This window comes from Cohnella cholangitidis, assembly GCF_014107495.1.
Lineage (GTDB): Bacteria > Bacillota > Bacilli > Paenibacillales > Paenibacillaceae > Cohnella > Cohnella cholangitidis.
Window position 1 is genome coordinate 3,260,515 of sequence record NZ_CP041969.1, and the last position, 57,671, is coordinate 3,318,185.

A 57,671-nucleotide genomic window follows, 5' to 3' on the forward strand; every position below is an offset into this window, starting at 1 on the left:
GGCTGCAAACGATAGCCCAAGTGCTCGGGGAATTCGACGGGCGGATTATGGGGCTGGAGCCGGACAAACGACTGCAGAAGTATCGCAAAATGAGAGGGAGTCCTTATCTGTTCTATCGCGGCAGCGCCTATTTATTTTACTTCGATGTAGGGCGGGAGTGGTTTCCGTACCATACGGATCCCGAACGGCCGACATGGATCCAGGGCGATCTGCATTTCGAAAATTTCGGCGCTTTCCGAAGCGAAACGGGACGGATCGTGTTTGACGTGAACGACTTCGACGAAGGATGCACGGGCTCCTATTTGTACGACGTTCTTCGGATGTCCGTCAGTATCTGCTTGGCTATGTCCGAACAAGAGCGGTCAATGGAAGAACAGACGGACGCGGTAAGAGAGTACTTGTCCGCTTACGCGAAACAGATCCGGAAGTTTGCCGTGCACAAAGAAGACCCTCGTTACCTCGTATTCGACGAGCAATCGACGGAAGGGCCGATTCGGAAGCTGCTAAGGAAGACGGAGAAGCTTGCGGCCAGCCATCTGCTGGAAGGAATCACCGCGCTGGAAGACGGCCGTCGGGTGTTCCGATGGTCGGAAGAAATCCAGCAGCCGACGGAGGAAGAAAGGGAGCTCGTTCAGCAGGGGTGGACCGATTACTTAAAGAGTCTGGATGCGCCGCCCGATCAGCCGGCTTCCTATTATCGCATCAAGGATATTGCCGTGAAGCACGGATCGGGTACGGCTTCCATCGGATTGGACAGATTCTACGTCCTGATCGAAGGAGATTCAGGACAGCAGGCGCTCGACGATATCATTATCGAGATCAAGGAAGTGCGGGCGCCGGTACCGGCTTATTTTATGCCTTATAACGAAGCGTTCTGGGAGACCTTCTCGCACCAAGGCAAACGGGTGATTACGACCCAGCAAGCGATGCACCACGAAGCGGATCCGTTTCTCGGCTATCTGACGTTAGGTGGACGCCAGTTCTACGCGAGAGAACGGTCTCCCTATAAGAAGAAGCTCAAGCCTCATAAGCTCGAGGAGCCGAAGGATTGGAGCGACGCGGCCGATTGCATGGGCCGGATTACGGCCAAGATGCACGCCCGCGCGGATGCCGATGTGGAACACGGGATTCTGCCCTATCACAGCGAGGAAGAGATTGTTCGGGCCATCGGCAAGGACACGGATGCCTTCTGCGATTATGTATCGAACAGGGCGTTATCTTACGCACATCAGGTGAAGGAAGACTATGCTCTGTTCAAGGAATGGAGCGAATCGTTAGAAGCGCAATCCAGCAGCTTATAAAAAAAGCAGGCGACCCTTGCAAGGGTTGCTTGCTTTTTTGCTTTACTCGCCTTAAGTCTAGTGAGGATTACTCCGGGGGTCGGAAGACCTCTTCTGGAATTTTAAGTAATATCTAGACAGGCGCGAGAGGAATCATCCTCGCGTCATAAGAGGAGGAATATTCGTGCTTAGGGCGATAAAAGGCAATAAATGGCTATCGACGGTGGCTTTCCTTGCGATCGGATTAAGCTTGTACATGGCGGTACAATATTTCGTTCTGGGCGCGGACCAATCCGGGTTAATCAATGACAAGCTTAACAAGATGAACCTAAACGATCTATGGTACGCGATGTTATATATCCATATCGTGACCGCCATAATCGCGATATGTACGGGATGGCCGCAATTTATCGGCAAGCTTAGAGCCAGATCCATCCGCGCGCACCGGGCAATCGGCAAGATCTATAGTTATTGCGTACTTCTCGGCGGCGTGTCGGGCATCTACCTGTCATTCTATGCCACGGGCGGCTGGGTATCTAGCGCCGGATTTCTTTTACTGGCGCTGTTATGGATCTATACGCTAATTAAAGGGATTCGGGCGATCACCGTTAACAAAGACACGCGAGAGCACCAAAGATGGATGACCAGAAACTATGCGCTGACATTCGCGGCCGTTACCTTGAGAATTTATTTGCCGCTGTCGATGGCGATTTTCGGTTTTGAGTCTTTTGACGATTATTACCGGGCCATCGCTTGGCTCTGCTGGGTTCCTAATCTGATTTTCGCGCAGTGGCTAGTGAATCGATCCAAACGCCAAAAAGTTCATTTTCATAGTTGGAAAACCGGGGGATAGGGAATGAAACGAGGAGTATGGTTGCAGGGAAGTGTCTTGGCATTCTTATTATTATTCAGCAATGGAAAGCCGATTTGCAGAAAACATAAATAAATTCCGATTTCCTGGGAAATTCGTCGTATTGCGGCGTCAGGAATTCAATAAAGAAGCCGAGAACCCTCTATTCGGAGGAGTCCTCGGCTTTCCCGTTCAGATGATTAAGAAATTGTATCGCCCGCGGAGATCGCGGGTTTTTGAGTACCTCTTCAGGCGTTCCTTGCTCAATGATGCGTCCGGCGTCCATGAGAAGAACGTGATCGGCTACGTCCGCGGCGAATTTCATTTCGTGCGTTACGATAGCCATCGTCATTCCTTCGGTAGCCAGCTGTTTCATAACCTTCAGTACTTCGCCGACCAATTCGGGATCAAGCGCGGACGTCGGTTCGTCGAATAACAAGACTTCGGGCTCTACGGCCATTGCCCGAGCAATGGCGACGCGTTGCTGTTGTCCCCCGGATAGTTTGTGCGGGTAGGAGTCGGCTTTGTCCGCGAGACCTACCTTGGCCAGCAGGGCTTCCGCTTTTTTCCGAGCTTCGTCCTTGTTCTTCTTCTGTACGGTAACTTGTCCCTCCATCACATTCTCAAGCGCCGTCATATGAGGGAATAAATTAAACGATTGAAACACCATTCCCGTATTTTGGCGCAGAGCTATTATATCCTTCTGAGGGATTTTAGCGCGTTCGTGGAATTCGAAGCTGTTGTCCCCTAGCCTCAGCGATCCTTGGTCCGGCATCTCCAGCAAGTTAAAACAACGCAGCAGCGTTGTTTTGCCGGACCCGGAGGGACCGATGATGACAAGGACTTTACCCTTCGATAGCGTGAGATCGACGCCCTTCAACACTTCCAGAGAACCGAATGATTTATGCAGTCCGCGAATTTCGATCATGGCACGGTCTCCTTAGCTGGCGGAGAAACGTTCGAGACGCTTTTCCACGTAATTTTGCAAGACGGACAGAACGGTGCTGAACGCTAAATAAATGACGGCTACTTCGCAATAGACGACCATCGGTTCGTAGGTGGCGGCGGCAACCTGCTGCGCTTTCCTGAACATCTCGACATAGGTAATGATGGCTACCAGCGAAGTATCCTTCACGAGACTGATGAAGGCGTTGCCCAGCGGCGGAACGGATACTCGGGCGGCTTGGGGCAGAATAACGCGCCTAAGCGCCTGGGTGCGGGACATCCCAAGGGAATACGCAGCTTCCCATTGTCCCTTCTGCACGGACAAGATCGCCGCGCGCACGATTTCCGAGCAATAAGCTCCCACGCTCAAAGATAGCCCTATGACGGCAGACGTATACACGTTTAGCGTAATTCCTACGCTAGGCAGACCATAGAAGATAATGAACAGCTGCACGAGCAACGGAGTTCCCCTAATGACCCACACGTAGAAGTCCGCGACCCATTTCAGAATCTTGAGCGAGGACAACCGGACGAGCGCGGTAATAATGGCTAGCGTTAATCCTAACGCAAACGTGATTAACGTGAGCGGTATCGTATAAAGAACCCCTGCTTTAAGCAGGGGCCAGAAGGAGTCGAGCAAAATTTCGATTTGACGATCGTTCATCGTTCAGACATCCTTTGAACTTCGTTATTATTTGGAAACGTCGGTACCGAAGTATTTCTCGGAAATCTTCAGATACGTGCCGTCGCTCTTCATCGCGGCTAAAGCTTCATTGATCGCTTTGACCAATTCCTCGTTCCCTTTGCGAATGAGCGCCGCGCTATGGGAGGCTTCGGAAGTTTCGTCTACGACTTTAATTTTCACGTCCGGCTTTTGCTTTTTCAGATCCAGGTAAGATAAACCGTCATTAATAGTAGCATCTACGCGTTTCGTAAGCAACAGATCGATCGCTTGGTTGAAGCCGTCCGTGCCGACGATTTCGGCGCCGTTCTCTTTGGCAATGGCCGTCAGATTGCTCGTTAACGACTGAGCGGACTTCTTGCCCTTGAGATCGGCTAGCTTCGTGATCTCGGTGTTATCTTCGTGAACGAGCAGTACCGCTTTGGAAACGATGTAAGGATCGGAAAAGTCGTATTTTTGCTTACGCTCGTCCGTAATCGAGACTTCATTGAATACGACGTCGAATCTCTTGGCGTCAAGTCCGGCGATAAGTCCGTCCCAAGGCGTCTCCAAAAATTCCGGTTCGACTCCCAGGCGTTTGCTGACCTCTTCCGCGATTTCCACGTCGAACCCGGTCAATTTCCCGTCCGCATCGTGGTAGGTGAACGGAGCGTACGTTCCTTCCGTGCCGATTTTGATTTTGCCGCTGGCTTTGATTTCATCGAGCGAGCTTTGCGCGGCGGGGCTGGAAGATTCCGTATTAGCCGCGGGCGCCGTAGGCGACGCGGAGCTCGAAGGCGAAGCGGAATTCGAATTGTTGCCGCACGCGGCGAGCAACACGACGGTTAGCGTAAGTAACAGTGTCAATAAACTTGTTCTTTTCATACAAGTACCCCTCTTTCTCTCTATCCATTTATAATGTCTGACTTAGGCCAGTAAAATGTATACTACATGCACTTTCGACATTAGTCAACATTTATCCGATTAAATAACTAGGAATTAAATTTTGGATTTGTACAAAAATTCGATTGTTTTTGTCCATTGTGAGAGATAATGCGCCAAGCTACAATTAGTAATTGAGAATGAATCTCAATATCAAACGGAAATCATATAGCATTGGGGGAGTCCGAAGTGGCAGAGCCATTGGAATTGTATGACTTAACGATTATAGGCGGCGGCCCTGCGGGGATGTACGCTTCTTTCTATAGCGGAATGCGCGACCTGAAGACGAAACTGATCGAAGCGAAGGAAGAGTTGGGCGGACGCATGCTCATCTATCCAGAGAAAATGATATGGGACGTAGGAGGGTTTGCTCCGATCGCGTGCGAGAAGCTCATTGCCCAGCTTGCCCATCAGGCAGCGATCTTCGATCCGACCCTCGTCTTCGGGCAGCAAATCACCGGGTTAGAGCGACGGGGAGACGGAACTTACGTGCTCGTGGCCGAATCGGGCGAAAGGCATTGGACGCGAACCGTCATTCTCGCTCTCGGCCGGGGTATTCTGAAGATGGCGAAGCTGGACATCGAAGGCGCCGAGCGCTACGAGATCACGAACCTGCACTATACCGTACAGGAGTTGGAGCCGTTCCGCGGCAAGCGGGTATTGATATCCGGCGGCGGTAATTCGGCGGTGGATTGGGCCAACGAGCTGGAGCCGATAGCGGGCAGCGTAACGGTCGTGCATCGCCGCAATCAATTCGGCGGCCACGAGAAGAACATTGATCGAATGAAGTCGTCTTCCGTTGATGTGCGGACGCCTTACGCTCTTACACAGTTGTATAGCGGGGACGGCGAGGCAATCGATAAAGTTACGGTCAGCAATGTGGATACTGGCGAGACCGAGCAGTTGGAAGTCGACGCCATTGTCGTTAACCACGGCTTGCAGTCCGATTTTACCGGGATCAAAGACTGGGGACTGAATATGAACGAATGGAACGTGTTCGCCAGCGGCAAGCTGGAGACGAACCTTCCGGGCATATTCGCCGCCGGCGACTTCGCGGACTATTCAAGTAAAGTCAACTTGATTGCCGGAGCGTTCTCGGATGCCGTGTTAGCGGTTAACAGCGCGAAATTGTACATGGACCCGGAAGCGCCGCGGGCGGCTTACGTCTCTTCGCACAACGATCGGTTCAAAGAGAAGAACCGGGAGCTTGGCGTGAACGAAGAATAGGGGGCAAGGCATCGAGCAGCCTCTCCCGGGTCATGGCATCGCCGTAGTTCCATTTCTCGGCTTCCACGACGTGAATGCGTCCGTTGCGGACGGCGGGGAGACTGCGCCAGAGAGCGCTGCTCATCATTTCCTCCATGGCTTTTCTCGATTCGTCCTTCTCCGGTATGAGCATAAAGATTCGGTCCCCCGCATAAGCTGGCAATCCTGCCGCGGAGATTTCCTCAAACCCTTTGCCGGCATCCAACACCTCTCGGATCTTATCTACCGGCTGAAAGCCGGAAGGATGATAGAGCACGGAAGAGAGTCCGGACGCCCCCATGACGAATAGGCGTCTGCCGTGATCATAGATGAATACGGATGCCGTCTCGCCGGGTTTAATCGTCGTTCGAAGCTGCTTCCATAGGATGTCCGCTTTGGCATTGTACGTCTTCAGCCATTGTTCGGCTTCCCGTTTTTTGCCGAGCCAATTGCCGAGCGTATGCAAGCGATTGTCGAGCGGCGCGAAGGAGTTGAACGTCACGGTAGGGGCGACCTTCGAAATTTTGTTGTATTGCTTCTCGTCGGAGCTCGCCAGAATAATCAAATCGGGCTTCAGCGACTCCAATTGCTCCGGATGGATGGAATTGCCCACCGCTTCAATGCCAAGCGCAAGCAAGTCTCCGAATGTTTCCCCGTAATAAATGATCCTTTGAGGCTGAGCGGGGATCTCCACCTCGTGGCCTGTCCAATCCCTTACCCGAGTCGTATTGCAGATATAGCGAGAATATTGTTTGGGCGTCATGCCCGTCGTCTGGCGAAAGCGGCGGTTGAAATAGTATTCGTCGGCGAAGCCGACCCGGCGGGCGATCTCCCGCAAGGGGGCATTCGAATGAAGCAGCAATTCCTTGGAACGGTTTATACGCAGCTCGGTTAAGTAGTCGAGCGGTTTCTTGCCGGTTAATTCCTGAAAGATCGGAGTGTACTGCCAATAGGGTACATTGGCTAATTGGGCAAGCTTCTTGACGGTGATATTATGCGTGTAATTGCTCCGCATGTATTGGATGGTGCCTTCGACCGATCGCGTAGAGTTGAATTGGCGATCGGAACGAAGGTTTTGTTCGACCAGAAAGCCGAGCAGCTCCTGAAACCGGATGCGCTGTTTGAAGGATTCGATCTCGTAACTATTGCGGCTTCCTTCATATAGCTCCTCCGCCAGCCGGACGAACCGGGTGAACGGATAAGCCGATAGTTCATGGCGGTCGGTCAGGATGTTGCCGGTATACGTTTCGTGACGGGAGTCGCCAATTCTTATCGCGGCAAACGTAATCCGGTAGAAGCTGACGGCGTTGTCGTATTCGTTGTCGATACGATACGATGTGCCCGGGGACAACAAAAAACATTTATCCGCGGTATATCGGACGGAGCTGTCGTTCAGACTCAAGCTGCCCGTTCCGGTCGTAATAATCAGGAGCGTGTGAAGTTCGGCCGTTAGCCGTTCGGAGCTCCATCCGACGGGACGGACGTTCAGCTCTATGCCCATCATATGAAAAAGCAAGGAACGAAGCGGAGCGAAAGATGACGTCTGGAGAACCATCTGCAAGTATCCCTTCCCTCAATTGAGAATGATTATCAATTAACTCCATTATATTCAATCAAAAGAAGCTTTTCAACGATTGCTTGAAAAGCTTCCTAAGTGTTTAGCCATTAAAGAGCTCTATTATTTGGAGAGCATTTTCGGCAATTCCTGCAACAACCATTCCCTAGTGATGGCGTCGCTGCCGGATTTAATGATATCTATCGTATAGACTTGGTTATTTTTGACCGCGGGCAAGCCGAGCCAGATGTTGCTTTTGAACATTTCCTCGGTTGATTTCTGCGCCTCTTCCGAATCCGGAGTCAGGATGAAGATTCGATCTCCCGCATAGTCCGGCAGCGCCTCCAAGGAAATTTGCTCGAATCCGGTGTTGGCGTCCAATACTTTCTGAATCGGAGCGGTCGCTTTGAAGCCGTTCTGCTCGTATAGCACTTGCGACAGCCCCGTGCGCGCCATGACGAATAATCGGTCGCCGGGATAATACGTGAAGACGGAAGCCGTCTCGCCCGGTTTCATTCCTGCGGCTTGCAGCGTTTGCCACATAGCTTCCGCTTTGGCGTTATACTCTGCAAGCCACGTTTCCGCTTCTTGTTTTTTGCCGATGATATCGCCCAATACCGGCAGACGCTCATTCAACGGGGCGAACGTATCGAAGGTCACCGTAGGCGCGATTTTTGAAAGCTGCTCGTACAGCTTCTCGTCCGTGTTCGCTATTAGAATCAAGTCAGGCTGCAGATTCAACGTTTTCTCAAGATTGATCGGAAAACCGACGTCTTCGATGCTCGCCAATCGGTCGCCGTATACGGATTTCTTGTTCCATTCTTTGTCCGTGCCGACCGCATCGACGCCAAGGGCTAACAAATCGCTGAATGTCTCTCCCGAGAAAACGATGCGTTTAGGAGCAACAGGGATTTCTGCCTCGCGTCCCATATAGTCCGTATATTCGCGCGTAGCCGAAGCGGCTTCCTCGGAGTTTTCAGCCGACTGCTGCGAAGGGAGCGGAGTTTCGATCTGCTGGGTATTGCCGTTGCTCGCTTGCGGCGCGGTCGCTTGCTTTTCGGAATTGTTGCCGCAAGCCAGCAGCAACATCGACATTAAGGTAATTACGCTTAATACATAAGTGGTTTTCTTTGCCTGTCTCATCGTTTCTTCCTCCAACATGATTGCTTAAAATTTAGATAATGATTATCATTATCAATAAATTTCATCATAAAGGGTTTCGAAAGGTTGCTCAATGGAGAAACAAAATGTCCGTATTTGAATTTGTACAAGAAAACAATCACGTTTGTCCATTGTCACTTAATTGACTAGTGACCTACAATTTACGGGTGCAATTGAGAATGAATCTCATATGGCGAAATAAAATTCATCATGGTTTACAAGGATGGTCCGAATGAGTCAGACAGGTACAGGCAACGAAGAAACGGCCTTAAAGGCTGCTAAATTCCATTCCCGTCCATGGACAGCGACATTAATCTTAATCGGCGGGCTCTTTGCTCTGCTGTTCGGAATTGCTCTCTCCATATCGTTCGGGGCCAAGGACATTAAGCTGTATACCGTATGGGAAGCGGTATTCCAGTTCAACCCCGAAATTACGAATCATCAGATCATTCAAGAGCTCAGGCTGCCGCGCGTGCTTGGCGGAGCTATGGTCGGGGCTTGCTTCGCCGTGTCCGGGGCGATCATGCAAGGAATGACGCGCAACCCGTTAGCCGATTCCGGCTTGCTGGGGATCAATGCCGGAGCCGGGTTCGTGCTTGCTCTCTGTTTTGCTTTTTTTCCGGGTCTACCCTTCATGTACCTCATTATGTATTCCTTCGTAGGCGCAGGCGTTGGCGCGGGACTCGTGTACGGGGTCGGTTCGTTGGCCAAAGGCGGATTGACCCCGGTACGGCTGGTGCTGGCAGGGGCGGCGCTAAGCGCGATGCTGTCTGCACTTAGCGAAGGGGTCGCGCTGTATTTCGAAATCGGTCAAGACTTGGCGTTCTGGTATGCGGGAGGGGTAGCGGGCACGAAATGGTACCAGCTTAAAATCATGTTTCCTTGGATTGCGGCAGCGATCGCCGGGGCCATTGCGATATCCCGTTCCATTACTTTGCTTAGCCTAGGCGACGACGTGGCGAGAGGATTAGGGCAACGTACGGCATTCGTGAAACTGGCGGGAACCCTCATCACGTTGGTTCTGGCGGGAGCCGCCGTTTCCATTGTCGGCGCGGTCGGATTCGTCGGACTCATTATTCCTCATTTGACCCGATACTTGGTCGGCGTCGATTATCGCTGGATCATTCCCTGCGCGGCGGTGCTGGGCAGCTTGTTAGTCGTGCTTGCCGACTTGGCGGCCAGAATGATCAATCCGCCGTACGAGACGCCGGTCGGAGCGCTGATTGCGCTCATCGGCGTACCGCTGTTCTTGTATTTGGCGCGTAAGGAAAGGAGGGAGCTCTAATCATGGAAGCTCTATCGTCGCTTGCCGCCGAAAGCCGCAAAAGAAAACGGAATGTCACGGTGTTGGTTGTATTCGGAGTATTGATTCTAATTGCCTTTGTCATCAGCATGAACACCGGCTACATCAAGCTTAGCCCGCTGGACCTCATGAAGACGCTGTTCGGCATGGGAACGCAGAAGCAATCCCTTATTCTGTTCGATTTCCGGTTGCCGCGCATTGTGATCTCGGTCCTCATAGGCGCGGGGCTTGCCGTATCCGGGTGCGTGTTGCAGGGGATCTCGCGCAATTCGCTTGCCGACCCCGGCATTCTGGGAATTAACGCGGGAGCCGGACTGACCGTGATGCTCTTTATTTCGTTCTACCCGTCGACAACCGCAGCCCCTGTATATCTGTTGCCGCTGCTGGCACTCGTCGGCGCGGGATTAACGGCAGCGCTCATCTATACGCTGGCGTATAAGCGGCATCAAGGATTGTTGCCTATCCGATTAATCCTGACCGGAATAGCGGTGGCTGCAGGAATCAGCGCGGCGACGATCGTGCTGACGCTCCGATTGAGCCCGGAGAAATACCAGACCGTCGCCACTTGGATGGCGGGCAGCATCTGGGGGACCAACTGGAAGTTCGTATTGGCGTTGCTGCCATGGATCATAGTGCTGCTGCCTTTCGTGTTCTACAAAGCTCGCGTAATGAACGCGCTGAATTTGGGCGACCAGATCGCGACCGGTCTCGGCGCCCCCGTGGAGAAAGAAAGATTAGTGCTGCTCGCCGCGGCCGTAGGTTTAGCCGGATCATGCGTCGCCGTGAGCGGAGGAATCGGCTTCGTAGGGCTGATCGCGCCCCATCTGGCGCGTCGTCTAGTCGGATCGAAGCATCAGATTCTTCTTCCTGCCTCCGCGCTAGCCGGATCGTTATTGGTGATTACGGCGGACACGATCGGACGCTGGATTTTGCAGCCCTCCGAGGTGCCGACGGGGATCGTAGTCGCGGTTATCGGTGCCCCTTATTTCTTGTACTTGCTTGTCAAAACAAAATCTTAAGGAGTGGGACGGAAAATGATTCGCAGGTTTTTTTCTTATTATCTGCCTTACAAGCAACTGTTCCTGCTCGATTTCGGCTGCGCCGTCCTGGCCGGTCTTATGGAGCTTGCTTTTCCGTTGGTCGTTAACCAATTCGTCGACGACCTGCTGCCGGGCGGCAAGTGGTCGTTGATCGTATGGGCGTCCGTCGGGTTGTTGGCTTTATATGTTCTGAATACGTTTATGCACTATATCGTCAACTATTGGGGGCACATGCTCGGCATCAATATCGAGACGGACATGCGCAAGAAGCTGTTCGATCATATTCAGAAGCTGTCGTTTCGATTTTTCGACAATACGAAAACCGGACACCTCATGTCGAGACTCACGAACGATATGATGCAAATCGGCGAGATGGCCCATCATGGTCCCGAGGATCTGTTCATAGCGGTCATGACGCTGACGGGGTCGTTCGCGCTGATGCTGGCGATCAACTGGAAGCTGGCGGTTCTCACCTTTGTCGTCGTTCCGGCGATTATATGGCTGGTCGTTTACTTTAACGGCAAAATGACTAAAGCGGTGGAGCAGTTATTCACTGATATCGGGGATTTCAATGCTCGGGTGGAAGACAACGTAGGGGGAATCCGCGTCGTGCAGGCTTTCTCCAACGAGGAACATGAGAAGGCTCAGTTTCACGTGAACAATAGCAGGTTCCGCGCGACGAAGTTGTTCTCATATAAGTTGATAGCCAAGAACGGCTCCATTAGCTATATGATGATGCGATTCGTTACTTTGTTCGTGATGGTGTGCGGTACGTGGTTCGTTATTCGCGGCGAATTGTCCTACGGAGAGTTTATCGGTTTTCTGCTGCTGACCAACGTATTCTTCCGTCCGATCGAGAAAATCAATGCGATTATCGAGAGTTATCCGCAGGGCTTTGCCGGTTTCAAGCGATATGTCGAGTTGTTGGAGACGGAGCCGGATGTCGCGGACGCGCCGAACGCGGTCGATCTAGCCGAGCTTAAGCGGGAAATCCGCTTCGAAGGGGTTACCTTCGGCTACGAGAACGACAGACACGTGCTTCGGAACATTGACCTGACTGTCCGCAAAGGAGAGACGATCGCTTTCGTCGGTCCTTCGGGAGCGGGGAAAACGACGTTGTGCAGCTTGTTGCCGCGATTCTACGAGGTGGAATCGGGGGCAATCAAGATCGATGGAGTCGACATTCGCGAAGTCAAGCTGAGCTCGTTGCGGCATCAGATCGGCATCGTTCAGCAAGACGTGTTCCTGTTCTCCGGAACGATTCGGGAGAACATTATGTACGGCAAGCTGAATGCGACGGATGAAGAAATTTGGGAGGCGGCGAGAAGGGCGAGACTCGACGAGTTGATCCGATCGCAGCCGGAAGGTATGGAAACGGTGATCGGGGAAAGGGGCGTGAAGCTGTCGGGCGGACAGAAACAGCGGCTGTCGATTGCCCGGATGTTCCTCAAGAATCCTCCGATTCTTATTCTTGACGAAGCGACATCGGCGCTGGATACGGAGACGGAGGCGATTATTCAACAATCGCTCGCCGAGCTCTCGCAAGGGCGTACAACTTTAGTGATCGCGCATCGATTGGCTACGATCAAGAATGCCGATCGTATTGTCGTCGTAACCGAGAAGGGCATAACCGAGCAAGGACGGCATCAGGAACTGGTCGCGGCAGGGGGCGTCTATAGCCGCCTGCACCACGCTCAATTCGGTACGTAAGCGGAAGACGAAGGATAGCAAAGGCAAGAGCCCTCGATTTCGAGGGCTCTTGTTTGTTCTCAATACGCGTCAAGCCAAACCTCCTGCCTCCTCTCGTCAGTATGCCATCCGTTATTCTATACCCGCAAACGAAATTTCCAAATCCTCCATCTATTGTCGCTCCTATCGAACTAGTGAAAATGATGACAATTTTTACAGCATTCTAAAATTTTCACACAATCTATATCTATAGTCTCAAAATATGAAAAAAATAGCAGAATAAAAAAGGAAAAACGTGTAAAATGTCGAAATAAGGGGAGGGTAAATATTCCTATTGTGTGTACATAAAGAAACCTTAATTATGGCCATTTGAACTGAAAAGGCAAACCTGCTCGAAAGACAGGGACGCAAAGCCACGGACCTTAGGCATCGGTCGAAAGACCGAATGCTATGGCAGCCGGGTTGCCCGCTCTCATGGTCTTTTTTTTTATTTGAACATCCTATTTTATCTATTAAAGGGAGAAATGTGACATGAATAATAAAGTCGTATCAAGGATGTCTAACGTTTTATGTTTCGTCTTGCTTGCGCAAATCATTTTTCCGGCATTATGGAGCACTCCGGCTCAGGCATCGTCCGCATCGCCGGATATCAGCATTCAGTTCAGGTCGCTATTAGCCCCTGCAGCGGATGCGCACATGCCGGATTACGGCGAGACTTACGGAGAACGAAACGGGTATAAGTACGGGTGGAACTTCGATCATACTCCCTATTCGGTCAACGAGGCCGTCTATGGTTCTTCGTTGTTGGATTCGGCTATTCATATGCAGGCGGGGGGGCAATGGGAAATTGCGCTGCCAGCCGGCAGTTACGAGGTCGAAATCAGCGTAGGCCATGCCGTATACGGCAGCATCAACACGCTTCAGGTTGAGAATGTCGTGTTCTGGGATCACTTCGAGCTTCCGGCAGGCGGACACGACAAGGTGAAGAAGCGCATTCAATTGAACGACGGAAGATTAACCCTGAAAGGGGATCCGGTTAGCTCTTCGGCTTTTATCCATACGATAGCGATAACGAAGGTCGTTCCGGCTAACCGTCCGACGTCCTTGCCTTATATCGGGTTGCCTGCGGAGCAAAACATGGTGCCCGGAGACAAGATTATTTTGTCCGGATCGCAGAGCAATGAACACAATGCCATTCCGTCCGTCAGGGTGAAAGAACTGGGTCAGGCTATCGATAAGTATATGAACGAACAAATATCGGTAATGGAACAACGCATCGCTACGATGGAGCAACAGGCCGAATCCTGTGGGGGCTGCAATGGGAGCGATCTGGAATCGGCGATTCTAGGCAGTCCGAACGAATACGTCGTTATGAAGACGGGGCATCTGAATTTGGATGCTTCCGCGACGTTCGGTTCGCCGTCCAAGCCGGTATTTCTTATCTTGGACGGTTTGAATACGAACCGGAATTTAACGCTTACCGTATATGGGACACTGGCGGTTAAGGGGAATTTGAACGCGAATACGAATCTGACGCTGAACGTGAATGCGCCGGATCATTCGGCAGTCGCCGGAAAAGGGGATGTGTGGGTCGGCGGTACGATTCATTTGAATAACGATTCCGCCGTGCGTGCGGCAGGCGATATTGCAGCGGGGAGCCTGATCTATAACAATGGTCTATTGAATGTGCAGGCCGACCGGCTTCTTGTTGCCGACAGTATGCATATTAACACCAAGGTAGTTATGACCATTGCGCAAGAAATGCTCGTCGGCAGATTGGTGTCGAATAACCAAACGGCGAACATCAGCGTTAGCACTGGCGATGTATTTATTCGCGACGATATTCACGTTAATAATCATTTGAGTATTCAATCCGGAGGCGTCGTCGCGATCGGGGGCAGCATCACGGCGAATCAGAAACCGATTATCGCTACAGGCATTGGCGCGAGCGGCCAAACGAAATTACATTACAGGATCAACGGATTGCTCGCGGAGTATTATACCGAAGCGAATTTGACTGGCGATCTGTCCACCGTGGTGGACGAGAACGTAAACGTGAGCAACAAACTGCCGATTGCCAAGGCCGGTCTTAACGACGGCAATATGTCGGTGAGATGGACGGGGCAAATTACGCCTTATTTCAGCGAGATGTACGAGTTCGAAATGGACGTTCGCGGCGGGGTGAGGCTGTGGGTGAACGGCGTACTTCTTATCGACAAATGGGAGGAAACAGGGAATGGCAAGTATTCCGGTTCGCTTGCTCTCGAAGCCGGAATCGATTATGACATCCGTCTCGAATATGCCAATCGCGGGGGGCAGCCTCAAGCCACTTTGAAATGGGCTAGCGAGTCCGGCGCTAAGGAGATCGTGCCGCAAAGCCAATTGTCGCCGTTCGCGACGCCGATTCTTTCGGCGACCGCGACGGAGAACGTCGTGAATGTCGCATGGACGCCAGCCTTCAATGCGAACGGTTACGAGTTAGAAGTAGACGGGGTTATACACTCGTTCGGCAATGAATCCGCCTTTACCCACGCTTCGCTGGAACCGGGCACTCTGCATAAGTATAGAGCCAGAGCGATCTACGGCGATATTAAGGGCGTTTGGTCGGTGCAGCAAGAGGTGTGGACGTTACCGGATGTGCCTGCCAATATACGGCTTCAGTCAACAAGCAATTCCGTAACATTGACATGGGATGAAGTGGTAGGGGCTGCCGGATATGATATTGAAACCTATAACACAATTATAGATAACGGCATCGTTACGACATATACAGAACTAAATCTGAATCCGAACATACAGCGCACATTCAGGATTCGGGCGCATAATGCCAGCGGTCCCGGGAAGTGGAGCGCCATCGTGGCCAAGGCGACTGTGCCCGGGGCGACAGGCGCATTGTATACCGTAGCGACGGATACTTCCATCGCATTAAGTTGGGATGCGGTTTCCGGAGCGGATAGCTACGACGTTGAAGTAGACGGCACAATCGTAGGAGGCCTTGCGGTCACGCAGTATTTCCATGCGAATTTGCAGCCGAACACGATTCATACTTACCGCGTTCGCTCCAATAATAGCGAAGGATCGAGCGGGTGGAGCGAGGCAGTCCAAGCGGTTACGCTTCCATCCGTTCCGCGCCATCTGCGCGCGACGACCGTTGCCGGCGATCATATTAATCTCGAATGGGATGAAGTGACGGGCGCTACCTCCTATGATCTTGAGGTTGACGGAGTAGCGGTCGACGTTGGAACAAGTACGAAATACAATCATTCGGGACTGGAAGCAAACACGGAACATACGTACAGAGTCCGAGCGAGACACAACTCTGTCGTCGGCAATTGGAGCGAGGCGATTACGTATACGACATTGTCCGGCGTGCCATTAAACTTGCATGCAGTATCAACTAGCAACGAGATTACGATCTCTTGGGATCCGGTGGTCGGTTCGATAGGCTATGAGGTTGAAGCAGACGGCAAGGTTATTCCGAACGGCCTAAGCACGACTTACGTTCATGTCGGGTTGAAGCCGTTCACGGAACATACTTACCGGGTACGGGCGATCAGCAAAGCGGGGGCTGGGCCATGGAGCGAGCTCCTGACCGAAATGACCGGGTTGGATGTACCGTTGTTGACTGCCCTAGTCCTATCGAAGACTTCGATTACCCTCTCTTGGACGACCGTACCGGGTGCGACGACCTATGAGCTTATGGTAGACGGCGAGGTCATCGATGTCGGAAACGTTACAACATATTTGCATGACGGACTACTTCCCTCTTCTTGGCATGTTTATCGGGTCAGGGCGAAGAGCGGCTCCATCCCGAGCCCTTGGAGCGCCGTGTTGACGAAGGTTACGCAGTTAGGCACGCCGGTAATAACAGGACTGTATGCGACCAGTTCGGAAATCGTTGTGGAGTGGGAGGCTGTTCCGGGTGCGACCGGATATGAAATCCAGGCTGACACGGTCATCGTGGACGTGGGTACAGCAACGAACTACATCCATCGCAATTTGCTGCCCAACACTGTCCATACGTACCGGGTGCGCGCCAAGAGTGGCCATGATGTCGGCGAATGGAGCACTTGGAGCAAGCTTAGCACTCAAGCGACGTCTCCTGTTACGCCTACGCGCTTTAGAGCGGTTGCAAATACGCATTATATAGAGCTGCAATGGGACGCATCACCGGGAAGCCTTAGTTACGATCTCGAAGTCGATGGGCGGATCATCAAGGGGATAGCCGGGACAAGCTTTATTCATCGGGATCTCGTTCCGAATACGATGCACGTCTACCGGGTTAGAGCATCGAATGCGGGCGGTACAAGCCCATGGTCGAACAAAATCAAACCCCGTACCATTCCCGAGTTGACGGTTGACGTTGGGCAAGGTTCCACGTTTAACTTCGTTATCGTAGCTCCAAGTATACCGGAGCTGAAGGAACGCACCATTACGGTGACCTATAATCCGGACGAGCTTGAAATTCTGGATTTGAGCGTGGCTACGCCCGAGATCGAATTGGCGGTTGGGCCGATCAGAGGCACGAATATGAGCGTTAGCGAAATCGCGAACGGGAAAATCGTCTTCCGGATCTCGAACGCCGTGAAGACTACCGCCAATATCATTCGTTTTACGGCGAAGTCCGATAAATCTTCAAAAATCACATACTACGTCGAATAGAGAGGTTCGAAGCGGTTTACCACTAGGAGGGGATTTTAATTGTCGTACCATAAGGCGCTGCCAGTATTGTTTATATCCTTATTTCTTATTCTCTCATTACCCCATAAATCAAGTTACGCATCCGAACAACCCACAGATATGCCAGCGGCAATAGCCGCCGAATCGACCAAGCTTGATGATATGACAAGCAGAAAGGAACTGGTGGAAAAGCGCACAGCCAACACGAAGCATTATCTGATGGAGAACGGCTCGAAGCAGACGGTTATTACATTAGAGCCGCAACATTATGAAGATCAGAATGGAGATTGGCAGGATATCACTCCTGCTTTAATCGACGAAGCGGATATTCAAGATATGGACGAGCCGATGTCACATGAAGTAGTTGATGAAGTCAATCAAATTAGTAAAAAGAACAAGGAACTAAAGCGGCAAAAAAAGCTTGACCATGGCGATACATCATACAAAGCTCTGCAGGTTCCATTCGATATTTCACTGCCTAAGAATTTTCAGCAAGGCTACCGCATTCAGAAAGGGCAGGACCAACTTTCGTTCAAGCCAATAGGAGCGTCTAACAAGGCAAAGGCGAAATTGACGGATAAACAGACATTGACGTATGCGGATGTTTGGGAATCGACGGATGTGACGTTAAGGGTGTTTGGAGAGGGAGTGAAAGAAACATTTATCCTTAAGGATAAAAACGCGCCATTAGCCTTTTCATTTGAAGTAGAAGGTCAATTCAAATCGGGATTGAGCACCGATCAACTATTTATTTTACCGGCTTCGCTGATAGATGCTAATGGAACGACCAGGCCTGTTGATCAGGTTTTGCGAAAGCAAGGAAACAAACAGTACATCGATATCACTGTAGATGACTCGGGATTAATTTATCCGATCGAAGTGGATCCCACTGTGGCAACATTATCCGCATCGGTAATGGCTTATCGAACAGCTTATTCTTACGGTGGTTCTAGTGACCTCACTTTCTCTTCTTCTGGAATTTATGTTGGTGGAAAAGCGTGGACATACGCTTTTATCGGTTATATGAATTTCGATTTGTCTTCTATTGACGGAGTTGTTCAGAGCGCTGACTTAACATTGTACCGTCAGAACTCAACCCGTGGGGATAACAATACAATAATCATAGACAGCTATATCACCTCATCACCCTGGTCATCAAACAATCCTTCCCAAATACCGGGTCAAGGTCAATTAATTAGTTCCGTTAACACTCCTGGATATAATACACCCGCTGTGTTTACGGGGATGGAAAAGTATGTGAATCATGTGCTTGCAGGAAACCCTAATTATGGGATTGCGTTTGCCCCAAGAATACCGGAAAACGGAACCGAGGCTTTGCGATATTTTTATTTTCCGATACTAACCATAACCTATACACCGATACCGAAAGTCTCGGAAGTGGTCGCACCCGTCGAAAATCAGTTTTTCGGTCCGAATGACAACTCTTTTATTCCGATCATCAAGGTATCTGGACCCAATGCATCTCCATTGACGGCAGCCTATTATCTGGATAATGAAACATCGCCTAGAGAAACGAAGTCCGTCTCTAATCCGCAAACGGCGCAAACGGTAAGCTTCAGCGCGATGAATATCGGAACGTTGGCGGAAGGAAATCATACGTTCAGATTTACCGCGAGCAACGGGCAAGAGACGGGTCAAAAATCAGTTAATGTACATGTGGATAAAACCGTGCCTTTATTAGGTTCAGTAAGTGTCTCGTCTACCAATGGCTCCGTTTCAGTGTCTGGTTCCGCGAGCGATGGCGGTTCAGGTCTAGAAGCGTCCCCGTACCGCTATACCGTCGGACCAGTAACAAGCGGTTGGACAAGCCAAACGTCTTACACAGCTGCAAACTTGATGCCTAATACGGCATATCATGTGAAATTCGAGGCGAGGGACAAGGTCGGTCTTGTTTCTTCACGCGAACAGCAGATCTATACAACTGCACAGAGCCCAACGTTGTCCGTAACCCGTTCCATGGAAACCGGCCTGGATTTATCCATAACCGACAGCAATCCGGCTGGAACTAAATACGTCATTCAGGCGGGAAGCCGTTACGTTAATGCGACTGGGGCATTAACCACCAATCCCGTCTGGTTTGCTCCGGTCAATAAAAAGATAACCGTAACCGGACTTACAGCAAATAATTCATACGCTTTGACAATAAAAGCGAGGAACGAAGCGGGAGTCGAATCCGTATCAAGCGATGCCATAACGGGAACGACACTTGCCGCTCCTCCTGCCACGATTACACCAAAAGCCGAGCAACGCTCTATCACGCTGTCATGGCCTGTGATCAGCGGAGCGACCGGCTATGACGTGGAGGTGGACGGCTCTATCGCCCACAACGGGGTTTCCGCGACATATGTACATAACAATCTGGCACCCAATACTCCGCATAAGTATCGAGTGCGGGTCATCAATGCGGGAGGAACGGGGAACTGGAGTTCGCAGGTTACAGCATATACCCTGCCCAATCCGCCGCCGATTCCGGTCAATATACAGACGAAAGCGACGCAAACGGATGTTACGGTCACTTGGGATGCTTCTACAGGCGCGGACGGATACGATATCGAAGCGGACGGAAGGGTGATCGATAATGGCAACCAACTATCCTATGTGGATAAGGGATTGCAGCCTTTAACCAAGCACATCTATCGAGTCAGAGCAAAGAATGCCGGGGGCACTAGCGAATGGAGTAGCGCCGTTACGCAAATCTCCCTACCGTATCCGCCGATGGCACCCGGACAACTTGCCGCCCAGCCGGCTATTCATCAGATTACGGTGAATTGGGACCCTGTAGATGGCGCCGACCGCTACGAAATCGAGAGGGACGGGGCAATTCTCAATAACGGGACCAAAACGACATACACACATGACGGTTTGGATCCGCTAAGCGGGCATACGTATCGGGTCAGAGCTGTGAATGCAGGAGGGAAAGGCCCATGGAGCCCGCCGCTGGATGTGACCACGCATCCAGAGAAGCCGGATATTCCTACGAATATCATGATGACCGCAGATGAAGCGGCAATCACTTTGATCTGGTACGAGGTGCCGAATGCCGAAAGCTACGACATCGAAATCAACGATACAACGATCATTAATTCGACAGGTGCTCAGTTTACACATACAGGGTTATCACCCGAGAGCAGGCACAAGTATCGGATTCGCGCGGTCAATATCAGCGGCAGGAGCGAATGGAGCAGTCCCGTTGCGATGAAGACGCTTCCGAGCCAGAGCGATGCGAACGATTATCTCACGAATATCGCAGCGGTGGTGACCAACTCTTCCATTACCTTATCTTGGGATACGGTCGCGCCCGACGCGGAGTACGAGATCGAGGTGGACGGCGTCGTTATGGACAACGGAAACAGCACATTATTTCAGCAAACCGGTCTTCCGCCGAACGAATTACACCACTATAAAATCAGGTTGAAGCAGAGCGGGACCTCGGGTGTTTGGGTGGCCGTGCTCTCTCTATCTACACTGCCGAATCCGCCAGACGCTCCAGACCGATTGGAGGGAAGCGCCACACACAACAGCATCGAGCTGAAATGGGGACGGGTCGAGGGCGCGACCGGATACGATATCGAAATCGACGGGAAAACGGTGGACGGCGGCAACAATTTGACCTATTTGGATGAAGGCTTGACGCCGGGAACCACACACTCTTATCGGGTGAGAGCGAAGAACATCGCCGGTGTAACAGCATGGAGTCCCGTTCTTGTAAAAAGCACCACTAATCCCGACTATTCGGTTCAGGTCGTACAAGGGCAAACATTTAATTTCTCCTTGCTGGCGTTCGACGTAAAGGATTTCAGTGAGCGAAAGTTTACGGTGACGTACAACCCGGATGAGTTGGAAGTGATTGACTTATGCAGCTTCACGCCGGAGAAGGATGCTCTGAGTACCGGCACGATTCCCGGCACCCATTTGTCGGTCACGAATACGCCAGGGATTATCGAATTCCAGGTAAATCAAAGCGTTGCGCCGGGTACGGTATGGTCCGGGGAAATAACGTCGATAGTGTTTAAGTCCAAGATCGACGGACAGTCTTTTATTAATTTTAGAGCAGAATAAGAGCTTTGAGGTGAAAATATGAAAACCGGATATAAGAGAATGTACAAATGGATAGCCATTTGCCTCGGTGCAGTTTTAGTGCTGCAACTGACGATGGGAATTGGCTTCAATCCGAAAAGCGAGTCAAATATAACCGCATCTGCAGAAAACGCTGATGATGAGAATCGCATCGCGGTGGAATTATCGAACCTTTCCGGGGCAAGCAAAGATGACATTTTGCAATGGAGGAGTACTGGTAAGTCGTGGAACGATATTATCACCTTGCTCTCCAAACGGGATGACGGTTTGAATGGAACCACAAAAGCCGAGAGAAGCCAGCTTCTTGCCGATAGCGGTTTAGATAAGGAGTTCATTAAGAATCTAACGGATGCAGGCTATGCTCAAGCCGAAATAACGGATGCCAAACTGCTAGCGGAAAGAATCCTATTTCAACTGCAGGAAATCGTTCGATCCGTTGACAATCGGCCGGAGCAACCTGTAGTGGACTTGAAGGACGAAAATCAAGACAGTAAGGATTTGTCCGTATACATCAAGATTAGCGATCAATTCGATTTGAAAACCGCCGTATATGCCATGGTCGTGTTAAAAAAGGAATTCGGAAGCATCGACAACGTCATGAACGAATACCTTTTTGCGCTGCAAATCGGCTTGAATTTTGAGGGATATTTCACGGATAAGGAAAAATATTATCAGGATAAAGAAGATAAAAATATCGGCATCAACCCGGATTCTATAATCACGATCGACAAAATCGAGAATCGAATGCTGGAAACCATTCAACAGGGCAATGCATTGAGCCAGAATGACTTCACTACAAGTGAGGATAGAGCAGCATTGCCTGACGAATCTCAAGTTAATAACCCGCTACCGGATGTGCCGAATCCGAATGCAAAAGATGTAAATCCCGAGAATCCGACCGACGCTGTAATGAAAGAAATTCAGTCGATTGATCCCAATAGGCAGTAGGAGGCTTGTCATATGAGAAAAATTCCGAAATTATTGCTGATCTGTATCATAGCCGCCATGACATTGCCGGCTAGCTATGCTGCGTTAGCAAAGGTAGTGAGCTCGACTTCCGATAAAAGTTCGACCGTAACGCCATCACCCCTTGATTCGTCCGCGCTAGATGTAATCAACGCAAACTCCATTGCCATCTCACAGCAGGTTTTAGACAAAATCAAGCAGTCCGACCCGGACAACTACGAAAAAAATGTGACCAATTATAAAAATCTATTAACCGAGTTGAACGTTCACGACAAATTCAAGCAAGAGATAGATAGATTATTAGCAGCGGACCACAAGCTGCCGGATCTACTAGTCGCCTATTTATTCTTATATCAGAGCTACGGCCAGTTAAGCGATCTTGAACCGATGGTAGCTAATAAGGAATCCGGGAAAAAATGGAGTGCAATTTTTTCCGAATACGCCAATGCTCATCCCGTGTTTGCTCCTAGAGCTTTCGATTCGTCATATCTCGAAGAGTTGATGCAAACCCCTAACTTAAACTCGGACGATATCATGATTGCGGACAGAGTCTCTTTTGCTATCGGCAAGCCATTCGAGGAGATTATCAGCATTAGACTCAAGTCTATTAGTTGGAAAGCAGCGAATGCCGATCTCGGCATACTCTACAGTGCGGACAAGCTTCCCCGTGTGCAAATTACCGCCGAACAGATGAATAAATATACCGCTCCCGGAAAATTGACCGAAGATCAGGTGGCTCAAGCATTTGTCATCGCCAACAAAGCGGGGAAGAGTGCAGACTCGGTTATCGAGCAAATCAAAGCGGGCTACTCCGAAGAAGCGATTTTGGCGCAAGCTTACTCGGAAAAATACGAATGAAAGGGGGACGACTAGCTGAAACAGTATTATAAAATTTTATTTTTCGGCTTCCTGTTTCTGGCCGTCCCCTTGCGGGCTGCCTATGCCGAAACGTTGGAAGATCAATTGAACAACTTAGTTGGACCCAAACAGCAGTATAACACGATGCTGTCGCCCGTATATTTGCAAAACAACAAGTCAGAAGAGTATATCAGCCCTCAGAATGGCGAGTTGACTTTAACGCAGAGCGACTATGTGCTGCCTGGACGCAATGGGCTGGATTTGGAGATTAAGAGAATCTATAAAAACGAAGTTTCCAATGTACAAGAGATGAAAGTCAAATATGTAAATGGTGCATGGGTGGACTATGTCTCTTCCGATATTAAGACCTCTTCCTTCAATGAAGATCGCTATAATCTCGGCATAGGCATGCGCTTTTCCTTCCCCATGATCGAGGTTCGACAAAATTCCGATGGCACGAGCACGGACTATCTACATACACAGAGCGGCGACGTCTATCGTTTGAAAGCCGATACGCTGGCCGGAGCATCCGTACTGCTGCCTGAAGGGCAAACTATCAAGGATGTAGTGGTAAGAACCTCAACAGCCTTCAGTAACGGTCAGAACGACGGCACTTCCAAGTTCGTCATGACGGAAAAGGAGGGGAAAAAGACTTATTTCGCAGCGGACGGCCGGATTCTGGGCATTGTTGACCGATACGGAAACACGATCAAGTTCGAATATACAACTCTTTCTTATACGATCGACGGGCAAACGGTTAATAAGAGATTGATTTCCCAAATCACCGATACGGTCGACAGAGTGACGACAATCGAATACAAAGAAGATCAATCGTTTACCGTCGGTCCGACCGCGAATAATCCTTACAGCGCAAGCGACAGCTATAAAGCATCCCAAAACCCGAACAACACCGATTCCGGCGATCTGCAGGGCAAGTTCCAGGTTATCGTTCATCTGCCCGGAAACAAACAGATCGTATACGACAAATCTGCGGTGCTAGTCAGTTCGTCCAAGCATGTCATGCGCACAAGGCTGCAAAGGGTTTTCGATACAGACAACAATGTGAAATATCACTATTGGTATGAGCAGCCCGACCTTGGCTTTACCTATACGAACGGTAAGAATTATGCCGTGTACAACCGCTACGAGAATCTGGTGCAGATCGATTATGCCAGAACGAACCGGATCAAGCGCTATGTTTATAATACATACACGAAGCGGTTGAACTCGGGCAGCATGCAGTACCGCAAAATTTTTGAAGCCAATGAGCTCGTTAAGAAGAGCTACGACCCGTCCAAGAGCGACTTCATCGATCGTTTCATTACGGATGTCAAAGATAAAGCCGGCTACAGCTATACCAACGAACCGGATGGATTCGGTACTCCGGATTACAATGCATATAACTATGATTATCTAAAGGATACGTATCGCTATTCCTCGCAAATCAAACAACTGAACGGTGCTTCAATTACCTATACGTACGATGGTCTGCAACAATTGATGACAACGGAGAATAAAGGAACAGACCATAGCGAGACCATTACCAACGAGCGCGACGAAATGAAGTTGGTTAAAAAGAAACAAACCGTGTCGGTTCAAATGGTAAACGGACAAGCGCAAGGCACATCTATGAAGAAAATTGAGAATTACCGTTATGACGAATACGGAAATTTGACCAACTATACCGGTCCAGAAGCTGCGCGGGACGCGGGCGGTTATCCGCTCGACAGCATGCATACCGTGGTGTATACGTATGCCTATGACAAGTTTCACATCCTCGCATCGAAGACCTGGAAGAAAGATAAGATCACCACTTCGCAGATTCTTTACGACATCGACAATAAAGGCAATGTGATCAAGGAAACCAAGGTGAACACCGGAGACGCCGCAAACTGGACCACGATCGACTATCAATATGACAACTATGGCAACATGACTCAGAAAAAGCAGAACGCGGGCGGCCAATCTTTCATAACGAATTACGAATACGGCATAGATGCGAACGGTAAGGACACAAAAGGTGCTTACTTGACGAAAAAATACGCCGTTGTCGATGGCATGCCGTTGGCTAACCGCTATGCCTACGATTTCAATATGGGCATTATAATTATGGAAATTGACCCGAACGGCAACCAAACTGTTTACGAGTATGACGCGCTTAGCAGGGTGGTTCAGGCCACCCAGCCGAACGGATCGCTCAAAAAATACGTCTATCAAGAAAATCCATATGTCAATATGAAGATTCAATATACCGATCCGAATGGAACCAATTTCATTTACACCTACGATATCTTGGGAAATCAGCTGCAGGCCGGTTTGCAAGTCAACGGTCAGATGCATCCGTTAACTACTTATGAATACGATGCCAAAGGAAACAAAACCAAAGAAACGGATGCGAATGGCAACAGCATCCTCTACGCGTATGACAGCGCGTATGGACTCGTTCGTAAGACATACATGGCAAAAGACACGGTCGATAAAGGCTCGATTGCCGTTAAATACACGATAGGAAGCGACAGTGACACACCGCTTCTCGTCACGATCACGGATCAGGACGGCTATGCGAAAAAATATTATTACGACATTTTGAACCGATTGGTAAAGCTGGAAAAGACACCGGACAACAGTCATTTCTTCGCTAGCACCTATTCGTACAATTACGTGGGAGACCTGCTGTCCGAAACCGATGCCAGGGGCGGCGTGACTCGATACGAATATGATTATCAGAGCAGACGGATAAAGAAGACCGATGCGCTCGGGAATGAAACCGGATATGTCTACAATGCTCTGGATCAAATCTCGCGGCAAACGGAGCCCGGGGGCAAAATCACCCAGACACTGTACGACGCAGCGGGTCGGAAATCCGAACAGAGAGTGCGTGGAAATGAGTCAGCCGATTATACCTACACAAAATACACCTACGATGCTGCGGGCAACACCATTAATGTTAAGCAGGGGCAGAACTTGGGCGGACAGGATATTGTCGCTTCCGACGTTTCCTACGCGTATGACAAGATGAATCGCGCATCCGATGAATATCACAAAATCGATGCCAACCGTAAGTCGCATATTCATTATAGCTATGACCCGAACGGCAATAAAACGCAGGAACTCCGCTATGCGGATGCGGGAGAGAACGAGTTCCTCGCCTATACGTACGACTATGACTACGCCGGCCGCGTCAAGGAAGAAAGCGGAGCTTTGAAGGCAGCGGGCAACAGCAACGGCGAGGCCGTTCATGGGAGCTACAACAAAAAATACATTTACGATGATGTCGGCAACCTTACAGAACAGCATATAGATAACGGCAACGGGTATGACGTGACCTCGTATGCTTATGATTATTTGAATCACGTTGTTGAAAAGAAAGAACCTTTTACCGACAGCAGTCATTTTAAACTCACTGCTTATAAATATGACAAACGAGGGAATCAAGTCTCGGCCACGATGACGGTTCAGGGGCAGACGCTTACAGAGTCCAAGACGTACGACGGGCTGGGGAGACAAACGAGTATGATCGATCCGCTCGGAAATATGACCCGGATCGTGTATGACGAGAACGGAAATCCAATTAAAAAAATAGATCCGCGATACATGTCCCAATCAGCGGATCAAGCGCCCGGCATCGAATATGCCTACGACGCGCTGAATCGATTGGTGAAGACCTATGTCTTTGATGGCAGCGTACGCACGGTAACGGATTACAAGGAATATGACGGCAGAGGAAATCTGATTCTGGAAGCGGACGGAGAAGGATACAACGAGAGCGATCCGGCACGATCCATCGGCAAAATGTATACGTACAACGTTCTCGACCACAAAACCTCTTATATTTCGGCGCAAACGGCGGCAGGAAACCGTATGAACGGGACCCATACAGTGACGGCTGCGTATACGTATGATGCCATCGGTAAGTTGGTTTCGCAAACGGACGCGCTGGGGAACCAAACAACTAGCACCTACTACTTGAACGGAATGCTGAAAAAAACATCGTATCCGGACGGCAAGACGGACCTATACGATTACGACCTCACGGGTAAAATCCGGGCAGCCAAGACGGACCGGGCGGGTAACACGACGAAGGCTTACAGTACCGTTTTTGGACAGCCTTACCGCATCGAGTACCCCGATGGCACCTCTAAATCTTTAGAATATTCAGTGAAGGGAGAGCTGACGGAAAGCATCGACCAGGCGGGAAACCGCACCCTTTACACCTACGATCCTTCCGGGAACGTAACGGCCAAGCGGGAATTTATCCGCACGGACGGCGCATACGATATCTACAAGCTGACTCAACACGTGTACGATGAGGCAAACCGCCTGATCGAGCAGGAAACCTTTGAAGACCGAAAATCGCTAGGAGGCAGTAGCGGAACTACCGTATCCTCAGGAGATAAGGTTCAGTATGCCTATGACAAGGCGGGACGCTTGATTCAGGTTTCCGGTCCGTTCGGAAGGGAAACGGATTACGAATACGATCGCGCCGGCAACAGGATGACGGAAAAGCAAAAAGTATCCGACAGCTATATGGACGTCAAGCGATACGCTTATGACGTGAAATCCCGGCTCATCAGCGAATCAACGCTGGTCCAAACTTCTGGGCTGGAGCCGCAATATTTGGCGGGGGCCAAGTTCGACAGCGAATATTCTGACCGGGTGCTGTCGACGACATCATACATTTACTATAAAAACGGTCTGGTCAAGAGCAAAACGGACCCTCGCGACAGCAAAACCACGTTTGTTTACGATGCTGATGGAAAGCTGACGAAACAGACCGATCCGCTGCTAGCGGCAACTGAATATCGCTATGATGACAACGGCAATCTGACGGAGCAAATGAATGCAAAAGGCGTTTCCACGCGCTATGAATACGATGGGCTGAACCGCCTGATTCGCCAAATCGCGCCTGCAGCGGACGGATCTGACGCCACAACTCGTTACTTTTATGATGCAATGGGCAATTTGATCAAGCAAATCTCGCCGAACCAGTACGATCCGGCCAAGGATGTAGCTGATCAGGCATTGGCGATGACCGGGATTTCATACACCTACGATTCCATGAACCGCCTTATTTCTACGATTTCACCCGATGAAGAAGGGCTCTCGTATATTCGCTACGATGCCAACGGCCGGGTGCAAAAAACGGTAGACGGTTTGCGCTACACGGGAAATATGGACGCTTCTCAGGGAACCGTATACGAATATGATGGATTGGGCCAGCTCGTCAAGCAAACCGATGCATTAGGCAGCGTCACCTTGTATGCCTACGATGTACTGGGACGTCTGATTAGTCAGATTGACGCGAACGGTAACACGACCGTCTACGATTACAATCCGGATGGCACGCTGAAGTCCGTCAGCTATGCCGATGGAAGTACAATTTCGTTCGGCTACGACAAACTCGGCCGTAAAACTGCCGAAACCGATCAACGCGGCAATACCACAACGTATGCTTACAATGGCTTAGGTAAACAAAGAACGGTTACCGATCCTTATGGAAATGCGCTGGAATCCAAAACCGACCTGGCGGGGAACCTTATTTCCCAAAAGGACAAGCGTGGCAGCGTCACGTTGTTCAAATATGACGCGAATAACCGAATCATCGAAAAACGGATGCCGCTTGAATTCGATGCGAGCGGCAACGTGGTATATGCTGTGGAAATCAGCCTCTTCGACGAGGTTGGTAACGTAGTTAAGCAAGCATTGACGAATTCTAAGGATCCGTCTTTTATCCGTGAAACCAACTATACGTATACGGACAACAACCTCGTCTTAACCGTGTCCGACAACAGCGGTACTTATAAGAAATACGCGTATGACAAAAACGGCAATGTTGTCAAGAAGGAAACGCTGCGGGATAAAGACCGGTACGACGTGGAGGAATATACCTACGATAATCAGAACCGGAAGATTGAAGACATTCGCTTGGCGAATGAACAGGATATTGCGGACGCCGCAAGCCTGGCCGATATCACCAATTTGCGCAATCCGGCATATCCGGGACGGATTCGTCTGATTACCGGTTACGAGTACGATCTTCTCGGCAACAAGATCAAACAAATCGATCCGCGTGCTTACGCATTCGCCACGGGAGATACGGCGAATCGCGGCATGTATGCCGTCACCTATACGTATGACGCCTTGAACCGTCTTGACAAGGCAATACGCAAACAGGATGGCAAAGACGTCTATACTCAGTATACCTACGACAAGCTAGGCAATAAGTCCACCGTGCGCAACGAACGGGGATTTGTCACGACTTACGCTTACGACGGCATGAACCGTCTGATCACCGTTACCGATCCGCTGAACCAATCGGTGACTACTCATTACGATACCGCCGGCAACCGGATCGCGGTGACGAATGCCAAAGGTGACAAGATGAGCTTCGCGTACGACAATTTGAACCGGCTGGTTGCCACGACCGACGCGTACGGCACGATCATCAACGAGAATGTATATGACAATAATGGCAATGTGATCAAAAAAATCGATGCAAAAGGTTACTTGTCCGCCTCCCAAGATGCGGCCCGATACGGATGGCTGTATACGTACGATCTGGCAAACCGGCTGATCCAATCCGTCGATCCGGAGCTTGCGGCACAGAACAATCCGGCTTTCTCTAAGGCTGTTTATCGCTACAATGCGGCGGGGGAGAAAACGCAAGAAACCGATGCGCTCGGCAATAAAACGACATTTATGTACGATGAGGCAGGCCGTCTTGTTCAGGTAACCGATCCGCAGGGTATCGCGATCCGATACGGTTACGACAATGCCGGCAACAAGCTTTATATGACCGATGGCCGCGGCAAAACGACCAAATACGCCTACGGCGCATTTGGTTTGCTGACACAGGTCACCAATGCAGACAATAAAACGATTCAGTATAGGTACGATCTCGGCTTGAATCTCGCTGTCATGACCGATCGCAATGGCAACCATACACGCTACACCTATGATAACAGAGGTCTGCTGTTGACCAAGGCCGTCGACGAAACAGGCGATCGGATTAGCTATACGTTTGACGAGAAAGGCAACCGTGCTTCGATGACCGACGCTAGCGGGACCAGCAGCTATTCTTACGATAGCAACGATAAATTGCTGCAAGTGGTCAAGAATGATTCGGTCCAATTGACCTACACCTACGATGTTGTTGGCAACGTCTCGACCGTCACGGATCAAACCGGGTTTGCCACAACCTACACCTACGATAAATCGAGCCGGATGAGCGCCGTCGTATTTGACGGAAAAACCGTTGTATACGCCTACGATCCGAATGGCAACCGCACCTCGATCTCCTATGAAGGCGGCGTGACGGAAAGCTATACGTACGACAAGAATAACCAGTTGTTAACCCTAACCAACCAAGCGCCGGGTGGCAGCGTCATTTCCCAATACAGCTACACCTACGACAACGCCGGAAAGCAAATTTCCAAGACCGACGGTCTGGGTAAGACGAGTTACCTCTACGATGCGACAGGTCGTATACTGGAAGTAGAAGCGCCGGGCAAGACTACGATTTACACCTATGACGGCGCAGGCAACCGTCAGGCGCTGAACGAAACATATGAGTCCAATCAGCTAAGCGGATACGTTGATCCGAATACGAAACAGGCACTGCCATACAGGCTCATGAAGAGTCAGTATGTCTATTCCAACACGAATGAATTGTTGAAGCTCGTCGAGACGATGTACGATGGCAACAACAAAGAAGTACTGAAGAAGACAACCGACTATCTGTACGACAATAACGGCAATCAATTGCGGACAAAAGTCAGCTACGTTCTGCCGTACAATAGCGGCAAGCGGCAGGTGACCGACGACAGCCTGTTCGGCGACGATGTCACCAGCGATATCAGCACCTTGATCGAAAGCGTCAGCAACACCTTTGACGGTTTTAATCGCTTGGTGAAAGCGGAGAAGATCAAAGGCGGAAACCGCTCGACGGTAACCTTCGTCTACGACGGTAACGATCTGCGCACGCAGAAGGTATCTCGCAGCTCCAAGGACAACTATGCGACCAAGGTGACTAACTACATCTACGACCGTCAGCATGTCATATTGGAGACGGACGACGCGGGTAATACTGCTGTCCGCTATGTACACGGCATTAACTACATTGCCCGGATCGACGCTTCTAATAAGCTGTCCTACTATCTATTCAATGGTCACGGCGACGTCGTGCAAACAGTAAGCGAAGCTGGAATGGTCGAAAACCAGTATGATTATGACATTTTCGGAAACCCGACTTTGACGATCGAGATGTACTCTGCTTCCATCCGCTACGCGGGAGAATTCTTCGACGCCGAAACCGGTTTATACTATCTTCGCGCGCGGTATTATGATCCATATATCGGTCGGTTTATATCGGAGGATACGTATGAGGGGAAAATTAATGATCCATTGTCGTTAAACAGGTATACTTATGCGAATAACGATCCTCTGATGTACATCGACCCGACGGGGCATGCAGCGATGCAGTTGCGCGACCTTGCAGCCCTTACGGGTTCAAGTGTAAATTGGAATCAAAAGACAGGCATAGCGACTGTGACCCTTTCGCCGGGTGTTTCGGTGCAATTCAATACTAAGGATAAAAAGGATCAGCAGAAAAACGGTTACAGCATCCAAAATGGTCGGATTGTCCTCGATAACGAGCGATTCGATACACTGATGAGTCAGAGACATTTTCAATCCGATAGCTCCAAGCAAGGCGTAACAGTAAAAATCGAATCCAAAGTGGATACCGCAGTAGGGGACAACAAGCTGGCTGGTTACGCTAGTGTGACAAAAACCTATTATGCGTCCAAGCAGCAGGGTCAGATGTTTGCCGCGAATTATGACAAGGAGATTCCACTGGGCCAAGAGCGTGTGAAGGAAAGAGTAGCCGTCGTAGACCTGACGACCCACAAGTCAGAAAGCATTGATTTAGTCAGCGGTAAAGGATTGACGAAGAAGAGAGAAACACTAATCAAAAACATTGCGGCCGGATCGGAGGGGACCGTCAACAGGCCGCAAGCCGCGTTGATCGCGTTGCTGTTGGGGCAGGATGACAACGCATTTAGCAGTCATCTGGAAGAGAAGTACAGCGGCAGTTACGTCGGTAAAAGTATTCAGCAATCCAACGAAGCTTATTTAGCAGCGAACCTTGCGAGCAATGACATTATGGACTCAGGTAAGACGGACAAAAATTTTGGGAACGCTTTGAAGAAATACTACAAGCACCTATATCCGGAAGCTACCGATCAAGATTATCAGAACTATGTCAAGGCACTGAGTCAAGCACAAAGTGGCGAAATGGTGGATGTTCTAAACGCCTTTTTCTCCAAGGAAGCGGTTCTGTATTCCGGGTATCTGGTGCAGCAAAAGGTAACGAATCAGGCGCTCGCTATACAAGGTCTGATTGAAGCTGCTCTCCCTCTTGGGTTTGGTATTGCAAAAGGAATTGCCAGATTTGCACCCAAGGGGAATCCTGGAGTTGCGGGTAACTCTGGTTTAAAAATGAATTTGCAGACCTTTGGTGGAAAGAATGCGGGAAATCAGGGGACGGGAACTGTACAGGGTTCTGGGAGATTACCAAACCAGGGGACAGTTGATGCAGGGGTTCCAGGAGCGCCGAAGGTAGATGCTGGAAAGCAAGGAAAGCATGTTTCTGGCCATAATAATTTTGATTCAAATAAGTCCTCATGGGGCAACGGACAGAATGGAGTCGAATTAACTCAAGAAGCTTGGGTGAAAGGCACCCCAACAAGCAATTCTGATAAAGTTAGAGTTTGGGATGCCGGAAAACCAGTTGGGCCAAACGGGGAAACAGGTGTGCGTGTTCATATTGATAGTAAAGGTAATATTCATGGCTATCCAGTAGACCCCAAACAGTATCTTCCATAGATGATTTACTAATAACCTCTGAGCCACTTTTAATAGCTTACATAGCTTTAAACAACGTGGCTCAATCGGTTATTAAGGGATTCAATACCTGTAGAGAGGATGGGCTATGTGGAAGTAAATTCTAAATTGGCAGATGAGCTAAGACGATTTTGGGAATGGTTTGGAACAGATATTCACGAATACGAGGCAATAAAAACGAAAAATGGTCTTGAGGAGTTTATGTATCCACATTGGGATGAATTAGTAAGATTGGCGTATAGAACAATAGAAGATTTAGAAAAAGGAGAAGCGACCGATGTTGCTTTAATACTTGAGGTTATGGCTTTAGATAATGAGGAAGAAAATATACTAACTGAATGCGTGAACAAATTAAGTGAATCCAGACTTGAGATCGTGGTTAAACATGGAACAATATTCCCACTATCTAATACTAGATGGCAAATTGCTGAGTTAATAGGAAGAAAACAACACACAACATGGGAAAAATATTTATTGAAATTAATTGAGGATAGTAATAAGTATGTTCAAAGAAGGGCTTTGTTATCCCTGGTAAAGATTGACTCAAAGTTGGCAAGTGAACTGTCGTTTCAAAAGTTAGACGATGTTGATGAAATGATGCGACTTAACGCAATTAGGATTATAAAAGAAACATCGTCTACATTCTTAAACGAGGCATTAAAAAAACTAGAGGGTGATACTAGCCAGTTAGTCTTAGAGGAAGTGGCCTCCATAAAAAAGGATATAGACGTATGACTAACCCATTATAGAAGGCTTCCAGCCTTCCATCCACCGCTAACAGCATGAGACGAGATGCCGGCAAACAGGTCGTGTTCCCTTGCTTCCATCTTGCCGCAAGCGGCTGGACAGCAAGCGCAGCGGCGTTCTCTGATTACGACGAACCTGAACAATTTTACACTACTTTCATATCGCGCAAGCCAAGTTCTGACTACCGCCATAAACAACCTACCGCTGGCCAACGCGCAGCCGCCAGTGTAACCGCCCTCCGCTCCGCGGCCCCTCCTTTCCTTCTTGGGGATTGCGCTTCTGAAGAAGAAGACGTGCCGGGGCATGAATGCAGAACTCTCAATTTGATTTACCGGAAGCAGTCGCTGAAAGTCACGCCAATAGGGGGACACGAAGAAGAACCTGCGAACGGAAGTTAGGATTTATTTTCGCTATCTCGAATTTTCCTGTTCGCTGCTAAGGTAGCTTGATTGGGAGAAGGGAAGATAGCTGATGATAAGTCCCTTTTTTCGTTCTAGTCGGTGACGGAGGAGAATATCAACGTTGACGTCGAGAAGTCGTTACAGATGTTCGACGGCTTCAATCGGCTTGTTCGTGGCGATCGTATCAAAACGGGAGTACAGTCGATTGTAACCTGTCAATACAATGGTGATAATCTGCGCACGCAGAAAATATCTCGCAGTTCCAAGGACAACTATGCGCCCAAGGTGACCAACTATGTCTACGACCGTCAGCATGTCATATTGGAGACGGACGACGCGGGTAATACTGCTGTACGTTATGTACACGGCATCAACTACATTGCCCGGATCGACGCTTCTAACAAGCTGTCCTACTATTTATTCAATGGTCACGGCGACGTCGTGCAAACAGTAAGCGAAGCTGGAACGGTCGAAAACCAGTATGATTATGACATTTTCGGCAACCCGACCTTGACGATCGAGATGTATGCAGCATCCATTCGCTATGCGGGAGAATTCTACGATGCCGAAACCGGTTTATACTATCTTCGCGCACGGTATTATGATCCTTATATCGGTCGGTTTATATCGGAGGATACGTATGAGGGGAAAATTAATGATCCATTGTCGTTAAACAGGTATACTTATGCGAATAACGATCCGATCATGTATGTGGATCCGACGGGACATGCTGCGAAAAAAAATAATGCAACCGTGCTTTTGAAGGATGTCGTCAAGGATGGATACGGAGGTTCATTATATTGGGACAATAAGAATAAAGCAGTAACCATTAAGATTAACAATCAGAAAGTTACAATAAAAGCTGATGGCAAAGATGCGGCAATGGTTAATGGCAGAGTTGTTATTAAGCCCGAAACCTTAGACAGGTATTACAATAATAATAGCGTAAAAGTTAATAAAGAAGTTCCGGTGAGGTATGAGATTAGCACTACAGCAACTGCAAAGGAAATAACTACAAAAGTTACAACAGTAGTTCCAACAGGTCAGAGATATTCCTCTTCTCCTAAAGTTATACTAAACGAGTATAAGCCAGCTGAGGAGATCAAAAAAGTTGTTAATGAAATCGTTAAAAACAAAGAGGTTTCTCAATCAAACTTTGAATCAGTCGTAAATATTATTAAATTTGAATGTATGGATAATCCTGAATGTCAGGCAACGCCTCTTGTACCTTACGAGAGTAAATCAAAAAGTAGTGGCTCACCCAATTTTTTCTTGGATTCATGGAATCTGATGGAAAATGGTTTTAATGTATTAAAAGACGGTGTAGTATCGGACTTTAATAAGATTGTTGAGACAAACAGCACTGTTCCTGGTGCGATCGATTATTGGGGTTTTGGATCCTACAGTGCAGCAGTTGGGACATTTAATCCTGAAAAACCTCTTTCACTTCAACATTGGTCTGATAGTTTTCAAACGGCAACAACGTTACTTGCTCCGCTTAGAAGTCTGCTAAAATTTTCGGGTCCAACTGTTAAGGGGATGGGTAAATTCTTAGATGCACCTGCCACAAGCAATGGAACGCTTAATATTGGTGCAAGAGGAAAGCCCACAGAGGGCGCATACAATATTGATATTGACCCTAAAGCTTCAGGAGTACATTATGGTGATGCTACAAATCTGTCTAACATTAAATCAGGTAGTCAAAGTAAAATTATTATTGAAAATCCTTATGATTATGATCCATTGAATCCTGAGATATTAAGAGTCTTGTCTCAGGATGGGGAAGTAGTAATCACGGGTTCACGTTCTAACATGAATAAAATAGTGAAAACATTAGATGATAAGGGGCTGAAAATCAAAGGTGATAGACAAGAAGTTCCAAATGATGGAAGTTTTAAAACTACTGACGGTGAGGATATCAAATCCAAAATGCTAGATCAATATACGATTATAAGGAAGTGAGGACGTAGATGAAACTAACTCTTGATATTAGTAAAGAAGAATTTGACGGCATAGTAGGGGCCGATATGAAAGTTACTCCAACCATTTTCTTAAATTTCCCAAGTGATATCAGGGGTGTTTATGAGTTTGAACTGATGAATTCAATCATAAACATTTATGATTTTAAAGATCAGCTAGAAAAGCAGGACCTCAAAATAGAGGATGATTCGCTCTTTGTATTTGGAAAAATGAAAGTTCGAATAGAGGGCGTCAAGGGTGCAGATTTCGAGTTTGTTGAGGGGAATTCCCATACAGGACGCAAACAATATCATACCTGGCCATATACGCTTAATAAAGGTGATGAGGTTTGTATGTGTGGAGGAAATCTATCATTCCTCTCAGGGTACTATGCATCAGTTATTGTAGTAGCCGAAGGTAAACAGAAGATCACTTTGACTTTTAATACAGATGAAGCTATTCCAATTGATATTTTTAATAAGGACAGTACAACACAGGCGCATTCAAAAGTAATCGAATATGAACATACCAGCTCTCCGGGAAAATTATTTGACTTCAACTTTTTTCAAGATTACCTAGCATCAGGTAGAAGAGTAATTAGAAACGAATAGTTTTTAGGCTTATAAACCTTGGTAGGCTTCGAGCCGTTTCCCAAGGTTAGGGGCTACCCGGTGTCAAATGAACCCACTATTCAACCAATAACACATCTAACTCATTTAATGTAAGATGAGGATGGCGGGCAATAGCCTGTACGTTCTAATTGGGAAAGGATTCGGCTTCTTCATGTCCCTTGAACGGCAACAGGACGAATAACCTTTGAACGGAAGTCAGGGCTTATTTTCGCTATCTTTAATTTCCTGTTTACTGCTTCTGCAGCGTGATCGGGACAAGAGAAGATAGCGGCAATAAGTCCTTTTTCGTTCTGTACGGGTAAGGATTCATCCTGTTTCAGTTCAACACAGATCGGCGTTCCTGGCGACAAGGTACTGGTAAACCGGCATTGAAAGCTGAACATTCCATTGCGACACGGGCTTTAGGATCAACAACATCGTCCGACAACTCCCCAAAAGTGCCAATGGTTTTTTCAAACCCTCTCCCCCGTAAGACATGCCTTCCTATTTTCGAATTGGGATACTCATGCCCTGGATGACTTGTTCTTCTTGCTTCTTCTTGGAGCGGTTAAACCTCTTTACACCTATGACGGCGCAGGCAACCGTCAGACGCTGAACGAAACTTACGCGTCCGATCAGCTGAGCGGATACGTTGATCCGAATACGAAACAGGCACTGCCATACAGGCTCATGAAGAGTCAGTATGTCTATTCCAACACGAATGAATTGTTGAAGCTCGTCGAGACGATGTACGATGGCAACAACAAAGAAGTACTGAAGAAGACAACCGACTATCTGTACGACAATAACGGCAATCAATTGCGGACAAAAGTCAGCTACGTTCTGCCGTACAATAGCGGCAAGCGGCAGGTGACCGACGACAGCCTGTTCGGCGACGATGTCACCAGCGATATCAGCACCTTGATCGAAAGCGTCAGCAACACCTTTGACGGTTTTAATCGCTTGGTGAAAGCGGAGAAGATCAAAGGCGGAAACCGCTCGACGGTAACCTTCGTCTACGACGGTGACGATCTGCGCACGCAGAAAATATCTCGCAGTTCCAAGGACAACTATGCGGCCAAGGTGACTAACTACATCTACGACCGTCACCATGTCATATTGGAGACGGACGACGCGGGTAATACTGCTGTACGTTATGTACACGGCATCAACTACCTTGCCCGGATCGACGCTTCTAACAAGCTGTCCTATTATTTATTCAATGGTCACGGCGACGTCGTGCAAACAGTAAGCGAAGATGGAACGGTCGAAAACCAGTATGATTATGACATTTTCGGCAACCCGACCTTGACGATCGAGATGTATGCAGCATCCATTCGCTATGCGGGAGAATTCTACGATGCCGAAACTGGCTTATACTATCTTCGCGCGCGGTATTATGATCCTTATATCGGTCGGTTTATATCGGAGGATACGTATGAGGGGAAAATTAATGATCCATTGTCGTTAAACAGGTATACTTATGCGAATAACGATCCGATCATGTATGTGGATCCGACGGGACATGCTGCGAAAAAAAATAATGCAACCGTGCTTTTGAAGGATGTCGTCAAGGATGGATACGGAGGTTCATTATATTGGGACAATAAGAATAAAGCAGTAACCATTAAGATTAACAATCAGAAAGTTACAATAAAAGCTGATGGCAAAGATGCGGCAATGGTTAATGGCAGAGTTGTTATTAAGCCCGAAACCTTAGACAGGTATTACAATAATAATAGCGTAAAAGTTAATAAAGAAGTTCCGGTGAGGTATGAGATTAGCACTACAGCAACTGCAAAGGAAATAACTACAAAAGTTACAACAGTAGTTCCAACAGGTCAGAGATATTCCTCTACTCCTAACGTTATAACAAACGACTATAAGCCAAATGTAGAGATCAAAAAAGTTGTTAATGAAATCGTTAAAAACAAAGAGGTTTCTCAATCAAACTTTGAATCAGTCGTAAATATTATTAAATTTGAATGTATGGATAATCCTGAATGTCAGGCAGCTCCTCTTGTACCTTACGAGAGTAAATCAAAAAGTAGTGGCTCAACTAATGTTTTCATAGATTCATGGAATATAATGGAAAATGGTTTTAATGTATTAAAAGACAGTGTAGTATCGGACTTTAATAAGATTGTTGAGACAAACAGCACTGTTCCTGGTGCGATCGATTATTGGGGTTTTGGATCCTACAGTGCAGCAGTTGGGACATTTAATCCTGAAAAACCTCTTTCACTTCAACATTGGACTGATAGTTTTCAAACGGCAACAACGTTACTTGCTCCGTTTAGAAGTCTGCTTAAAATTTCGGGACCAACTGTTAAGGGTGCGGGTAAAGTAGTGACCTATTCACCCGCTAATCCAGGGCCTCTAAAGCAAAGCGTAGCAGAAACCTTTAGTGGTGCAACATATAAGCAGGTAGTTTTAACAGAAGATGCAACATTCTATAGAGTATATGGCGGAGAGGCAGGAAAGGTTGGCAGCTATATGACGAGAGTTCCTCAAAATGGTGGAATACAGTCACAAGTAGACCTTGCGTTAAAACCTGAATGGGGAAATACTACTCAATATGTTACTAAAGTTACTGTTCCAAAGGGTACTGTAATATATGAAGGTACAGCAGCACCTCAAACTATAAACGGAGGAGCAGGTCAATTGATTGGCGGTGGCGATCAAGTATATATTCCGGAGGTGAATGCCAATTGGTTTGGAAAATAGAATGTGATTGTAATGAAAGGCATGGTATAGATATTGACTCCTTTAAACTATTTGAAGAATTAAAGGCATATTTTGATGAACAAGTTAAAAAGGGAGTATTTAAAGACACTCCCGTAACAGAACCGTTTTATGTAGGACATAGTGAAGTTCAAGACATTAACTGGTATGCTTCAAAGTGGTATAAGTGTAATGTATGCGGATGCCTATGGGAGTTCGATTATCCTGACTTCCCTGCAAAAGGATTTGTAAGAAAATTTGAAGATGGAGTGTACCATTCAGACTCACACTAAGTATGAGTTTTCAAAAACAACCTTGATTGGCTTCATGCCTTTCAAGGTTTCTTTTTTTTGCGGGGGCTACCTTGCCCGGATCGACGCTTCTAACAAGCTGTCCTATTATTTATTCAATGGTCACGGCGACGTCGTGCAAACAGTAAGCGAAGATGGAACGGTCGAAAACCAGTATGATTATGACATTTTCGGCAACCCGACCTTGACGATCGAGATGTATGCAGCATCCATTCGCTATGCGGGAGAATTCTACGATGCCGAAACTGGCTTATACTATCTTCGCGCGCGGTATTATGATCCTTATATCGGTCGGTTTATATCGGAGGATACGTATGAGGGGAAAATTAATGATCCATTGTCGTTAAACAGGTATACTTATGCGAATAACGATCCGATCATGTATGTGGATCCGACGGGACATGCTGCGAAAAAAAATAATGCAACCGTGCTTTTGAAGGATGTCGTCAAGGATGGATACGGAGGTTCATTATATTGGGACAATAAGAATAAAGCAGTAACCATTAAGATTAACAATCAGAAAGTTACAATAAAAGCTGATGGCAAAGATGCGGCAATGGTTAATGGCAGAGTTGTTATTAAGCCCGAAACCTTAGACAGGTATTACAATAATAATAGCGTAAAAGTTAATAAAGAAGTTCCGGTGAGGTATGAGATTAGCACTACAGCAACTGCAAAGGAAATAACTACAAAAGTTACAACAGTAGTTCCAACAGGTCAGAGATATTCCTCTACTCCTAACGTTATAACAAACGACTATAAGCCAAATGTAGAGATCAAAAAAGTTGTTAATGAAATCGTTAAAAACAAAGAGGTTTCTCAATCAAACTTTGAATCAGTCGTAAATATTATTAAATTTGAATGTATGGATAATCCTGAATGTCAGGCAGCTCCTCTTGTACCTTACGAGAGTAAATCAAAAAGTAGTGACTCAACTAATGTTTTCATAGATTCATGGAATATAATGGAAAATGGTTTTAATGTATTAAAAGACAGTGTAGTATCGGACTTTAATAAGATTGTTGAGACAAACAGCACTGTTCCTGGTGCGATCGATTATTGGGGTTTTGGATCCTACAGTGCAGCAGTTGGGACATTTAATCCTGAAAAACCTCTTTCACTTCAACATTGGACTGATAGTTTTCAAACGGCAACAACGTTACTTGCTCCGTTTAGAAGTCTGCTTAAAATTTCGGGACCAACTGTTAGGGGGATGGGAAATCTTAAATATAAAAAAATCTCCGAAACACCGGCAGAAGATGTGAATAAATGGTGGAAGGAAGAAATGGGTTACAGTAAACCTCCTTATAAACCAGGTACTCTTGCTCAAGAAATCGAGTTAACTGAAAAAAGTACCTTTGTTCGAGTATACGACGGGGAAAACTCCGGTATGTACGGTGGATGGTTTATGAAAGCCGATGATATTAAGGGATTAACTCCGTCGCAAATACAAGATAAATTCGCCTTGCCTACAACTCCCAAGTTTGTAGCAGATGTGGAATTGGATGCAGGAACAAGAATACGGACAGGAACTGCAAATCCACTCTTCGGTTTTGAAGGCGGGGGACAACAATTTGATTTAATGGGACAGCGTGTTGGTAATTTCACAAATCCAAGACCTTTACCGTGAAGGAGCGAATAAAATTGACGATAACGTTTAGCCAATATGATAACGAGATAGTAGTAGGCAAAAATAAAATAGTTTTTGACCACAAAATACGTTACGTTAAAGAAGTGAATGACACTTTAATCGTATTACTTGAGATACCTAACAACGTTACGTATCTAAATAATGTATTTGGAATTAATAAAATTGGGGAAATACAGTGGCGTATTCAGAATGTTAGTGATGTTTTCCCCGTAAAAACCAGTTGCCATTTGAAAATCTAATGGTGAAAGGTACTGATGTTTATGTGTCTGACTTTTACGGCAGAAGGTTCTCATTTAACCCAATTAATGGAGAGATACTTTCAAGTGATGTTGTAAGATAATATCAAGTTTATTTATTAGGAAACCTAGAGAGGCATTGTCCTTTCTAGGTTTCTTTTTTTGGTGGGGGTGGGTGACGAATGAATCCATCATTCAACCAATAACACATATAACCCATGTAATACCCGTATGAAGATTTCGTCATTTCTGTTGTTACGCATATAAAGCTTGAATTTTTACCCTAAAAAACGCTATTCCGTTACACCCGTACAGGTCGATTATGGTCAGGTACCACCATGATTGACTTTTTTTTTGTTATCTTCGTTTTCTTGCGGTTTTTCCAAATTAAACGCAACTTTGCGAATAGATATCCCGATGGATATAGTGTCGAGAGCATCGCAACAAATTCATAGGATACCCCCGACAATTATACTGTCAGGAAGTAACTGAACATTCTACAACGGGAAGGTCATGTGTTAATGGCTAGACACCTGCCCTCTAATAAAGCCCGAAATTCATCAAAAATTCGGGAGGGGGCGGCACGTGAAAGGGGTCAGTCTATCCATTGACTGCATTGTCATCGACTTTACAGGTAGGGGACAGAGGATTCTATACCGCTTTAGAATCAATACGAGAGAACAATTTCCTGCATATCTCCTACAAGTTGATTTATGCTCCGAACACTCAAAAGAACACGCTAAGGATTGAAGCTTACCCGAAATCGCTAGTCTACTTCCGTCAATGGCTCGAACAAATCCGAGGACATACCTTCATCTATCCAGGACGTATTCACGATGTCTAAGCTGGTCGAAAGCTACGATTGTTCAAAGGTACTCATTATTACAATGGCAAGCAATTGGGGTGGTAACTATCCCGTCTGCCGTTAGGGTAAACGGAGGCAAAGATGCGGTCAATAAGCCGTCCATGTGGCGTTAACGAAACGAACGAATTCGATAGCATCACTTCACTTGCGGGGTGTAGCATCTACCGGAAGGACCAAAATATCCGGCCAAAACTAAAATCGATAACGAAATAAGAAAAGGGACTTGCCCTGAGTCATTAAAATGACTATTGGACAGCCCCTATTCTTAGTTGAGGTAGATTCCAGGACATTTATTATTTGTTAATATCCTTCAAATTAGCTACCGCGTACAGGCCGGACAAGTGAACTCCGCCGTCGTTGTCGACTGCCGCCCACACTTTGCCGTTAGGCGTAACCGTAAGGCCTTCGAGTTTCTCGAACGGTGCGATCGTCGAAGTGAGGTCTAGAACTTTCTTTTTCTTAATAACCGAACCGGCAACTACGGATTTCTCTTCCGTAAGGCCGACGAAAGGCTTGAGATCTTTCAGGGAGAAAGTGTAGACCGCTTTAAGCTTGGCGGCGCCGCCGATCAATTTATCCCTTTCGATGACGGCATACTTGTCTTTGCCTAGGTTAACGATTTCGGACAAACCGATCCAATCGCCTTTCGTATCCGTTTGCTCCAGCGGGTACAAGAAGAAGTCCCAAGCGTTCGTTTGCAGGTCATAGCGAGCGATGCGGGCGTAGTTTACTCCGCCGACTTTGGCATCCTTCGCGTATTCGCGCTGGATCGGTGCGATCAGGTAACGACCGTCCGAAGAGAGGGTAACGCCCTCGAAGCCGTTGTTGCGGATGACTCCGCCGTCGGCCGAATCGATTTCCGCAGGCAAGGCGATTTTGCGAAGAACTTTGCCTTGGCTATCTACTTGAATTAATAGATTGGCCATATATTCCTTGTCTTTGAACAGGGCATTGCCTTCGCTTGCCAACCAGAAGCCCGGTTGCTTGCCTTTGGCGATGGAAGTGTCGACGACGATACCTTCCATGTCGATATTAGCGAGTTTTCCGTTTTCCTTAATCGATACGTGATGAGAGAGCTTCGCTTCCCCGCCCTTCAGGTCGAGCTTGTAAATGTACGGCTGCATAGCTACGTCCGGAACTGCATAGAGCACGTTGCTATTCTTGGCATCGGCAGCCAATCCGGACAATGCGGCCCAAGAGACTCCCGGCTTAGCCGAGATCGTCGGGTTGTTGGCAGGCGCTTGGTACAAGCCGGAGACGCCTTCGAAGATCGTAATCGTGCCGGTCGTTTCGTCGGACGTCAGGAACAGGTTTTTTTGCGGCAGAGCGAGCAAGCCTTCGGGGCGAGTGCCCGTCGGAAGCAGTTGAATGAAAGCCGGCGAAGCGGGTTTCGTAATATCGTACAGAGCGACGAACGATCCGCGCTCAGAGCCGACGAACGCGAATTCTTTTTTGCCGAACACGGCCGTTTCCACGCCTTCTACTTCGATCCCTTTCGCTTCCGAACGGGAATCCGCGTAATAGCCGTATTCGGCCGCTTTGCTCTCAAGCGATCCTTTGTCGGACCAGAGCAGCTTACCCGAAGGGCTCCATACGCTCCAGCCTCGTCCGCCCGTGTAATCCAATTCGCCTTCGTCCGCCGTATATAGCGTCGTGCCTGCCGCATTCCATGCGATGGCGTCCGACATTCTCGCGCCGGCGTTCTCTTCTTTGCTTACGTCTTCCGGATACGAACCGGTGAACGAAACTTTGCCGTCTTCGGTCAGATCGGCTTTCTGCTTGACGGGTTTGCCCGACGAGAACAGGCTCGTGATTGTGGAGCTTTTCAGATCGATGACCGCAACTCCATTGTTCTCCTGAAGCGTAACCGCAGCTTTGCCGTTGCGGATGTCGACGAATTCCGGTTGCGGATCTTCGGGATAGAGGAGCCCCTTCGCTTTCAGCTGCGCGGAATCGAATTTAATGTCCGTAACTTTGGATTTGCCGAGATCGGAATTGTTGACGTTGACGATCTGAACGTATCCCGGTCCGCTGATGTCCCCGTCCAGTCCGGGCTTCTCTTCGTCCGTTCTTGCGCCTTTATCGTCAACGTAGAGAGGTTCGTTCTCGATGGCGATGACCGCGACATACTGACCGTTAAGCGTCGTCAGCGCTATGGAATCGGGATGATTGCCGATGGCAAGCTCGCTTTTGATTTTCAATGTTGTCGTATCTATCGCGATCAGCTTGCCCGGCTTGATCTCGGGGACTTCGCCGATGGCGCGCTTGGAAGCGATGACGACCGCCAGAGCCGTCTTGCCGTCCGGGGTTACGGCGATGCTCGTCGGCTCTCCGCCGACTTCGATTGCCTTCAAATGCTTAGGTTTGGCAGGATTGGCGAGATCCAAAACCCCGATGCTGCCGAGCCCCGCGCTCGTATAGAATAACCGGTTGCCGTCCGGAGTCGCGGAAATAATCTCGGCGATTCCTCCCCCAGGCACCGCGAAGGTGCTGAGCGGACGGAAAGAATCGACTTGCTTCGTTTTGGAAGCAGCAAAGCTGCCCGCCGAGAATACTGTTGAAGCAACTAGCGAGATCGATAACGCGGCGACGAGTTGTTTTCTCATGAATCTGCATTCCTCCAGTAATAGAATAACCCTAGTATCCGCTATGAATGTTATGCGCGTGTAAATCAATAGGGTTAGTTTTGTTAATTGGGGGAGTTCGAACCATTAAGTTACCGAAGCAATAGCATTATGCCATCGCTCTATTGATCTCTTCCAAATGGAAAATTCAGAAATAGCGTTACGCCATCACCTTATGGGTGTCATGAAGACGTGAGTTCGGTCGTTTCGGGGAAATAGCGTTATGCCATCGCTCTATTCACTCCAAGCATCGAAAGTCGAGGCGAATAGCGTTATCCGACAACCTAAACATAGGGAATGTATCGAGAATAAGAGTAGTCTTTTCCTGATTATGTAGTATAGTTTGAGTGTTGTTTCCCTTCTCTAGTGGAATCAGCCAACTATAACGGAAGATGGAGTGTCCATGAAAAATAGATTGCAAAAACGTTTGCTTAGCTTAGCGTTCGGAGAACTGACGGCGGCGATCGCGTTCTCGTACCTGTATCTCGTTTTGGATCTTGGTACGTTAAGCATGATTTCATTAGTTTCGCTAAATTTCGTGCTGGTTCAAGGAAGTATTTATTGGTTTATAAAGCATAGCGCTATAGCGAGAAACAACCGTTCGGGTAATTCCGCTCACGCCGTCTTCCGCGTCTTCAAACCTCTCAATCTACTTCTGACCGTTGCGTTCCCCGCGGCCTTATTGTTCCGAATGAACGAGTATCGCACGCCGGATCTAATAGCGGGCTGCTCGTTCTATCTCTTCTTTATCATTGAATACATCAATTACTATGTTTTCAGGCTAAGTTACGGGAGATCGGGGTTTAATCTTAAGCATTTATTCGCAAATGGGTTAAAGCGTTCTAGTTTATATAAATTCAGAAATCGATCGTCAAAATGATTTTGTTTTTCGAGAAACATTTAGTCTCATTGCAGCGTCTTATTATCGAATCCAATAATTTCAAACGCACGGAATTACAGGAACAATCCGGGGAGGTACATTATGCGTAAATTTTTATCCGTATTAGCTGCATTAGCATTACTATTTTCAGTTGTTCAACTGCCTGAAGCGAAAGCTGCTTCCGCAATAAAAATCGTCATCGACGGTCAAGAACTGGTGACCGACCAAGCTCCCGTCATCGTCAACGGGGGCTATACGATGGTGCCTCTGCGGGGGATATTCGAAGCTTTAGGCGCGCGTGTTCAATGGAATCAGAAAGCCCAAACCGTTACCGGGATCAAGGGCGATACGACGATCGTACTGAAATTGGGAGCGAAGACGGCAACGATCAACGACAAAACCGTCACTCTGGATGCTCCCGCTCGATCTATCCATGGCAGAACGATGGTGCCGATTCGTTTCGTCAGCGAATCGCTAGGGGACGATGTCGCCTGGAACAAAAATACTCAAAGCGTATTGATCACGACGAAATCGGTCAAAGAAGTCGGCGCCGCGACTTCGGTAACCGTATCTACCGTTTCGCAATTCGGAGATGGCAGGGATTTGCAGGTGAGCTTCACTCCGCCTTCGGATCAAACGAACGTGGACAGCTATCGGGTGTTGGTCGTTAAAGCGGAGAACGCAGCTTCGTTTAACCTCGCTAAAGCGCAAATCGTAGGATCGGCGAACTATACGTCCTTGTCCAAGTATAACCCGACCCAGAAGACGACCCTTAGCGCTTCGAGCAGAGACGTCGACGGCGCCGTGCTTCGCAAGAATCAGGCATACAAGGTATTCGTTCTGACCGTCGGCAACGGCACGTATGCCCTATCCGCTTCTTCCGTATCGATCAGTCTGAGCAGCAGTCCGACGGTAAACGCCGCGACGAACGTGAAGATCGAAGACGTAGGCGATTACGGCGATGGCCGGGATTTGCAGGTGAATTTCACTAAGGCGGCAAATGAGAGCAACATCACGGGTTACCGGGTCATGATCGTAAAGAGCTCGCTTGCTTCCAATTTCGATCTGGCCGCCGCGAACGGGATGTCCAGCTCTTATTACACTACAGTCTCCAAGAACAGCAGCGTAAGCACGATGAGCGTGACTTTGAATTCCTCATCCAGAGATACTTCGGGAGATTCGATCAGAGCCGGCGTAGCTTATACTGCGTTCGTTCTGTCGCTTAGCAGTAATACCGGAACGTTAGCGCATGGGCTATCCGCGGGTTCGGCGTCGGTTACGCTTGGAACGTCGCCTCAAATTCCGATGATTACTAGCGTGGAAGACGTAGATAACAACAGTGACGGCCGCGATCTGAGAGTCAGCTTTAACAAAGCGACGGATGAAACGCGTATCGGAGCTTATCGCGTATTCGTCGTAAGAGATTACGATTACGGCAGCTTTAACCTGACCGAGGCCAACAAGCTATCCTCGCAATATTATTACGATGTAGGTCGTACGGGAAACAGTAATTATAGCGTGACCCTGCCATCGAGCATGAGAGACGTGAAGGGTCAGTTTATTCAGAACGGGGTTGCCTATCGAATATTCGTAATGGGGGTTTCTGTAAACAGCAATTCTTATCCGAATACATTATCGGGTCCTTCCCAGACCATTAGTCTAATAGACACCGGCGTGACTGCCGTTTCGTACGTGTCGGTTAGCGACGTCGCGGATAGCAACAGCGGCAAGATCTTCAAGTGTTCTTCCCGAAAGTGTACAATGAGGCGAAAATTAGCGAGTATCGGATATTCGTTGTCAGGGAAGCAAGTGCAAGTATATTCACTTTGTCCATGGCGACCGGCATGCCGACTTCCAATTACACGACAGTAAGCAAGACCGGTACCGATATTACGAAGGTACTTTCCAGCAGTACTCGGGATACAAGCGGCATTGTCCTTCAGAACGGAGTTAGCTACAAGGTATTCGTTATGGCGGTTGGCATTAACGGAGGATCTGCCGGCACGAATTCGTTATCCAACGCTTCATCGGCGATCACGCTAGCCAATACCGGAGTCATTCCGATGGCTACGAACGTTAACGTGCTCGATGCGGGAGATTATAACGACAGCCGCGATCTGCGGGTTTCCTTTACGAAAGCCTCCAACGAGAACAATATCGCGAATTACCGGGTGTTCGTTGTAAGGAACGAATACGCGAATAACTTCAATCTTGCCGCGGCAAACGCCATTCAGAATGCTTCGTACTACACGAATATAACGAAGAAGGGAACGGATATTAGCGAGCAGCTTCCGGCGGGAGCACTCGATATCTACGGCCTTCCGATTCAGAACGGCGTAAGTTACAAGGTATTCGTGATGTCGGTCGGCTTCGGAGTGTCGTATGGGTCGAATGCGTTGTCCGCTCCTTCGGCAGCCATCACTTTGTCGTCGGGGAATAGCATTCTGCCGCCAACTATCGTTAGCGTTACCGATGTCGCCGACTATAACGAGGGTCAAGATATCCGCGTTATCTTCAATAAGGCCGCAAACGAAACGAATATCGATTATTACCGGGTTTTTGTAGTCAGAGAAGCGAATGCGGGCGCGTTTACCCTTGCAACCGCAAACGCGATTACGGATCCTAGGTTATACAGGGTCGTGCCCAAAGGCAGCGGTCAAACCGTCGAGGCCCAACTCTACGGCTTGATGGACACTCTTGGGCAACCGATTCAGAATGGAGTCGCTTATCGGGTGTTCGTTATGTCCACTGGCGGCGGAGCTTCATTCGGCACGAATGCATTATCCTATCCATCCGCTTCGATTACGTTGTCGAACGGTAACGTGCCTGCTGCCACGAATGTCGTCATTTCCAACAACGGGCAGAATTTACAAGTCGCATTCAACAAAGCTACGGACGAGAATCTTATTATGTTCTACCGTATCCTCTTAGTTAGGGATTCTCAAGCTGCGGGCTATAATCTGGCTTTGGCCAATACGGCTGCTAATTTTACGGTAGTAAACAAGACCGGAGCCAACATTAACACAACGATAGCGCCAACTGTTGATGCATACGGAGTGCCGATTCAGACTGGGGCGAGCTATAGTGTATTCGTGCTCTCGGTAGGGGTCAACGGTACGAATTCGCTGTCCGGGCAATCCAACTGGCTCTCGCTTTCTTCGCAAGTACCCGAGGCGTACGGCGTGTATGCTTATCAGAACGGATTGACTAATAGCGTGACGGCCGGTTTTGCCAAACCTGCCGATGAGACTAACATTAATTATTATGTGGTATTCGTAGTGCCTGAAGGAACTGCCGTGACGGAAGCTACAGCAAGCTACTATGCCACAACGGGCACAATAGTTGGAAAGGGTCAGAGCTATGCTGCGACCGTTAGTACCAGCTTAGGCACACCATTGGCATACAATGTTCCTTATAAAGCTTATGTTTTAACCTTCGGAATGAATTCAAGCTCTTATAAATTGTCTCAACCTAGCGGGGCATTTACGATTAGATCGCAGTAAATAGCTCGTTCATTCACCGATTATATGAATGCCGAAAGGCCGGGTCCCGCTAAGGGTTCCCGGCCTTTCCTACTTATTGCTTTAGTAACACGTTATCTAAATGATAAGAGATTGTGCTCATTAGCTCGTCTCTCGTCAGGAGATCCCGAAACGTAGTGTGATGGACGACTAGGCCGTCGATTAAGGCGTGAAGCCTTCTCGTCTCCAGATCGGCATCGATGCCGTCCCTCGTCAACCGATGGCGAATCAGTTGCTCGATGGTCCTGCGGAACCCTGTATACAACTCTTGATGAACCTCTAGGCTCAAGGACCGAATAGCGGCGTTGGATACCGCTTTGCCGGCGAATGCCAGCCAGATTTCGGATTCAGCAAGGCGCAACTCGTCGAGAGGCACAAGCTCGGCAATGACGAGCATCATGTCGTGACGGGGATCGCCGGTGAAGGGAAGCTTAACGATACGTTCGTTGACTCTGCTGGACAGAAGCCGCATGGAGAAGGCGATAAGCTCGTCTTGGCTATCGAAATAATGCCGAAGCGATCCGAGGGAGACCCCGGCTTCCTCCGCGACCCGGCGAACGGATACATGATCAAGCCCGTCCCGGCGTATGATTCTCCAAGCGGCTTCTGCTATTTTTTCTTTTCGGTCGTTGTGATCTACGATTTTTGGCATGATTTTATTATATCACGATTGCGTTTTAATACAACTGTGCTATAATAACGGTATCTTAAATAATACAGTTGTTCTAAAAAGGAAGTGAACGTGATTACCGTATTTATTATTGGCTGCGAAATCGCATTCTGGGTATTCGTTCTGGCCGGGTTAGCGTCTCGGTATATTTTGCGCCGGAAGAAGTTGGGGGCCGTATTGCTCTATTGCACGCCGGTTATCGATTTAGTTCTCCTTATCGCCACGGTAATCGATCTGCGGGGCGGCGCGGAAGCGAACGCCGCGCATGGCCTAGCGGCCGTATATATTGGGGCCTCGATAGCCTACGGCCATTCTATGATCAGGTGGGCCGACGTTCGTTTCGCGCATCGGTACGCCGGAGGTCCGGCTCCTCAGAAGAAGGCAAAATTCGGCGTTGAGCACGCAAGGAACGAGCGAAAAGGGTGGTATCTGCATGCGTTAGCGTGGATCATCGGATGCGGCATTTTGTACGGTATGATTGCGATGGTGAACGCGGATGACAGGACGGAAGGGCTGCTCCAAGTCATTCGGATCTGGTCGCTCGTTCTGGCGATCGATTTCCTCATTAGCTTCAGTTATACGCTCTGGCCGAAATCGCAAAAAAATACATCAAGTGAGAAATTTTAACAATAACTTTACCGATTCGACATTCTTTTCTGACGTTAGGCCCGTACAATGAGACCATTAGAACCTAATAGGAGATGGTAGCATGCTGGGTCTGTTGGAAAGACCGACGGAAAGCGTTCAGTTCGATCTTCGTAATCCGCTCGCGATCGTCGAACTGGAGATGTCCATTAGAAACCGCCGCGTATTAGACGAGCGCGTGAGCCCCCTCGAGTCCGGTTGCCGAACCGAGCTTAAGGCGTTACAAGCGGAACTGGACCAACTTCTCGCGGAACTGTCCCAATCGCTTAAGATCGGCAGACCATAACGGGATGTAGTATCGCTAAGATCGAAATACGAACGGCATTTGGCTGATAACTTCCGCGCGCACGGGAAGCCTTTCGGCTTTTTTTGTGCTTTTATTGAACGCTGTGCCGCATAGATGTGATAGCCTAGTCTTAAGGAGCGGCTAGCTAACGCGCAGCGCTCAAAGGAGATGAGTTCCTATAAAGGCCAGAATAATTTATGCCGTCGCTATCGTCATCGCAGTCATCTTAGGGATGGGCTCGCGAGTGTATGCCGAATCGCTGCCGGATTTTATTGCCAGTCATTTCGGCGACGCCTTGTGGGCCGCTATGGTTTATTTTGGGGTTCGCATGCTATTCGTAAACAAGAGCCTTTATTGGGCGATGATTGCCAGCCTGATCTTCTGCTTCGCAATCGAATTCAGCCAGTTGTACCAAGCGAGTTGGATAAACGGGATCAGAAACACGCTAGTTGGCGGTCTAGTATTGGGAAAAGGATTCGTGGCTGCGGATTTAGTAAGATACAGCGTCGGAGTTCTGATTTCATTAGGGATAGACAAAATATTACGGAGGGTTGCTTAGATGCTGGAGAAACGGGAGACCGCTGCATTCGATTCGCTTAAGTCGTACGTAGAACGAATAAACGCGCTCAATGGGGGCACATCGAGTTCATTATTCGTTATTCAGAATCGGGCAATCGTTGCCGAGCACTACAGCGGAACTCATTCGGACGAAGCGGGAGCACGGGCTACGGGCTGCGATTCCCAGTATAACGTAGCATCCGTGCGGAAAAGTTATATCGGGTTCGCTGCGGCGTGGGCGCTGAATGAGGGAGCTATTCGTTCCTTCGACGATCCTATTTTGGAATATATGCCGTTAGTTCAGGAAGATAGAGAACTGTTGATCGGAGTCACGATCCGCCATTTGCTCACGCATACTCATGGTTTGGTCCGAGACGAGAGCGGGCGACTAGTTCGCGCTTTTTCGCCGGGCAACAAGTGGGACTACAATAATGAAGGTATTCAGCTGTTAACCGATATTCTAACGGAAGCATTAAATACGACGGTGGCCGAATTGTTGGCGTCCAAGGTCTTTCGTCCGCTTGGATGGCGGGAGACGGGCTGGCGCAGCGAGTATTCGGAAGAGCTGGTGCTCGTCATGCAGGAAGGTCGTGCTTCGCTGCCGCTTAACCCGCGCGTTGACGGAAGCAGGGAGAATCTGTTCGTATCGGCGCGCGAGCTCGCCTATTGGGGCTATTTGCATTTGAACGGCGGGAAAATAGCGGGACGCACGCATGTGCCGGAACAAGTGATCCGAAATGCGACGACTGTCCAGACGCAGGGACAACTGCCGCCGGATCAACCCGGAACGGTTGCCTGTGGTTGATTAAGGAGGGGAAATCGGCGGAGTGTCTAATAGGAGATCATGTGCCTCAGGGTTCCTATGAAATCGTCGGTTTCTATGGACCGCTTGTATTGGTCGTTCCTCGGCTTGATTTGGTCGTCGTGAGAATGGCGAATACGCACGGGAATTATGAAGACGATAACGGCTCCTATATCCATTACTTGAAAGAGTTTAGCGATTTGGCCTTAGAAGCGGCCTCGTTAAATAAGGGCTGACGGGGCGCTTCGGGACGTTTTCGATTATGCAAGGCGTATGGAGATTTCCACTAATTTGTTTGAGAGTGAGCAAGGAGGAACGCCGAAGGGTGATGCCTCAATCTATTTACGTACAGATCGTCTAAAGCCGCTAGGAAAAAGTAGAAGGGCAAAGGCCGCGAATCTTCTTACGAAGATCTCACGGCCTTTGTGTCATACGCTTACTGTTGGGTCACGTCGTCGAGATACACGGTTGCGGTTCCGGTCGAGTCGGCCGGCGTCAGCACCTGTATGCCGAGGGCCTTCACTTTGTCCTTGTCGGTAACGCCGGACAGATCGAACGTTACCGTATTGAAATCCGTTCCGGCGCAGGCGATCTCGCCGGAGTCGAACCAGCTCCATCCGTCGCCGGATTGCACGAACAGCTTGAGCTTAACTCCGCTTCCCAAGCTCCCCGCAGCTCCGGGAACGATCTTGACCTTTGCGGTCACCGCGGTTGCGGTGCCGAGATCGAGCGCGTTCGCGTGGCGAAGCTGGAATTGGCCTCCGCCGAGATCGAAATCGGCTTTCAAAGAATGCGTACCTTTCGCCGCCTCGGCTGCGGTGGTTTCCAGACCGGCAGCATGAGCCGTGTTATAGGCGCCGTTGCTATCGTTATTGATTGCCCAATTGTCGGCCGAGGTTTCGAAGTCGAAGCTCATTCCGGCAGGTTGCGCCGCCGTAACGTAGACGTCGTCAACGAAGGCGACCGCCGTTCCCGTGCCTCCGGCAACGGGCTCGATCTTCACTCCGATCGATTGGATGGTATCCAGATTGGCGATTCCTCCAAGAGGAATGGATAGGGTCGTAAAACCGTTGGAATCGACCGCAGCCGGGGTTCCGCTATCGTGCCATTCCCATGCCGATCCGACCTTGATGTAAAGACGCGCGTTTGCTTGACCTGAGGATAGCTTGACTTTAACGCTAATCGCGCTTGCCGCGGACAAGTCTAAGGCTGCAACCTTCGTGAATTCGAATCCGGTGCCCGCCAGGGAGAAGGTCGAGGCCATGGAATGCGTACCTTCCGCCGCGGCATCGGTCGTGATGGAAGGCGCCGTTGCGCTCGCTTCGTTCACTTCTACGTTCCAACCCGAAGTATCCGTCTCGAAACCGTATAGAGTGCCAGCGGGAGCCGGATTGCTGCCGGAGCCGCCACCGCCGTTAGGCACGCCGCCCGTACCGTCGTTAATCGCTTTAATGTCATCGAAGTACAAGGAGCTGGATAGCGTTGCGCCTCCTACCGAGTTAACGTAGATGGACATTTCCTGAACGTTCTTAAGGCTGACTTTGTTGATTTTCTTGCCTGCATTGCCCGTATCCCATGGGGCAACCGCGAATTCATTGAAGTGAAGGTTTACCCACCCCGGCGTAGCGGCGGCCAGCGACGGATAAGCCTCGAAGGAAACTCCGTCGACCTTCAGTTGAATGACGAGCTTCTGGTTCGATCCGTCCGGCGCGAGCCAGAACCTCAAGTGGTTGAAGCCGGACCAATCGACGCCGCCAAGCGATTTGGTTACGCCCGCGTATCCCGAACCGGCAAGCGTGTAATCGAGTTTCATCGCATAGTTGCCGCCGCTCTTGTGAGCCCCATCCAGCGTAACGGCGGTCGAATCTCCGCCGGCGTGAATGATTTTGGCTGCAAGGGCCGCATCGCTGCCTTGGTACGATTCGAAGTCGTCGACGAGCGCGGGATCCTGAGGCGCTTCGGCGTATACGCTGAACAATCGGATGTTGTCGACAAATATAGATCCATTATGGTTTAGTTCGCTGCCGACAAGGGAAAGGGCTAGTCCGGTGGCCGCCGACGATTTCGCGGGATCGTTCAGATCGATGACCGGAGAGTACTTGGCGTATGCGATACCGCCGATCGTCTCCGTCGGCAAGTCGGTAAGCTTCGTCACGGTCGTCGTCATGCCGTATTTCGTATCCCAATCTCCCGGCAGCATGGCGATTGCCCGTATGCTCGCATTAGCGCTTTTGCTTCCCGCGGTTAAAGGAATCCATGCGTCCAGCTTGACTCTCTTCACGTCGGCGATCGTCACCGTATCCGACAGATTGGAGAACTCCAGCTTCAGCTCCTGCCAAGTATCGGAATACACGGCATTGCTAACGCTTAGCTCTAGAGCTTTGTTGCCCCCAAGCTCGCCATGGGATAACGTTAATCCGATGGTGTCGGGATACGTTCCGTTGTTCTGAATTCCCGTGATATTCGAATCGAACGGGAAGGATTTCATTAAGATTTCGTCCACCTTCACGAATACGGTAACGGTTTGCTGCAGAACGGTGTTATCCGGTTTGTACACCTTCACCGTAATGTCGGCGGTTTTGCCGTTAAAGCGGGCTGCGGGCGACCAATCCGCCGTATAGAAGAACCGGTCTGCGTCAAGCGTCATCGGGATTTCCGCGCTCGACCCTTCGACCGAATACACGACCTTGACCGGATTGACGTTTAGCGCGCGTGCCCGAATAACCGTCGTCGCATCGCGAACCGTGCCGTTGTCCGTCGGAGAAACAACGTGCATCAGAGGTTGTTCATTGGCTGTCGTGGCCGGTTTGTTGTATACGCCTTTCACTTCGTTAAGGAAGCCGGTATAAGGATCATTGTAGTAATCGATAAAGTCGGGCAGCAGTTCATGATCGCCTAAACCATTCGGCGCATTGCGATAAGGCACGAACAGATTATTGCCCAGCCCGAAGTTCGCCCAAGTCTGCATATAGGCGATCCGTTTCGCGTCCGGATCGGACTTGATCGCTTGCAGCAGGCGAGTGAACCACTCGGTATCTGCGTTCCCTGTCGTCAACATCCCGGCAGGGCTATAGCCGAACTCGGAGAAGGTGGCGATCTTGCCTTTGCGATCCGCCAGCTTGGAGATCATCTTAAGGTCGGCGACAAGACCGGATAGGAAGCCGGCGGTTCCCGGCGTTTGCTGATTGTCGTATTGATCCATTCCTAGAACGTCCACGTAATCGTCGCCGGGGTAAGTGGTCATATAGGAGCTTTCGGATCCCCCGAACGTGCCGTTAGGAGAGAACGCGTACAGGAAATTGTGCACGCCTTTCTTATCCCGCAAATATTCGACCGTATATCGGAATATTTCTACGTACTGGCTAGTAGACGTCGTCTTGGCGCCCCACCAGAACCAGCCGCCGTTCTGTTCGTGGAACGGACGGAACAGGATCGGGATCAGCTTGCCGTTATCATCCTTGGCATTGTTGGCGAACAGGGCGATATTATCGAGATATTCGTTATACTCCGCATTCTTGTCGCCGCCCGGCAAAATATGCTCGACGACCGATCCCGTCGTATCGTTAAAGCTGCCTCCGGTTACGAAGTTCGGCATGTGGGCGCTGAGCGTAACGATCCCGCCGATCTTGTGAACGGCTTTTACCGATTCGATCAAGTTGGCTCGGCTTTGTTCGAGATTGCCCGCCACGCCCGGTTTTTCTTTTCCTTCGAGGCTGAGCGTATCCCAACCGAATACGGCAGGGAAATCTCCGACCGAGTTTTTGACTTCGGATTGGAGTCCGGTCGCCGCAGATGTTAGCGTGAGGCCTTCATCGGTCGCGTGCTGGTGACCGAACAGCAGCTGCTTGCCGCGAGTCTCGTTCAGGTAGAGGAATAACGATCGGGTATCCGCGGTAGCATTCGAGTCTACGAGGTTAATAACGGGAGTCGTTACGCCGCCGCCGCTACCATACCCGCCTCCGTATACGCCTCCGCCACCGGAGGAAGCGCCTCCGCCCAGCGCGGTAACTACGCCGTTCACGACGGAGTACTCGCCTTTCGCGACCGGTTTGCCGTTAACGATCGTATTCTCGTTAGTAACGATTAGTTTCTTGACGGACGCTCCCGCATGAAGAATGAGTTCCGATGTAGAGCTTAGCGTCAGATTTTCGACCGCCGCTCCCTGGCCAAGCTCGACGATCGAAGCGTTCTCGGTGACGATGCTGCCGACGGCCGATTGTCCGCTCAGAATCAGGTGGACTTTGCCGTCCGGGCGATTAACGACGATGACGGGCAACGAGGAATCCTTAACGGTGATCGAATTCTCTCCGCCGCCGTTCACGAAGGTCGTCCCTTTTACCGTGACATGATCCAGTGTCGCATCGCCGTCGCCTATTCCCGATGCAAGATACAAGTTTTTGGAGATTTCAGAATTGCGGAGCGTGACGTCGGATGCGTTAATGACGGCGTGTCCGATTACTTTGCCGTCCGAGTATTCGCCGCTCTTCCAGTAAAAAGCTCCGATAAGCTTGTCGACGAGGCTGACGACTTCTGCCCGTTTAATGAACCCGTTAGGGCCGAACGTGCCGTTAGCGTAGCCGCTAATGACTCCTTCCAGAGCATTGATGGCGTCTTTGGCATAACCGGCGATTTGACCGGCATCCTTGAATCCGCCCGCGAACGAGGCGTTCGCAGAGGCCTTAAGAGAGAAAGCCCTGGAAAGCAAAGTAACCGCATCCTGACGGGTAATCCGCTCCAGAGGTTTGGCTTCGTTGTTCGGGAATCCCGTGTAATATCCGGCTTCCTTGGCGATCAGGAGCGATTCCGCATACCACGCCTTTGCAGGAACGTCGCTAAACGACGTGGGGGACGACTTCTTAAATCCGAACAAACGGTTAACGACAGTGACGAATTCCGCTCGCGTCATCTCGCCGTTCGGTTGGAACGAACCGTCTTTCGTCCCCTTTAACACGCCATAAGAGTTCCATTTTTCGATTGCGGCTTGCGCCCAATGCCCTTGAATGT

32 protein-coding genes and 1 riboswitch (2 of these 33 only partly in view) are annotated in these 57,671 nt (G+C 49.1%); of the genes, 24 read left to right on the forward strand and 8 right to left on the reverse strand.

Annotated features, from left to right (window positions below; genetic code table 11):
• Both FPL14_RS15440 and FPL14_RS15445 read left to right on the forward strand, forming a co-directional pair.
• Window positions 1-1,301, forward strand: the 3' portion of a protein-coding gene (locus tag FPL14_RS15440; protein WP_182298313.1) for a DUF2252 domain-containing protein. 55 nt of this gene lie to the left of the window's left edge; the window shows 1,301 of its 1,356 coding nt (coding positions 56-1,356); its start codon lies off the left edge, out of view; the stop codon is at window positions 1,299-1,301.
• Window positions 1,302-1,464: 163 nt separating this feature from the next.
• A complete protein-coding gene (locus tag FPL14_RS15445) occupies window positions 1,465-2,133 on the forward strand; it encodes a DUF2306 domain-containing protein (protein WP_182298315.1) in 669 nt (222 codons plus the stop codon).
• A 160-nt stretch (window positions 2,134-2,293) separates the two neighbouring features.
• Here FPL14_RS15445 and FPL14_RS15450 read toward each other — a convergent pair whose 3' ends face one another.
• The 3 genes from FPL14_RS15450 to FPL14_RS15460 are packed head-to-tail and all read right to left on the reverse strand — an operon-like array spanning window position 2,294 to window position 4,621.
• Window positions 2,294-3,058: an amino acid ABC transporter ATP-binding protein gene (locus tag FPL14_RS15450; protein ID WP_182298317.1), complete on the reverse strand. Its 765-nt coding sequence runs from the start codon at window positions 3,056-3,058 to the stop codon at window positions 2,294-2,296.
• Between the two features lie 12 nt (window positions 3,059-3,070).
• Entirely contained in the window at window positions 3,071-3,739 is a 669-nt protein-coding gene (locus FPL14_RS15455) for an amino acid ABC transporter permease (RefSeq protein WP_182298319.1), read from the reverse strand.
• A 27-nt stretch (window positions 3,740-3,766) separates the two neighbouring features.
• Window positions 3,767-4,621: an amino acid ABC transporter substrate-binding protein gene (locus tag FPL14_RS15460; protein WP_182298321.1), complete on the reverse strand. Its 855-nt coding sequence runs from the start codon at window positions 4,619-4,621 to the stop codon at window positions 3,767-3,769.
• A gap of 246 nt (window positions 4,622-4,867) precedes the next feature.
• Between FPL14_RS15460 and FPL14_RS15465 the strand changes: the two genes are divergently transcribed.
• On the forward strand, window positions 4,868-5,905 hold the full coding sequence (locus FPL14_RS15465) for an NAD(P)/FAD-dependent oxidoreductase (RefSeq protein ID WP_182298323.1): 1,038 nt from the start codon (window positions 4,868-4,870) through the stop codon (window positions 5,903-5,905).
• Here the strand turns inward: FPL14_RS15465 and FPL14_RS15470 are convergent.
• Together FPL14_RS15470 and FPL14_RS15475 are read right to left on the reverse strand one after the other, a co-directional pair.
• The gene (locus FPL14_RS15470; RefSeq protein WP_182304004.1) at window positions 5,865-7,478 is read right to left on the reverse strand and encodes an ABC transporter substrate-binding protein; all 1,614 of its coding nucleotides are present in this window, start codon (window positions 7,476-7,478) and stop codon (window positions 5,865-5,867) included. The two genes, FPL14_RS15465 and FPL14_RS15470, sit on opposite strands and share 41 nt — an antisense overlap.
• Window positions 7,479-7,601: 123 nt before the next feature.
• Window positions 7,602-8,621 carry an ABC transporter substrate-binding protein gene (locus FPL14_RS15475; RefSeq protein WP_229263523.1) on the reverse strand — a complete coding sequence of 340 codons (1,020 nt, stop codon included), beginning with the start codon at window positions 8,619-8,621 and terminating at the stop codon, window positions 7,602-7,604.
• Window positions 8,622-8,871: 250 nt separating this feature from the next.
• Here FPL14_RS15475 and FPL14_RS15480 point away from each other — a divergent pair, with 250 nt between their 5' ends.
• The 14 genes from FPL14_RS15480 to FPL14_RS15545 all read left to right on the forward strand — a co-directional run bounded on the left by FPL14_RS15480 (window position 8,872) and on the right by FPL14_RS15545 (window position 41,559).
• Entirely contained in the window at window positions 8,872-9,924 is a 1,053-nt protein-coding gene (locus FPL14_RS15480) for a FecCD family ABC transporter permease (protein WP_182298326.1), read from the forward strand.
• Window positions 9,925-9,926: 2 nt separating this feature from the next.
• Window positions 9,927-10,961 (forward strand): FecCD family ABC transporter permease, encoded by a 1,035-nt coding sequence (locus FPL14_RS15485; RefSeq protein WP_182298328.1) that lies wholly within the window; start codon window positions 9,927-9,929, stop codon window positions 10,959-10,961.
• 15 nt (window positions 10,962-10,976) lie between these two features.
• Window positions 10,977-12,692 carry an ABC transporter ATP-binding protein gene (locus tag FPL14_RS15490; protein ID WP_182298330.1) on the forward strand — a complete coding sequence of 572 codons (1,716 nt, stop codon included), beginning with the start codon at window positions 10,977-10,979 and terminating at the stop codon, window positions 12,690-12,692.
• Between the two features lie 350 nt (window positions 12,693-13,042).
• Window positions 13,043-13,141: riboswitch (cyclic di-GMP riboswitch) on the forward strand.
• Window positions 13,142-13,202: 61 nt separating this feature from the next.
• Window positions 13,203-17,333 (forward strand): fibronectin type III domain-containing protein, encoded by a 4,131-nt coding sequence (locus FPL14_RS15495; protein WP_182298332.1) that lies wholly within the window; start codon window positions 13,203-13,205, stop codon window positions 17,331-17,333.
• A 39-nt stretch (window positions 17,334-17,372) separates the two neighbouring features.
• Window positions 17,373-21,431, forward strand: a complete 4,059-nt coding sequence (locus tag FPL14_RS15500) for a fibronectin type III domain-containing protein (RefSeq protein ID WP_182298334.1) — start codon at window positions 17,373-17,375, stop codon at window positions 21,429-21,431.
• A gap of 39 nt (window positions 21,432-21,470) precedes the next feature.
• Complete coding sequence (locus FPL14_RS15505) at window positions 21,471-22,397, forward strand: hypothetical protein (protein WP_182298336.1); 927 nt, start codon at window positions 21,471-21,473, stop codon at window positions 22,395-22,397.
• Between the two features lie 12 nt (window positions 22,398-22,409).
• Window positions 22,410-23,273: a hypothetical protein gene (locus tag FPL14_RS15510; protein ID WP_182298338.1), complete on the forward strand. Its 864-nt coding sequence runs from the start codon at window positions 22,410-22,412 to the stop codon at window positions 23,271-23,273.
• Between the two features lie 105 nt (window positions 23,274-23,378).
• A complete protein-coding gene (locus tag FPL14_RS15515; protein ID WP_182298340.1) occupies window positions 23,379-33,158 on the forward strand; it encodes an RHS repeat protein in 9,780 nt (3,259 codons plus the stop codon).
• 108 nt (window positions 33,159-33,266) lie between these two features.
• Complete coding sequence (locus FPL14_RS15520) at window positions 33,267-33,911, forward strand: HEAT repeat domain-containing protein (RefSeq protein ID WP_182298342.1); 645 nt, start codon at window positions 33,267-33,269, stop codon at window positions 33,909-33,911.
• Between the two features lie 557 nt (window positions 33,912-34,468).
• Window positions 34,469-36,286 (forward strand): RHS repeat-associated core domain-containing protein, encoded by a 1,818-nt coding sequence (locus FPL14_RS15525; RefSeq protein ID WP_182298344.1) that lies wholly within the window; start codon window positions 34,469-34,471, stop codon window positions 36,284-36,286.
• Between the two features lie 8 nt (window positions 36,287-36,294).
• On the forward strand, window positions 36,295-36,894 hold the full coding sequence (locus FPL14_RS15530; RefSeq protein WP_182298346.1) for a hypothetical protein: 600 nt from the start codon (window positions 36,295-36,297) through the stop codon (window positions 36,892-36,894).
• A gap of 549 nt (window positions 36,895-37,443) precedes the next feature.
• Window positions 37,444-39,621: an RHS repeat-associated core domain-containing protein gene (locus FPL14_RS15535; RefSeq protein ID WP_182298348.1), complete on the forward strand. Its 2,178-nt coding sequence runs from the start codon at window positions 37,444-37,446 to the stop codon at window positions 39,619-39,621.
• Window positions 39,606-39,911, forward strand: coding sequence for a hypothetical protein (locus FPL14_RS15540; protein WP_182298349.1), 306 nt, complete (start codon window positions 39,606-39,608; stop codon window positions 39,909-39,911). The genes FPL14_RS15535 and FPL14_RS15540 overlap by 16 nt, the downstream gene beginning before the upstream one ends.
• Entirely contained in the window at window positions 39,883-41,559 is a 1,677-nt protein-coding gene (locus FPL14_RS15545) for an RHS repeat-associated core domain-containing protein (protein ID WP_182298351.1), read from the forward strand. The genes FPL14_RS15540 and FPL14_RS15545 overlap by 29 nt, the downstream gene beginning before the upstream one ends.
• A gap of 1,415 nt (window positions 41,560-42,974) precedes the next feature.
• Here the strand turns inward: FPL14_RS15545 and FPL14_RS15550 are convergent.
• Entirely contained in the window at window positions 42,975-45,287 is a 2,313-nt protein-coding gene (locus FPL14_RS15550; protein ID WP_182298353.1) for an esterase-like activity of phytase family protein, read from the reverse strand.
• 1,000 nt (window positions 45,288-46,287) lie between these two features.
• On the opposite strand from FPL14_RS15550, the gene FPL14_RS15555 reads away from it, so the two are divergent.
• Complete coding sequence (locus tag FPL14_RS15555; protein WP_182298355.1) at window positions 46,288-48,057, forward strand: copper amine oxidase N-terminal domain-containing protein; 1,770 nt, start codon at window positions 46,288-46,290, stop codon at window positions 48,055-48,057.
• Complete coding sequence (locus tag FPL14_RS15560) at window positions 48,030-49,688, forward strand: hypothetical protein (protein WP_182298357.1); 1,659 nt, start codon at window positions 48,030-48,032, stop codon at window positions 49,686-49,688. The genes FPL14_RS15555 and FPL14_RS15560 overlap by 28 nt, the downstream gene beginning before the upstream one ends.
• Before the next feature lie 73 nt (window positions 49,689-49,761).
• Here FPL14_RS15560 and FPL14_RS15565 read toward each other — a convergent pair whose 3' ends face one another.
• Window positions 49,762-50,358, reverse strand: a complete 597-nt coding sequence (locus tag FPL14_RS15565) for a TetR/AcrR family transcriptional regulator (protein WP_182298358.1) — start codon at window positions 50,356-50,358, stop codon at window positions 49,762-49,764.
• A 90-nt stretch (window positions 50,359-50,448) separates the two neighbouring features.
• On the opposite strand from FPL14_RS15565, the gene FPL14_RS15570 reads away from it, so the two are divergent.
• The 5 genes from FPL14_RS15570 to FPL14_RS15590 all read left to right on the forward strand — a co-directional run bounded on the left by FPL14_RS15570 (window position 50,449) and on the right by FPL14_RS15590 (window position 52,903).
• On the forward strand, window positions 50,449-51,003 hold the full coding sequence (locus tag FPL14_RS15570) for a hypothetical protein (RefSeq protein WP_182298360.1): 555 nt from the start codon (window positions 50,449-50,451) through the stop codon (window positions 51,001-51,003).
• Window positions 51,004-51,085: 82 nt separating this feature from the next.
• Window positions 51,086-51,307, forward strand: a complete 222-nt coding sequence (locus FPL14_RS15575; RefSeq protein ID WP_182298362.1) for a hypothetical protein — start codon at window positions 51,086-51,088, stop codon at window positions 51,305-51,307.
• 244 nt (window positions 51,308-51,551) lie between these two features.
• Entirely contained in the window at window positions 51,552-51,866 is a 315-nt protein-coding gene (locus tag FPL14_RS15580) for a ribosomal maturation YjgA family protein (RefSeq protein ID WP_229263524.1), read from the forward strand.
• Entirely contained in the window at window positions 51,867-52,670 is an 804-nt protein-coding gene (locus tag FPL14_RS15585) for a serine hydrolase domain-containing protein (protein ID WP_182298367.1), read from the forward strand. It abuts the gene before it with no gap.
• Between the two features lie 41 nt (window positions 52,671-52,711).
• A complete protein-coding gene (locus FPL14_RS15590) occupies window positions 52,712-52,903 on the forward strand; it encodes a hypothetical protein (RefSeq protein ID WP_182298369.1) in 192 nt (63 codons plus the stop codon).
• 200 nt (window positions 52,904-53,103) lie between these two features.
• On the opposite strand, the gene FPL14_RS15595 is transcribed toward FPL14_RS15590, so the two are convergent.
• Window positions 53,104-57,671, reverse strand: partial view of a glycosyl hydrolase gene (locus tag FPL14_RS15595; RefSeq protein WP_182298371.1) — the 3' portion only. The gene runs 121 nt beyond the window's last position; the window shows 4,568 of its 4,689 coding nt (coding positions 122-4,689); the start codon falls outside the window, past its right edge; the stop codon is at window positions 53,104-53,106.

Coding starts and splice junctions, on each gene's coding strand:
- FPL14_RS15475 (WP_229263523.1), bottom strand. CDS start 8,621: ATGAGACAGGCAAAGAAAACCACTTATGTATTAAGCGTAATTACCTTA.
- FPL14_RS15555 (WP_182298355.1), top strand. CDS start 46,288: ATGCGTAAATTTTTATCCGTATTAGCTGCATTAGCATTACTATTTTCA.
- FPL14_RS15545 (WP_182298351.1), top strand. CDS start 39,883: ATGGAGTGTACCATTCAGACTCACACTAAGTATGAGTTTTCAAAAACA.
- FPL14_RS15495 (WP_182298332.1), top strand. CDS start 13,203: ATGAATAATAAAGTCGTATCAAGGATGTCTAACGTTTTATGTTTCGTC.
- FPL14_RS15550 (WP_182298353.1), bottom strand. CDS start 45,287: ATGAGAAAACAACTCGTCGCCGCGTTATCGATCTCGCTAGTTGCTTCA.
- FPL14_RS15455 (WP_182298319.1), bottom strand. CDS start 3,739: ATGAACGATCGTCAAATCGAAATTTTGCTCGACTCCTTCTGGCCCCTG.
- FPL14_RS15470 (WP_182304004.1), bottom strand. CDS start 7,478: ATGGTTCTCCAGACGTCATCTTTCGCTCCGCTTCGTTCCTTGCTTTTT.
- FPL14_RS15490 (WP_182298330.1), top strand. CDS start 10,977: ATGATTCGCAGGTTTTTTTCTTATTATCTGCCTTACAAGCAACTGTTC.
- FPL14_RS15510 (WP_182298338.1), top strand. CDS start 22,410: ATGAGAAAAATTCCGAAATTATTGCTGATCTGTATCATAGCCGCCATG.
- FPL14_RS15575 (WP_182298362.1), top strand. CDS start 51,086: ATGCTGGGTCTGTTGGAAAGACCGACGGAAAGCGTTCAGTTCGATCTT.
- FPL14_RS15485 (WP_182298328.1), top strand. CDS start 9,927: ATGGAAGCTCTATCGTCGCTTGCCGCCGAAAGCCGCAAAAGAAAACGG.
- FPL14_RS15505 (WP_182298336.1), top strand. CDS start 21,471: ATGTACAAATGGATAGCCATTTGCCTCGGTGCAGTTTTAGTGCTGCAA.
- FPL14_RS15525 (WP_182298344.1), top strand. CDS start 34,469: ATGTTCGACGGCTTCAATCGGCTTGTTCGTGGCGATCGTATCAAAACG.
- FPL14_RS15530 (WP_182298346.1), top strand. CDS start 36,295: ATGAAACTAACTCTTGATATTAGTAAAGAAGAATTTGACGGCATAGTA.
- FPL14_RS15585 (WP_182298367.1), top strand. CDS start 51,867: ATGCTGGAGAAACGGGAGACCGCTGCATTCGATTCGCTTAAGTCGTAC.
- FPL14_RS15460 (WP_182298321.1), bottom strand. CDS start 4,621: ATGAAAAGAACAAGTTTATTGACACTGTTACTTACGCTAACCGTCGTG.
- FPL14_RS15480 (WP_182298326.1), top strand. CDS start 8,872: ATGAGTCAGACAGGTACAGGCAACGAAGAAACGGCCTTAAAGGCTGCT.
- FPL14_RS15450 (WP_182298317.1), bottom strand. CDS start 3,058: ATGATCGAAATTCGCGGACTGCATAAATCATTCGGTTCTCTGGAAGTG.
- FPL14_RS15560 (WP_182298357.1), top strand. CDS start 48,030: ATGCCGACTTCCAATTACACGACAGTAAGCAAGACCGGTACCGATATT.
- FPL14_RS15565 (WP_182298358.1), bottom strand. CDS start 50,358: ATGCCAAAAATCGTAGATCACAACGACCGAAAAGAAAAAATAGCAGAA.